The organism is Nonomuraea insulae, assembly GCF_042656245.1.
In genome coordinates this window covers 27,119-81,612 of record NZ_JBHSPA010000052.1, presented here as the reverse complement: position 1 = coordinate 81,612, position 54,494 = coordinate 27,119, and the positions used below count along the sequence as shown (strand labels likewise).

The window sequence follows — 54,494 nt, the reverse complement described above, 5'->3', positions numbered from 1 at the left end:
CCCGGGCCCCGCCGTACGCGGCCTCGTGAACCTGAGCGCAGGTCAGGCCGGCGCCGTCGAGCTCCATGGAAGATCAGTCGTTGTCGGGGATGAACAGGCCGAGCAGCCAGCTGACGACACTGATGATGATCGCGCCCCAGAACGCGGCCGGGTAGAAGTTGTCGACGTGGAAGGGGATGTCAAGTTCGCCGGCGATCCAGCTGGTCAGGAGCAGCATGGCCGCGTTGATGACGAGCAGGAACAAGCCCAGTGTCAGGACGATGATCGCGCAGCCCAGCGCCTTCACGATGGGCTTGACGATGGCGTTGATGACACCGAAGATCAACGCGACGAGCAGCAGGACGCCCCAGTATCTGGCGGAGTTGGTGGGGGCATTGACGTCGATGCCGGGGATGAACTGAATGGCCACCCACAGGGCCGCCGCCGCGGCGATGGTTCTGATGATGAATCTCACGCTGATTGATCCTCCCACTTGAGATCGGCGCTCGATAGAGGGCGCGGTCACTACGATTCCCGTCGGTCACTGCCGGTAGTCGCCGGTTATCGTCGGCCCATCGGGGGGAGGAGGCGTGCAGGGGAGGGAGCGAGATGGACGCGAACGGGCTCGAGTCGCTGCCGGCCGATGAGTTGCACGATCGGGCGGTGCGTTACGCCGTACGCCACGGTGACCTGGGGTTTCTGTGGGAGCTGCTGAAGGTGATCCCGGCCGCCGAGGCCGCCAGCGGTCACTCGACCGAGACCGCCAACGACCTCAGCAAGGTCTCCGCGCTGCTCAGCGATGCCATCGCGGCGGGCGAGGGCAAGCTGGGTGAGGCGCTGCGCCCGATCTACATCGAATATCTGCGTAAACATCCCGACGCCTAGCTGGTCCTTCCGGCTTCCGGCCCCTGTCGTCTTCAGGGGGCCGGCTCCTTTCCTTGTTCGCCGCACTCCGGCCGGGGATGGTCAGCCGGCCAGGCGCGCTTCGGCACCACTGTAGTTGGTGAAGCCGGAGGTGGTGATCTCCTGGCCCTCACGCGTGACGAGCATCGTCTGGTACGCGCCCGAGCCGCCCAGGTCGGCGGCGAAGCGGCGGGCCGGCAACGGGTCCATGGCGTAGACGGCGGTGGCGTAGGCGTCGGCGAGGCCGAGGTCGGGGCCGATCACCGTGACCGAGGTCAGGCCATCGGAGGTCATCCCCGTGTGGGGGTTGATGACCGGCGCGGCGCCTGAGGTGGCGATGCCGAGGTCGTGGGCGAAGACGACCTTGCGGACCAGGTCCTCGCGCGGGTCGCGGATGCCGACGCGCCAGCGTTTGCCGGGGGCGGCCGAGCCGCGCACCCTGATGTCGTTGCCCGCGGTGATGCGGTGGTCGCCGGCGCCGGCGTTGCACAGGGCGCGCGAGAGCCGTTCGAGCGCCCAGCCCTTGATGTAGCCGGAAGGGTCGATCACGCCGTTGATGCGGGGCTCGAAGTAGCCGCCGGTGGCCTCGCTGAGCTCGTCGCAGCGGTGCAGGACCTCGATGAGCTCGGGGATCTGCCTGATCGTCCGGCCGCTGTTGAGCCGGCTGATCTGGCTGTCCTCCTTGACCGGGCTGAAGGTGTCGTCCACCCATCTCAGCCAGGCGAAGGCGTCATCCAGCAGAGGGGTCAGCTCGCGTGCGGGGAGTGCCGTGCGGATGTCCACGCTGACCGGCATGCCCATGATCATTTCGACCCGGGCGCTTCCGGGGAACGTCTTCGCGGACCCGGACAATTCAGAGATAGTCGCGGATTCGGCGAATTCAGAGGTCCTCGCGGACCCGGCGAAATTCGAAGTCGTCACCTTGCCTCCTTGTCCCGGGGGCCTACGCTTCCAGACGAGGCGTATGGGGAGCCTAAACCTTTTGCCCGGATTTGAAATGAATCTGTGATCTCGGGATGGCAAGGCGTGACAGGGCGCCCGCCACGTACCGCTTGAACCGCCGCGGACCGGCCACCACCACCTCGCGTTCGGCGATGTCGGGGATCTCGCGGCTGAGGCCGGAGGCGCTCAGGCGCTCCTTGGCGCGCGGATCGTGCTCCTCGCCCACGACGAGGATGAGACGGTAGCGGGACTCCAGGTCGCGCAGCTCGTCGGTGGCGCGGTCGGCGCGGTAGACGGCCACGGTGTCGGCCTCGCCCGCCAGCCGGTCGCGCAGTGAGTGCGGGTCGAGCCCGGTCGCGATCAGCAGGGCCGGCCTGGTCGCGCGCGGGACCTGGTGGTTCCAGACCGCCATCGCGGCCGCCATCGTGTAGAGCAGGATCGAGCCCGCGCGGCTCAGGCCCGTCACATAGGCGGTGGAGCTGAACTGGTGTGCCACCAGCAGCGCCCCCACCAGGTAACCGCCGAGCCGCAGGCGTTGCCTGGCCTCTTCGGTGCGCAGGTAGTCAGCCGCCGCGACACTGACGAAGCCGAGCGCCACGAGCAGCGCCGCGGCCGCGTATGCGGTCGGGGTCCAGGGGTAACCGAAACCCGGTCGGAGGGCGCCGAACTCGGCCACCGCGACCCCGCACCAGAAGAGGATCGGGCCCTGATGAGCATTCGCCTCGCTAGCCATGCCTACACGTTCCTGAACGAACATTAAAGGTTTCTGAGTAGGGTCTGAAACATGGCTAACGTGTGGGTCGAGCGTACTGAAGAGGGCGGGTTCCGGGCCACGAACGCCCGTGGCGCCGAGGTTCTGATCGGTGGCGGCGACGATGACGGGGTGTTCAGTCCGGTCGAGTTGTTGCTCGCGGCGGTGGGCGGATGCAACATCGTGACCGTGGAGCCGCTCACCGCCCAGCGGGGGCATCGGCTGGTGCGGCTGGCGATGACGGTGGCGGCCGAGAAGGTCGAGCCGAACAGGCTGGGCCCCGTGACGGTGACCTACGACGTGGAGTTGCCGTCGGAGCAGGCCGATGAGGTGTTCAGGGCGGTGGCCGGGCGCGTGCATGAGAAGTACTGCACGGTGAGCAGGTCGCTGGAGGACGGCACGGAGGTTCGATTGGAGCTTCCGTAGGTGGATTAAACAGATATTCGACCGCGTTATGACGCGACCGTTACATTCGCCTCGGTAGCGTTATAGCAGGTCAGGGGCACTGAACCTGGCCGATGGACCTTCACCGATGCGGACGCGGAGGGGGACCGCGGTTCGCGAGTGCGGGACCGCCGGCGTTTTTGGGGGAAAGCGCCGGCCTGGACCGCCAACGATCGGGCCGGGCAGCTTTGGGGGAGCTGCCCGGCCCGATTCATGCGTATCCTCCGGTCCGTGAAGAAAGTTCTTATTGACTGTGACCCCGGCATCGACGACGCGCTCGCCCTGGCCCTGGCCGCCGGTTCCGCGACTTCCGATTTCGCCGAGTCCGCGAACTCCCTCGACGTCGTGGGCATCACCACGGTGGGCGGCAACGTCGATCTGCCGCTGACCACCGCGAACGCGCTGGCCCTGCGGGAATTCCTCGCCCTCGGGGACGTGCCGGTGACGCCGGGCAGCGCGGGCGCGCTCCTGCGGCACACGGTCAGGGCGGCTGCCGTGCACGGGAGCACGGGGCTCGGCGACGTGGTGCTGCCCGCGCCGCGGCGGGGGCCGTCCGAGGGGCACGCGGTCGACTTCATCGTGGAGACGCTGCGGGCCGCCCCCGGAGAGATCACGCTGGTGGCCGTGGGGCCGCTGACGAACCTCGCCCTCGCCGTACGCCGTGAGCCCCGCGTCGTGGAGTGGGCCCGCGGCCTGGTCATCATGGGCGGCTCCTACACCCGCGGCAACCACAACCCGGCGGCCGAGTTCAACATGCTGGCCGACCCCGAGGCGGCCGCGATCGTCTTCGAGGCCGGGTGGACGGTCACGATGCTGGGGCTCGACGTGACGCTGACGGCGACGGTTACCTCGGCGGTGCTGGAGCGGATGCGGCCGCTCGGCCGGTTGGGGAAGGAACTGCTGGTGCCCGCGTCGCAGTTCTACGGAGTGGTGACGGCCGAGGGCGGGCCGGCCCTCCATGACGCGTGCGCGGTGGCGTACGTGCTTGATCCCAGCCTCTTCACCTGCGTGCCGGCCGTGGTGAACGTGGAGACGGCCGGGCAGTTCACGCGGGGGATGACCGTGACCGATTTCAAGATCGGCGACCGGCGGGCGAACGCGCTGGTGGCGACCGCCATGGACGTCCAGAGGTTCTGGGATCTGATGCTCGGGACCTACGAGAAGCTGGCTGCCAGGCTGGGATAAGGCGGCGCGGGCACTGGGCGGCGGCTGATAGAGTTATCTCTGTTGCGCCGCTAGCTCAGTTGGTTAGAGCAGCTGACTCTTAATCAGCGGGTCCGGGGTTCGAGTCCCTGGCGGCGCACCACTTATACGGGCACTGTCCATTCGCCGGACAGTGCCCGTTCTGTTTGTCTCAGGCCGGTCGCTCGTCCACGCCGACCGCGCCGACCCCGGTGGTGAAGATGCCCCCGCAGTAACCCTGCGACTGCCCCGAGCCGCCCGGTGTGAGCGTCACCCACTCGCCCACCACGTCGGGGGACATGCCGCAGGTCACCACCGCCCGGAAGATCCAGTTCTGGCCGGTGGGGTTGGAGCACGAGGCGATGCCGAGGTCCCTGTCGTTCTCATGGACGAAGGTGTCGCACCGCAGGACGTTGGCCGCCGCCGCAGAGGCGGACGGCGTGAGCCCCGCGGACAGAAGCGCGACCCCCACGACCGCCGCGATGCGCGTTCCCTTGAACATTGCCCCTCCTACGATCGACCATGACGTTTCGTGGTCGATCGTATGCGGAGAGTTGCCGTTTGCCTAGGTGTAGTAGCCCTCCACGGGTACGCGGGCCTCCTCGTACAGGGCGGGCCCCTCGGAGGGAGCGTCGGTGAAGGCGTTGCCTGGCGGCTTGAGGCTGTTGAGCTGGTCGCCGGACAGGGCGTACACCACCCGGCCGAGGCCGGAGCGGGCGATGGCGCCGGCGCACATGCCGCAGGGCTGGCAGCTCGTGAACATCGTGGTGCCGGCCGCGGTGGCCGGGTCGAGTTCGCGGGCGGCCCAGCGGGCCAGCTTCAGCTCCGGGTGGGCGGTGATGTCCGCGTCGGTGAGCGAGCTGTTGCGCTCCTCGATCAGGACGGCGCCGTCGGGCCCGGCCAGCAGCGAGCCGAACGGCGGGTTGCCGCCCGAGCGGGCCTCCACGGCGAGCTCGATCGCCCGGCGCAGCAGTTTCTCCTCGTCACGTGTCACTGTCACTCCTCAATTAGGACTACTGAAGGCGGCGGATCATGGCCTGCTTGGCCGTCGCGAACTCCTCGTCCGTCAGCACGCCCGTGCGGTGCAGCTGGCCGAGCTCCGTCAGACGGCGCAGGACCGCGTCATGGACGTCGTCGGCGACCGGCGGCGGAGCAGGCGGGAGCTCGGGCACCTCGCGCGGCAGGCGGGCGAGCACGGCGGCGGCGACCAGGGCCGTCGAGCCGCCGAAGCGCTGGATGCCCCAAGATACACAGCGCACGTCCTTCTGCGGCTGCTGGGTCGGGCCCAGACCCTTGACCCGGAAGCGGAGCGTGCCGTAGCCCATGCCGGACTGCGGCTTCCACTCCACCCCGGTCACGTCCGTCAGCGGGAACTCCTGCGGCCCCGCCTTCTCCTTCTCCGAGGCCGCGAAACCGGTCCACTCCAGCCGCACCCGCTCCCCGTCGAAGAACGCCGTGCCGTCGCCGGCCGTGGCCGAGATGGGCACGTCGGGAGGTGACAGGAGGTAGTCGTCGCACGGGCCGCCCGGCGTCTGGTAGACGAGCAGGGTGTCGCGGATCTCGTCGGCGAAGTATTCGGCGGCTCCCGCGCGGACCTTCGGCACCGCCAGCCGGTACGGGTCGGCCGGCGCCGCCAGCGTGCCGGCGACGACGTCGGACAGCGCGTCGGCCCCCTTGCGCAGCCGCAGGCGCAGATGGCCGCCCTTGCGGGCCGGCTCGAACGTCACGCTCGCGATCGCGTCGAGCGGCGCGGTCACCCCGCCCAGCGTCCGGCGCAGTTCGTGTACGTCCTTTCCACTGCCGGGGACGATGCGCAGCATTTCCCCATTGAACGTCCACGACCCGTCGGCGACGGCGATCTCGGCCATATTCTCAGCCTAGGACACGCTCGCGGCACGATCACATACGAAGGAGCGGGATGGAGATCTTCACGAGCTGGCCGTCCTGGGCGCACGCGGAAGGCCCGCTGTCAGCGGCGCTCCCGGCGGCCACCGTGGACGACCTGCGTACGGCGGTCGCCTTCGCCGGGCGGAAGCACGGGGTGCAGCAGCGGCCCACCGGGCGGCCGTACACGGAGCATCTGCTGGAGGCGCTGGAGGTGGCCGTGACCGGCGCCCGGCTGAGCGACAGGGACGTGCTGGTCGCGATCGTGCTGCACGACGTGCTGGAGGACACCTCCTGCACCGAGGGCGAGGTGGCGCGGCGGTTCGGCCCCGAGGTGTCGGCGATGGTGCGGTGGGTGACCAAGCCGCGCGGCGGCTCGAAGGCCGACTATCTCGCCTCGCTGGTCAAGGCGCCGCCGCGCGCCGTGCTGGTGAAGCTGTCGGATCGGGTGAGCAACGTGCAGCAACTGCAGCGGATGCCGTGGCGGTTCCAGCGGCGCTACTACCTGCAGACGGTCGCGTACATCATGCCGCTGGCCGGGGCGCATCCGTGGTTCGCGCAGTGGTTCGACGAGTGGCGGTGCCGGTGGCGGCGGGTGGAGAGGTGGCCGGGTCAATAGGAGGCGGCCAGGTTGGCGACGCGGTTGCGTACACCCTCGAAGTGCGCGCGCACGGCGGCCACGGCGGCGACGTGGTCGCCCGCCAGGACGGCGGTGTAGATGTCGCGGTGCCGTTTGGCGACGTCGGCGGCTGGTTCGTCCGGTGCGCCCAGAGCGTCGCGGAGCTGGTAGTAGACGTCCCAGAACGCGCCCAGGAGCTGGCTCACCAGAGGGTTGCCGAGCGGGCGGTAGAGGAGGTCGTGGAAGAGCCGGTCGGTCTCGGGGGAGACCAGGCCGGCGTCGGCCTCGGTCTCCATCCTGGTCATGACGTCGGCGATCGGCGTCAGGTCGATCTCCGGGCCCAGCTCGATCAGGCGCTGCACGAGGCCGCTCTCCAGGAGCTCGCGGATCTCGACCAGGTGGGCGAGGTGGTTGGCGCCGTTCTGGAGGGTGATGCGGCTGTGGAAGGTCAGCTCGTTCACCAGGCCGGCCAGGGACATGCGGCCGACGAACATGCCGAAGCCGTGGCGGATGTCCACGATGCCCACCGCCTGGAGGCCCTTCAGGGCTTCCCTGATGGAGTTGCGGCTGACCTGGAGCTCCTCCATGAGCTCCGACTCCGTGGGGAGGGGATCCCCGGCGACGAGCCCGCGCTTGACGATGAGGTCCTTGACGCCCTCCTGGGCCTCCGTGGCGCGGCTGGGGCGCGCCGGGCGCGGGACTGTGGCCATGAAAATTCCTTTCGTCCTAGGTAACATTCCGGAAATCTTCTGTTGACCTCAAGCCAGGGCTACGTTTACCGTCCACTTTACGCACAACATAGGACATGGGATGTCCCACGTTCCATATCCCTCTTCCAGGAGGCATCCGTGAGCTCTGAGTTCAGTCGCCGCGACTTCCTGCGTTACAGCGGGGCGACCGGTGCGGCGGCGTTCATCGCGGCCACGCTCTCCGCCTGTTCCGGCGGCCCCGCCTCGACCGGGTCGGTCGGCGCCGGGTCAAACAAGGACCTCATCACGGCCGTCATCGGGTACGGCAACGACCAGAGCTGGGATCCGACCCAGACCGCGTCCGCCTTCGCGATGGCCGGGATCAACCACGTGTACGAGGGGCTGCTCGACACCGATCCGATCAGCCGCGAGCCGTACCCGGCGCTGGCCACCGCGCTGCCGTCCGACCTGAACGCCACCTCATGGACGTTCACGCTCAGGGACGGCGCCAAGTGGCACGACGGGCAGCCGGTGACGGCCGACGACGTGATGTTCACGTTCGAGCGGATCCTCGACCCCGAGGCGAACGTGCTGGCCGGCAACTTCTTCAAGTCCTGGCTCAAGGAGGTGAAGAAGGTGGATGAGAAGAACGTGGAGCTGGTGTTCAAGTTCCCGTTCCCCGACGCGGCGCCCAGGCTGACCATCGCCAAGATCATGCCCAAGCACGTGTTCAGCCAGGCGGGGGCCTGGGACCAGGCCAAGGGCGGCAAGGTGGTGGGCTCGGGGCCATACAAGATGAAGGCGCACAACCCCAAGTCCAACACCTCGTTCGAGGCGTTCGACGGCTACAACGGGCCCCGTCCGGCCACGGTCAAGCAGATGAACTGGCTGACGATCGTGGACGCCGCCGCCCGCGTGGCCAAGATCTCCGGCGGGTCCGCCGAGGCGCAGATCGCCGACAACATCCCGTACGCCAACGTCGACCAGCTCAAGCAGCAGGGGCTCACGGTCGAGGGCGGCAAGGGCATGAACCACATGTTCCTGATGTTCAACACGGCCGCGAAACCCTTCGACGACGTACGGGTGCGCCAGGCCCTGCACTACGCCATCGACAAGCAGAAGATGATCGACGTGGCGCTCAAGGGCCACGGCACGGCCTCCAGCTCCTTCCTCAACGAGGGCCATCCCGACCACAAGCGGGCCTCGGTCGTCTACGACTACGACCCCGAGAAGGCCAAGGCGCTGCTGAAGGAGGCCGGGGTCGGCGACCTGACGGTCAACCTCATGGCCGTCAACGTGAGCTGGATCGCGGACTGCCTGCCCACCATCGCCGCCTCCTGGGAGGCGGTCGGCATCAAGACGACGCTGGAGCCGCAGGACACGGCCGCGTTGTTCGCCAAGATGGACCAGTTCCAGGACTACCAGGTGGTCGCGGCGGCCTCGAACCCCAACCAGTTCGGCATGGACGCCGACCTGATCCTGCACTACAACTACGTGCCCGGCGGCCTGTGGATGAAGTACAGCCACTGGGACGGCACCAAGGACGCCGGGAAGTTGTTCGCGATGATGGACGAGGCCGGCAAGGAAACGGACAAGGCCCAGCGAACCGAGCTGATCCACAAATATCTGGATTTCGTGGCTGGGCAGGCCATCCTCTACCCGGTCGTGCACAACGAGCTGATGACCGCCTGGGACCCGAAGAAGCTCTCCGGCATCCACGCCCAGCCCTACCCCGGCATCAACCTGTTGCAGGCCAAGAGGACATGACACTCGTCGCCAGGATGCTGCTGCGGCGGCTCCTCATCCTGATCCCGCTGGTGCTCGGCGTGGTCGCGTTCGTGTTCATCGTCATGCGCTTCTCCAGCAGCAAGCCGGAGTACGCCTACTTCCAGGGCGCGAACCCGACCCCCGAGCAGATCCACCAGTTCCAGCTCGAGAACGGCCTGCTGGACCCCCTCCCGTTGCGCTACGTGCGGTTCGTCGCCGACCTGGCGCAGGGCGACATGGGCACCAGCGTGCTGACGAAGAAGCCGGTCATCGAGTCGGTGACGACCGCGCTGCCGCTGACGTTGCAGCTCACCTTCCTCGGCCTGGCCGTGGCGGTGGTGCTGTCGCTGGTGTTCGGCGTCACCGCGGCGCTCTTCCGCGACCGCTGGCCCGACCAGGTGATCCGGGTGGTGTCGCTGATCGGCGTGGCGGCGCCGGCGTTCTGGCTGGCCCTGCTGATGATCCAGTGGCTCGCGGTCGGGGAGGGGTTGTTCCCGACCGGCGGGTACATCAACCCGGCCGACTCGATGGCCGGCTGGCTGCAGTCGATGACGCTGCCCGCCCTGTCGTTGTCGTTGCCGATCGCGGCCCAGCTCACCCGCATCATCCGTACGTCGATGGTGGAGGAGCTGGATCGTGACTACGTGCGCACGGCCATCGGCAGCGGCCTGCCCATGATCGTGGTCGTCGGCCGGAACGTGCTGCGCAACGCCCTGATCAACCCGCTGACCGTGCTGGGGCTGCGCATCGGCTACCTGATCGGCGGCACCGTGGTGATCGAGACGATCTACGGACTGCCCGGCATGGGCCAGCTCATGATCAACGCCGTGCGCGACGGCGACCCGGCCGTCGTCCAGGGCGTGGTGCTGACCATCGCGATCGGTTTCATGGTCGTCAACCTGGTCGTCGACGTCCTCTATCTGCTGGTCAACCCTCGCCTCAGGAGCGCCACATGAGACGTGGACTGACAGAGCGCCTGTCCAGGCCCGGCATGCGATTCCGCCGGCTCAAGCCGTTGTCGTGGCTGGCCGTCGGCCTCATCGTGGTCGTCGTGCTGGCCGCGCTGCTGGCCCCGTGGATCGCGCCGCAGTCGCCGTACTTCCAGGAGGCCGCCGGCGGAGGTCCGTCGGCCGCGCACTGGATGGGGCTCGACAGCGCCAACCGCGACATCCTGTCCAGGCTCCTGCACGGCGCCCGCTGGTCGCTCATCATCGGCCTCGGCGCCACCGCGCTCGCCCTGGTGGCCGGGGCCGTCATCGGCGCCGTCGCGGCCACCTCGCGCCGGGCCGTGGACGAGACCCTCATGCGCGTGCTCGACGTCATCATGGCCTTCCCCGGCATCGCGCTGGCCGCGGTGCTGGTGGCGGTGTTCGGCGGCAGCATCCCGGTGCTGGTCCTGGCCATGGCCTTCCTCTACATGCCGTCCGTGGCCCGGGTCATCAGGGCCAACGTGATCGCCCAGTACGGCGAGGACTACGTCGCGGCCGAGCGCGTCATCGGCGCCCGCACGCCGCACATCCTCATCAGGCACGTCGCGATCAACTGCGCGGCTCCTGTGCTGGTGTTCTGCACGGTGATGGTGGCCGACGCGATCGTGTTCGAGGCGTCGTTGTCGTTCATCGGAGCCGGGGTACGCCCGCCGAACCCCTCCTGGGGCAGCGTCATCGCCGACGGCAAGAACCTGGTGCTGCTCGGCGGCTGGTGGGCCACGGTCTTCCCAGGGCTGCTCATCCTGATCACCGTGCTCGCCCTGAACATCCTGTCCGAGGGCATCTCCGACGCCTGGGCCGCGCCGGCCGCCCGCAAGGCCGCGGTGCGCAAGGGCGACGCGTTCGAGCAGGCCAAGCCCGGCTCCGGCGAGATGGTCGAGCTGCCGGGGCTGGCCGAGGCCGCGCGACGGCTGGCCGAGCGGGCCAGGCCGCTGCCGCAGGGGCCGCCGATCCTGGCGGTGGAGCGGCTGCGGATCGGGTTCCCCAGCGGGGGAGACGGCGTCGCGGACTCGGCGATGGTAGACGGTGTCGCGGACTCGGCGACGGTGGACATCGTGGACGGCATCGGCTTCGAGGTGCGCCCAGGCGAGGTGCTCGGCCTGGTCGGCGAGTCCGGCTGCGGCAAGTCGCTGACCGCGCTGACCATCATGGGCCTGCAACCCCGCGACGCCCGCGTCAGTGGCCACATCCGCTTCGACCAGCGGGAACTGCTGGCCGAGTCGAAGGGGGCCCGCCGCCGGCTGCTCGGCCACGAGATGGCGATGATCTACCAGGACGCCCTCTCCTCGCTGAACCCGGCCATGACCATCAAGGCCCAGCTCAAGCAGCTCACCCGGCGCGGCGGCCGGCGCGGCCCCGCCGAACTGCTCGAACTCGTCGGCCTCGACGCCCGCCGGACCCTGTCGTCGTACCCGCACGAACTGTCGGGCGGGCAGCGCCAGCGGGTGCTGATCGCAATGGCGCTCTCACGCGAGCCCAAGCTGATCGTCGCCGACGAGCCCACCACGGCGCTCGACGTGACCGTGCAGGCGCAGGTCATCGAGTTGTTGCTGCGGCTGCGCGAGGAGCTGGGGTTCGCGCTGATCCTCGTCTCGCACGACCTGGCACTGGTGGCCGACGTGACCGATCGCGTGGTGGTCATGTACGGCGGCCAGATCGTCGAGACCGGCGTCACCGCGACCCTGGTCGGGGCCCCGGCCCACCACTACGCTCGGGGGCTGCTGGGCTCGGTGTTGTCGCTGGAGTCAGGAGCCGAGCGGCTCACCCAGATCCGCGGCGTGGTGCCGGCGCCGGCCGACTTCCCGCCGGGGTGCCGGTTCGCCGATCGGTGCTCGATGGCCACGGACGTGTGCCGTACCGAGAGGCCGGTGCTGATGGGCGACGACACGCATCGGTTCGCCTGCCATCACCCGGCCCTTGTGGAGAGTGAGCAGAGTGCTTGAGCTGAAGGACGTGCACGTCGTGCACAAGGCCCGCTCGGGCAGGGTGTTCTCGCGCGACCGCGTCTACGCGCTGACCGCCGCTTCCCTCACGGTCAGTCCCGGTGAGACGGTCGGGGTCGTGGGGGAGTCGGGGTGCGGCAAGTCCACGCTGGCCAAGGTGCTGGTGGGGTTGCAGCGGCCGACCTCGGGGAGCGTGCTCCACCGGGGGCAGGATCTGTGGGGGCTGAAGGAGTCCGAGCGGCGGGCGCTGCTGGGCTCCAACGTGGGGATGATATTTCAGGACCCGTCCACGGCGCTCAACCGGCGGCTGCCGGTCAGGCAGGTGTTGCGCGATCCGCTCAACGTGCACAGGCGGGGGACCCCGGCACAGCGGGACGCCCGGGTGCGGGAGCTGCTCGATCTGGTCGGCCTGCCCTCCAGCGCGGCCGACGCGTTGCCGAGCCAGCTCTCCGGTGGGCAGCGGCAGCGGGTGGCGGTGGCCAGGGCGCTGGCGCTGGAGCCCGAACTGGTCGTGGCGGACGAGCCGACCAGCGCGCTCGACGTGTCGGTGCGGGCGCAGATACTCAACCTGCTGCTCGATCTGCAGGAGCGGCTGGGGCTGGCGATGGTGTTCGTCTCGCACGACATCCAGACCGTACGTAGGATGAGCGATCGCGTGGTCTCCATGTACCTGGGGCGGATCGTGGAGCAGACTCCGGCGCAGGCGGTGCCATTGGCGGCGCGGCATCCGTACACGCGGGCGCTGTTCTCTGCCACGCCGGGGCTGATCTCGCCGATCAACCCGATCCCGCTGGTGGGAGCCGTGCCCTCGGCCACCAGGCCGCCCAGCGGGTGCCCGTTCCGTACGCGGTGCTGGCGGGCGGACGACATCTGCGCGGCCGAATGGCCCGCGGCCCAGAACGACGACGACCACCTCTTCCACTGCCATCATCCGGTGGCGGCGGGAGCGACCGATCTTGAGCTTATCCAGGAGCGCGTATGACGATTACCAATGTCGCCGAGTCCGCGACGCTGTCTAATGTCGCCGAGTCCGCGACACTCTCAGGTGTGATTCCGCCGGTGTGCACCCCCATGACCCCGGACTATGAGGTGGATGCCGCCTCGCTCGTCCGTCTGATCGACCATCTGATCGACGGGGGGGTGGACGCGCTGTTCGTGCTGGGGTCGTCGTCGGAGGTGGCGTACCTGACGGACGCGCAGCGGCGGACGGTGCTGGAGACCGTGGTCGGGCACGTGGGCGGGCAGGTGCCGGTGCTGGCGGGGGCGATCGACATGACCACGCCCCGGGTGCTGGAGCACGTGCGGGTCGCCGCCGAGGCCGGGGTGTCGGGGCTGGTGGTGACGGCGCCGTTCTACACGCGCACGCATCCGGAGGAGATCAGGACACACTTCAGGACCGTCGCCGGGCGGGCCGGGCTGCCGGTCTACGCCTATGACCTGCCGGTTTCCGTACACACCAAGTTGAGCGCCGAGTTGCTGCTGGGGCTGGCGGCCGAGGGTGTGCTGGCGGGGGTGAAGGACTCCAGCGGGGACGACGGCGGGCTGCGCGCGGTCATCATGGGGCGCGAGGCGCCGTTCAGCGTGCTGACCGGGTCCGAGGTGACCGTGGACTCCGCGTTGTGGATGGGGGCCGACGGCGTGGTGCCCGGGCTGGGGAACGTGGACCCGCACGGGTACGTCGAGCTCTATCGCTGTGCCTCCCGAGGCGACTGGGAGGGGGCCAGGGCGGAGCAGGAGCGCCTGGCCAGGCTGTTCGAGATCGTCCACGTCGGCGGCACGCGCATGGGCGGCAGCTCGTCGGGCCTCGGGGCGTTCAAGGCCGCACTCCACCTGCGCGGCGTCATCGACTGCCCGATCACCGCGCTCCCGCAGATCCCGCTCAACGACGACGAGGTCGGCCGGATCGGCAAGCTCCTGGCGGGCGCCGGGCTACTGTGACCGCGCCGGGCTCGCCATCTGGGCCACGTCCTCCGCGCCCTCCTCGATGAGCTTCGAGGCCAGGTCCGACAGCGCCCGCCCGACGGCCAGCTCGTCCCCGATCCCGGGCACCGGCCGGTCGTCGGGGTTGCGGCGGGCGTGTGCCACACTCTCGTGCCGCTTGCCGTCCGGAGTGAACAACACCGCCGTGGCCGTGGTCAGAGCGTCGTCGTCGTCCTCGCTGATCCAGATGTGGATGTTCCACTGCTTGTAGTCCATGCCGACCACCTCCCTCCTCCAGCCTCTCCCCAGCGGGCGCGCAGGTAAAGCGGCGCGTATGCGGGAGTGGCGTCAGGGGCGGCGGTTGCCCGGCGGGACGACCTGGAGCGCGGTCTCCAGGGCGACGGCCTCCTCGGGGGTCAGACGCTCCAGGAAGTGGACCAGGGTGGCGGCCTGGTTGCCGCTGGCGGCCAGCGCGTGGCGCATCAGCTCCGCCGTGTAGGCCTCCTTGGTGGAGATCGGCTCGTAGACGTAGGCCCGGCCGACCGGCTCGCGCTTGAGCAGGCCCTTGGTGTGCAGTTTGTCCATCACGGTCATGACGGTGGTGTAGGCGATCTCCCGCTCCTTGCGGAGATCCTCAAGCACGTCACGGACGGAGGCGGGCCTGCGGTAGGACCACATCCTGTCCATGATCGTGGATTCGAGCTCTCCCAGGGGGCGTTTCATGCCCCACATGGTACGGGTTGCCGCTCCAGCAGCAGGGGCTTCAGTTCGTGAAGCCGCCTTCAGGCGCGATCCTGGACATCCACGCCGCCGCCTCGTCCGCCGGCAGGATCCGCTCCATGCGCACGGTGGCGCGCATCATCGGATAGCGCCGGCCCGCGCTCCACGTCCGCTGGTACGGCGGCGGGTCGAGCACCACGACCCGCCTCCCCTCCAGGAGCGGGATGCTCGCCGGGATGCCCTCGTTCCAGATCCACTTGCCGTTAGCGTCCACCAGGTTGAACTGCCCGCTCACCGAATCCGCCTCCGGCGGCACCGGCCCGTCCGTGGCGGACACCACCCAGCCGAACTCCGGCTGCACCCCTTCGATGAACCCTTCCGAGGCCGGCCCGCTCACCGCGTCGGCCAGCAGCGTGTGGAGCTGGAAGTTGTCGCCCATCCCGCCGATGACGATCTCGAAACCGCGTCCGGTCTCCCGGTGCAGGACGATCAGGTGCTCCTCGTCCAGCACGGAGAGCAGGCCGGCCAGCCACTCCAGGTCGTCGCGGTCGTCCAGCACGGCCGACAGGGCCTCCACCAGCCGGTCGCGGCCAGGCAACTCGGCCCGCACGCGCGGCGAGAGCTGCAGGATGGACAGGACCGGCATGCTCGACAGGTGCGCGAGCGCCCAGGCGTCGGCCAGCCCGAACGCCTCCCGCTCCTCGATCCCGCTCAGGCGGGCGGCCACGGTCACCGTCCACTCGGGGTCGTCGTCATCGGGCTCGGGCGGCTCCTCGCCCGTGATGGAGCGCCACGCCGCGGCGAACCTGGCCGACAGCTCCAGGTGCTCGGTCAGGCCGCGAACCAGGGGGCCGGCCAGCGGCATGGGATCGGCTCCGCGCTCGACCAGCGCGCCGGCGAGAACGCCCAGGCGGGCGCCGATACTGGGCGGCACCAGGTCGAACAGCTCACTGAGCCGGGCCGCCACCGCCGACAGCGAGGCCTCGTCGACGCCTTCCGTGGCCTCGTAGAGGCGCGGCACGCAGGCGAAGAGCCGGTCGGGGTCGCGGTCGGAGGCCGCCTGGAAGAGTTCGGCGAGATGGTGATCGAGCATTCCGGCAGGCTATGACATTTCCGGTTCGGCGCGTTGACCTTTCCGGTAAGAGCGATCACCGCCTCAGCGGCTCACGCCGTCGGCCGGGCTGCGCAGGAGGTCCAGGTCGGCACGCCGGGGCAGGCTCTCCCAGTCACCCTGGGAGGTGACCGCGAACGCCCCCGCCGCGCACGCCGTGGCCAGCCGCTCGTCGGGGCCCGCCCCGGCCAGCCAGTCGGCCAGCCACCCGGCCGCGAAGGCGTCGCCGGCCCCGACGGAGTCCACCTCGGTCACCTTGTACGGCTCCGCCCGCCGTACGACGCCGGCGGACAACTCCAACGCCCCCCGCGCGCCGAACTTGATCAGCACGTGCACCGGCCCCAGCGCCGCCAGCGCCTTGGCCAGTTGCTCGGCCCCGTCGACGTCGGCGATCAGCCGGCCCTCGGCCTCGGTCGCGAACAGCACGTCCACCTCGCCGACCGCCTCCCGCAACCACGCCCCGGCCTCCTCGGGCGTCCACAACGCCCGGCGGTAGTTGACGTCGAGCGAGACCAGCACCCCGGCGGCCCTGGCCTCGGCGATCGCGTGCCGCACGGCCTCCCGCGCGGACGCCGAGAGGGCGGGCGTGATCGCGGAGACGTGCAGGACGCGGGCCGACCTGATGAGCTCGGGGTCGAGGTCGGCCGCGGACAGCCGGGAGCCCGCGCTGTCCTTACGGTAGTAACGCACGTCGATGAGGTCGGCCGTGCGCCTGCCCTTGATCATCAGACCGGTGGGCGCACCAGGGTCGGGGATGGCGCGCACATCGACGCCCTCGCCCGCGAGCGTCGAGCGGATCAGGTCGCCGAACTCGTCGGCGCCCACCCGGCCGACCCACGCCACCGCGTGGCCGAGCCTGGCCACGCCGATCGCGACGTTGGACTCCGCGCCGCCCAGGCCCAGGTCGAAGTCGCGGGCGAAGCGCAGCGGCCCCGTGCGTCGGGCGGCGAACAGCGCCATGGTCTCACCGAAGGTCACCAACTCGGTCATCGGCTCTGGCTACCCAGCTTTCTTGAGATCCGCGCCGCCGCCCCGGCCACCAGCGGCCCCAGCTCGCGTACCCGTGCGGCGGTGATCCGCGAGGTGAGGCCGGAGACGGAGATGGCCGCGGAGACGGCGTCGTTGTGGTTGAAGATCGGCGCCGCGACGCAGCGCACCTCGGGTTCGTTCTCGCGGTCGTCGACCGCGTAGCCGCGGCGCCTGATGTGCGCCAGCTCCGCGCGCAGCCGCTCGGCGTCGGTGATCGTGTGCTTGGTCCTGGGCTCCAGGACCAGCTCGGCGACGGCCTCCTCGGGCTGCCAGGCCAGGATGGCCTTGCCGACCGCGGTGCAGTGGGCGGGGCCGCGGCTGCCGATGCGCGAGGCCATGCGCACGTTGGCCTCGTTCTCGACCTTGTCGATGTAGACGACGTGCGGCGGGTCGTAGACGACCAGGTGCACGGTCTCGCGCACCTCGCTCATCAGGCGGTGCGACTCCTCGGCCGCCACGGTGCGCAGGTCGAGCGTGGCCAGGTAGGACTGCCCGAGCCGGAGCGTGCCGTGGCCCAGCCGGTAGGCGCCCGTCCTGCGGTCGCGTTCGAGCAGCTTGGCCTCGACGAGGGGCACGGTCAGGCGCAGCACCGTGCTCTTGGACAGGCCCGCGGTCTCGGAGAGCTGGGTGAGCGACAGGCCCGGTTGCTCGCGTACGTGGTCCAGCACGGCCAGGGCGCGTCTGAGCGAGGCGGACTGGTTGCGTTCTGGCACGTGCCCCAACATACCTGCGAAAGCGGTATGCAACATGTCGTTGTGCAATGCAAAACAACTCGCCTCAAGGGCTTCACGGGCCGCCCGGGTGTTCCTAGTCTCCCGCTCGGGAGGTAATAGTGAAGTTTATTAACTATGTTGCCGCCGGTGCCGCCCTGCTCGCGCTGGCCGCCTGCGCCCCTTCGACCGCCCCCGCGTCCGGCGGCGGCGACGAGAAGAGCGGCACGCTGCGCGTGTGGCTCTACGAAGAGCCGAACCGCGCACCCAAGGAGAAGGTGGTCAACGAGGCGATCAAGGAGTTCACCGCCGCGCACGCCGGCGTCAAGGTCGAGATCTCCTACGTCCCGACCACGCCGGCCCGGCACGAGAAGTTCAAGGGCGCCTTCAACGACCCGGCCAGTTCCCCTGACGTGGCCGAGTACGGCAACACCGACCTCGCCGAGTACGCCGCCGCCGGCGGTTTCGCCGACCTGACGGCCGACTTGCAAGGCCAGGACATGACGCCTGAACTGCTCAAAACGGCAGCCGTGGACGGCAAGCAGTACGGCCTGCCCTGGTTCATCGGCATCCGCGCCCTCTACTACCGCACCGACGTCTTCGACGAGCTGAAACTGAAGCCGCCGACCTCGATCGCCGAGCTGACCGAGAGCGCCAGGACGATCCGCGCGAAGAAACCCGACCTGTACGGCATCGCCGTCGGCGGCGAGTACACCTTCGGCGCCCTGCCCTTCGTCTGGGACGCCGGCGGCGACATCACCGCCCTGGACTCGGCCGAGTCGCGCAAGGGCGTCAAGGCGTACACGGATCTGCTGTCGGACGGCATCTGCCCGCCGCAGGCCTGCGTGTCGCTCACCGGCGGCAAGACGGTCGAGTTGTTCGCCAGCGGCAAGGCGGCCATGGGCATCCTGGGCAACTTCAGCCGCTCGGCCGTGGACGCCGGGGCGGCGGCCGGCAAGTACAAGGTCGTCCCGCTGCCGGGCTCGGCCGAGGGCTCGATCGCGCCGGCCTTCGCCGGGGGCAACAACCTGGGCGTCATGAAGAACGCCAAGCACCGGACCCTGGCCGTGGAGTTCGTGAAGTTGCTGGGCGGGGCGGCGTACCAGGCCAAGATGTACGAGGCCATGGGCAACCTGCCGACGCTGACCGGGGCGCGGGAGGAGCTGGCGGCCAAGGACACGTTCCTGAAGCCGTTCCTGGACACGGTCGCCAAGGGGACGAAGTTCGTGCCCATCGACCCGGCCTGGGTGAAGATCGACAACGGCAAGGTCATCCCCACGATGTTGCAGAAGATCGCCACCGGTCAGGCCACCGTGGACGCCGCCACCACCGAGGCGGCCGCCGCCGTCAAGTCGGCCTTCGGCCGCTCGTGAGGGTCGGGTTCAACCGTCGGCCGTGGCTCTACCTGCTCCCCGCCGCGGCCGTGCTCGTGCCCCTGTTCGGCTACCCCGTCTACATGCTGGGCCTGCTGTCGGTCTTCGACTACCGGCAGGCGCAGGTCAGCGGCGGGCAGCCGAGCACGTTCGTGGGGTTCGGGAACTACGCCACGCTGGTGGGCGACGGCCGGTTCTGGGAGGTGCTGGCGCAGACGGTCGGGTTCGCGGCGGCGCTCGTGCTGGCCACGCTGGCGGTCGGCGCGGCCCTGGCGGTGCTGCTGACCCGGGTCGGGCCCGTGCCCAGGACGGCGCTGTCGCTGGCCGCGCTGGGCGCGTGGGCGGCGCCCGCGATGACCGGTTCCACGGTGTGGATGTTCCTGTTCGACGCCGATCTCGGGCTGGTCAACCAGGTGCTGGGGCTCACCGGGTTCAACTGGTTCTACGACCGGTGGGTCACCTTCCTGGTGGTCGGGGCGACGATCGTGTGGCACTCCTTCCCGCTGGTCATGCTCACGCTCTACGCCGGCATCCAGGCCATCCCGGCGTCGGTGCTGGAGGCGGCGGCGCTCGACGGGGCCTCGGCCTGGAACTCGTTCTGGAAGGTCGTCGTGCCGATGTTGCGGCCGTTGGTGACGATCGTGGTGATCCAGTCGGTGATCTGGGACTTCAAGGTGTTCACGCAGATCTACGTCATGACCAACGGGGGCGGCGTGGCGGGGCAGAACACGGTGCTGAACGTCTACGCCTACCAGACGGCGTTCGGCTCCTCCGAGTACGGCCTCGGCTCGGCCATCGCCGTGGTCATGACGCTGGTCCTGCTGGTGTTCACCCTGGTCTACATCCGGGCCCTCCATCGTGGCGGTGAGCGACTGTGAGAAGAATCGTCCCCAACACCGTGGCCTGCGTGGTCGCCTTCCTCACCGCGTTCCCGCTGTACTGGATGGTGCTGTCGGCGCTCAAGCCCGACGGCGAGATCCAGTCGCTCGACGTCCGGCCCTGGACGGCGCACCCGACGCTGGACAACTTCGTCAGGGTGCTGACCGGGGAGGGGTTCGGGCGTTACCTGCTCAACAGCGCGGGCGTGGCGCTGACGGTGGTGGTGTTGTCGGCCGGGGTGGCGTTCCTGGCGGCGGTGGCGGTGACCAGGTTCAGGTTCCGGTTCAGGACGACCGTGCTGATCATGTTCCTGATTGCGCAGATGGTGCCGGTGGAGGCGCTGACGATCCCGCTGTTCTTCGTGGTGCGGGATCTCGGGCTGCTGAACACGCTGGCCTCGCTGGTGGTGGTGCAGCTCGCGTTCACGCTGCCGTTCGCGATCTGGATGATGCGCGGGTTCGTCGCCGCCGTGCCCGAGGCGCTGGAGGAGGCGGCGATGATCGACGGGGCCGGGCGGGCGACCGTGTTGTGGCGGATCCTGTTCCCGCTGGTCGCGCCCGGGCTCGTGGCGACCAGCGTGTTCTCCTTCATCACCGCCTGGAACGACTTCATCTTCGCCAGGACCTTCATCATCTCGGCCAAGGAGAATCAGACCCTGCCCGCGGCGCTGCTCGTCTTCTTCAAGCCGGACGAGAACGACTGGGGCGGGATCATGGCGGCCTCGACGTTGATGACGATCCCGGTGCTGATCTTCTTCGTGGCCGTGCAGCGGCGGCTGGTGTCAGGGCTTGGAGGGGCGATCAAAGACTGAGATGTCGTGCTTGTCGCCGGGGGCCAGGAACTCCAGCAGCCGCCGGCCCTCCTCCTCGGCCTCGTCCAGGACCTTGATCGGCACCCACTGGTGCAGGTTGAGGGTGGAGACCCCCTTGGCTCTGGTGATCGTCCAGTCGCCGGCCGTGACGCCGTCCACCAGGATGGTGCGGGGCTGCGTGTTGGTGCCCATGAAGCCCTGGAGCGTGGCCAGGCCCGTCTCGGTGATCACCCTCGACCGGTCGGCGTGGGAGAGGAACAGGTTGTCGAAGTCGTACATGAGGCGTACCGGCGCCGGGACGTCCTCGGCGGGTCGCGGGGCGTGCGGCAGGTCGTACAGGGTCCTGCCGTTCTCGTCCCTGAACCTGACCAGGTCGAGCGCCTCCACCACCTCGCCCAGCCGGGTCAGCCCCGACCACGTCTGCACGTCCATCACCGACGCCGGCCCGAACGCCGCGAGATAGCGCAGCACCAGCTCGCCCGGCGTCATCGGCGGGGTCTCAAGGCCCAGCCAGGACTCGGCGCTGGTGTGCGCGACCGGCCCGCTCCTGCCCCACAGGCCGCGCGGCGGCACCTGCACCAGCGGCACCAGCGAGCGAATCCCCTGGCCCAGCGCGTGCGGGTCGTTGTCGGGCCACCGCTCGGCCAGCGCCCGCCCCAGGTCGGCGAACGTCATCGGCCGCTCCTCCAGCAACGCCCGCCCGACGGCGCCCAGCTCGTCCAGGTCCACCCCGGCCAGCCGTTTGCCGAACGTCGTCCGCGTCATGCGCTCGGTGACCGGCTGCAACAGCGGCCGCATGGCCAGGCAGTCGTGGCCGGAGACGAGGTGGATGGTGGAGCGCTGCAGCGCGATGCGGACGAGCCCGCGCGAGGCCAGCAGGTCGGAGGCGTCGGCGGCGCGGAAGCCCTCGACACGGTTCCACAGCCCGGTGTACCAGGTGTGCGGGGTCTGCGCCTGCAGCCCGCCCAGGTGCTCCACGACCTCGGTCACGGAACGGTCGGTGCGGCGCAGCAGGTGCTGTCTGTCCAGAGTGGCCCGGTTGAGCGCGGCGCGGCTGATGAGGGGATCCATGACACCAAAGGTAGGGGCTATTGCGGCCGGTCCCGGGCCGCAATAGCCCCAGCGTCGCCGGCGGATCGCCGGCGTGTGGTCTCCTAACGCCTGATGCTACGCGCGTTCGCGTAGTCCCTGAGGAATTCGTCCCACTCCGTGTGCTGGGCGATCTGGAGGTCCGCGTAGTAGCGCGAGATCGTGCGTTCCATCGGGAAGTACGCGCTCAGCCCGCCGCACGCCTCCACCTTCTCGCCCTGGTGCGCCTCGTTGACCACGAACCCGCCCGGACTCTGGATGGCCAGCAGCTTGTCGGCCACCGAGGCCAGCGTCGGGTCGGTCCGCGAGTCGGCCACCAGCGCCAGGCAGATCGTGCGCAGGTCCACCAGCGACCGGTCGAAGTGGAAGCGCGTGGCGACCGACTGGACGCTGTCCACGACCGACCGGTTGGCCCGCACCTGCTGCCGCAGACCGCCCGCCAGCGTCTGGAACTCGCCCATGAACTCCTCGATCCGCGTCGCGTCGACCGCGCACTGCGTGACGGTCTGGTGCGTGCCGCGGTAGGACCTGGCGTACTCCTCCACCACGATCCGCCCGAGCTCCCGCGCGTCCATGCGCGGGTTGGCCGCCATGGCGGACAGGATCTCGGTGTACGGCCAGCCCTCGTTGGGCTCCAGCTCCTCCGAGCCCACCACGATGCCCGCGTGCTCGCGGATCTCGAAGCAGACCTCGAGGTTGCTCATCAGGCAGGCGTCCATGCCCAGCAGGTCGATCGGCCTGCCGAGGTCCTGGTGGATCGCCCGCATGACGTTGCGCAGCTCGATCGTGTCCAGCGAGTGCAACGTGCCGTCGTCGGAGGCGATCGCGCGGTCCTGCCCGGTGGGCAGCTTGAGCACCTCGCCCAGTGACGTCGTGAACACGGCCTTGGTGATCTCCGGGGTCTCCGTCAGCCTGGACAGCTCGGAGAAGGCGGGCTCGCCGTCGGCCATGGTGGCGCGGGGCGCCCGGCGTACGTAGCCGGTCTCGACGTCGTGCCGGGCGGTGTGGCCCCTGACCTGGGTGTAGATCTGGTCGAGGTCGTCGGGGGTCCAGCCGCCGCCGTGGTTCCAGATCACCAGGGCGTACCGCCTGGCCGGGGCGCGCCTGACCGCCCAGCGGACGAAGTCCAGGACCGTCTGCGGGTTGCCGGAGTCCACGGGCGGCGGCAGCTCCTCGATCATGTCGGGGGCGCCGCCGGGGCTGATCTCCATGTGCTGGGCCCTGCCGCCCGCGTCCTGCCGCTTGACGAAGGCGGTGACCCGCACCCCGTTGTACGACTGGACGGCCCGCAACTCCTCCAGATCGCGTCCGGCGGCGTCGGACAGGTTGTTGTTGCCCGCCATGTACACCATGACGTTCCACTCGGCCGGATCGTCCGAAGGAGCGGCGCGTTCGCCGGCCATGGACTGGGTCTGGCCGAGTGCCCGCCACGTGGTGGGACCGGCCACGCCGTCGGCGGGCAGGCCCTCGCGCTGCTGGAGGCTCAGCACGGCTCCGTAGGTGGCGCCGCCGAAGTACCCGTCGGCCCGTACGCGGTAGCCGCGGGCGCGCAGCAACTCCTGCAGCCGCCTGACCTCTTCCCCTCTGCTGCCGAGCCGCAGCATGGTCCCGGCCATCAGTCGGCGGCCCAGTGGAAGGTGAGGCACTTGCCGTCGGGGGACAGGTCGCTGATCGGGATGACGTACATGGGGGCGTGCTCGCCGAACATCCTGGCCTTCCACAGCACGATCGCGCCGCCGCTCTGTACGGACCTGGACTCGAACATGGCGTGCCGGTCGCCCTCGGCCTCGACGAAGCAGATCTGCCTGTCGGTCTCGTCGTTGACCTCGATGCCCTTCCACCACATGCAGTGGGGGGCCATGCTGAGGCGGATCTCGGTGGTGCCGGGCGGCGCGGGGGTCTCGGTCAGGTAGAGGACGTCGCCGTCGCGCAGCCTGTGGGCGCTGGTCAGGTCGTTCCTGCTGATCCTCATGAGCTGGATCGGGGTGCGGCCGGGCATGCGCTCGTAGCGGATGGGGGAGCGCTGGTCGCCGTGGACCATGGCGAGCAGGTCGGGCAGCTGGGTGATGATCGCGGGCAGCGTGGCCTGCAGGATGGGACCGAAGTAACGCTGGTTGAGCTCGCGGTCGGTGACGCGTACGGGGTGCTCGGAGTGCATGCCGTGCATGGTCTGGAGCAGGCCGGGGAGCACCTGCATCATGATCGGCGTGATCGTTCCGAGAAGCTGCGGCACGAACTGCTGGAAGCGCTCCTCCTCGTTCTGGTCGGTGTCGGCCTTGGGCGGGCCGAAGGAGAGGAGCTGCTCCACGAGCGGCGGGATGATGGCCTGCACGACCGGCATGAGGACGGCGGCCACGTCCATGAACGACCGGTCGGCGGCGAGCTGGGCGTAGATCTCTGGGGAGGAGTAGCGCTGCTGGTACTCCATGGGCCGGTGCTCCATCCGCGGCCCCATCGGCAGCAGGTGCGGCTGGTGCGGACGTGCGCCGAACTGATCCGCTGCCTGGTGGGTCAGCTGGAGGCCCTGGAGGATGGTGGGGAACAGCACGTTGAGAATTCGTGCCTCCGCTCCCCGCTGCTCCTCTGCGATGTAGGACGGCATGATGTTCTCCCGGCGTTTTGGGGCATTCGTCCACGTTGGAGGCTATGAACGTGCTTTGCCGCGAGCATCAGGGAACGCCCTGGGGATAACCCCGGGGCGTTTCCCTAATGACCGAAAGGGCTGACTCGGGTCAATCGGACACTGGACGGTCGCCGGACCAAGGCACACGATGAACTTTGGCCTTGGAACTCCGGCGAGGGGGTGAGTCCGATGGAAGCCCGCGCCCTTCGCAGCGGACCCGAGCGCTCCCGGGACGAACAGTTCGTCGGCCGATGCCGCGAACTGGCGGTGCTCCACGCGCAACTCGGCCGCGTCAGCGAGGGCCGCTCCAGCCTGGTCGTGCTGGAGGGGCCCGCCGGGATCGGCAAGACCGCGCTGGCCGGGGAGTTCGTGTCCGCGATCGAGAACGCGGTGGTGCTGGAGATCAGCGGTGACGAGGGCGAGTCCGAGCTGCCGTACGGCGTGCTGGGGCAGCTCGGGGGCCAGGCGCCGCAGGTGCCCGAGGTGCTGGCCGGGCTCTGCGCGCCCGTCACGTCCGTGCGCCCTGATCCGCTGGTGGTGGGGGCGGCGCTGCTGGAACTGCTGGGCCAGCTTCAGCGGCACGCTCCCGTGGTCGTCGCCATCGACGGGGCGGACCTGGCGGATCTGCCCTCGCTCCAGGCGTTGACGTTCGCGCTGCGCAGGCTGCGCACCGATCGGGTGCTGGCCATCATGATCCTCAGGGAGGGCGACCATCCCCGGCTGCCCGACGGGCTGCGGCGGCTGCTGCGCAGCAGCGTGGCGCTCCGGCTGCCGCTGAGCGGGCTGAGCGCGCGTGAGCTTCAGGCGCTCAGCGCCCGCATCGGCCCGGTCCGGCTGACGCCGCAGGCCGCCGAGCGGCTGCACGAGCACACCAAGGGCGTGCCGCTGCACGCGCGGGCGCTGCTCCAGCAGGTACGCGCCGAGACGCTGGCCGACGTGGACGCTCCGCTGCCGGCGCCGCGCGCGTACACCACGCAGGTGCTCGGGCGGGTCGGCCAGTGCGATCCCGCGGCGCAGCGGCTGCTGACCACCGCCGCCGTGCTCGGGACGTCCGCGCCCCTGCACCTGGTGGCCAGGATGGCCGAGCTCGCCGAGCCGCTGCCCGTGCTGGAGCAGGTGACGGGGGCCGGGTTGCTCGTGGAGTGGCGTACGGGGGCCGGGGTCTCCGTGGGCTTTCCCAACCCGCTGGTCAGGGCGGCCATCTACCACGATCTCGGGCCCGCCACCCGGCGCCGCCTGCACCTGCTGGCCGCCGACCTCGTGGACGACGTGGTGCCCAGGCTGCACCACCGGCTCGCCGCCGCCGACCAGGTGGATGAGGCGCTCGTACGGGAGGTGGCCCTGGTGGGGCGGCGGCAGGCCGCGGCCGGGGACTGGGCCGGAGCCTGCGGGTGCCTGACGCGGGCGGCGCAGCTCACTGAGGAGGGGCCCGAGCGGGACCGACTGATCGCGGAGGCCGTGGAGGCGCTGCTGGCGGCCGGGCGGCCGGGCGACGCCGCCGCGCTGGCCACCCAGGTGGCTCCTGGGGCGGACCCCGGGGTGCGGTCCTACGCGCTGGGGTCGGTGGCGTTGGTCTCAGGGCGGGTGGAGGAGGCCGGCCGGCAGCTCGATCACGCGTGGTCGCACGCGAAGGAGGACGAGCGGCTGGCCTCGGGGATCGCGGGGCGTCAGGCCTGGGTGGCCCTGCTGCGCGGCTGCGGCGCCGAGGCCGCCCGCTGGGCCGCCGTGCCCGCCGAAGGTGCGCCGGGGGAGTTGGTGCGGTTCGCGTGGCTGGTCGGGCTCGGGCTGGCCGGGCAGGCTGAGGAGGGGCTGGCGGTGAGCGGCGAGTTGCCGGCGCCCGTCCAAGGGTCGGCGGGGGAGCTCGACGCGCTGCTCGGCCGTGGGGTGCTGCGGTTGTGGGCCGACGATCTGGCCGGGGCGCAGGCCGACCTGCTCGGGCTGCTGGCGGTGGGCGCCGGCCGGTCGGCGGCCTTCCAGCTCCTGGTGGCGACCTCGCTGGCCCAGACCGAGTACCGGCTCGGCCGGTGGGACGAGGCCGCCGGGCATGCCGAGCTGGGCGCCTCGACGGCCGACGACTTCGGGCAGGTGTGGCTGGCGAGCTACGCCCACGCCGTGGCCGCCCTGGTGCCGGCCGCGCGTGGCGAGTGGGAGCGGGCCGCCACCCACGTGCGGGCCGCGCGTGCCGCCTGCTCCCCGGACAACACCACCGCCCAGATGAGCACGGCCGCCGCGGAGGCGCTGCTGGCCACGGCCAGGGGCGACCACGAGGCGGCCGTCACCTCCCTCATGCCCCTCACCAGGACGGACTTCCCCGACGAGCCCACGGTCGTGCTCTGGCGCGCGCTCCTGGCCGAAGCCCTGGTCAACGCGGGCAGGCTGGAGGAGGCGGACACGGTCCTGGTGCCGTGCGAGCTGCTGGCCCTGGACAGGGAGCGCCGCAGCGTCCTGGCCGCCGCCGCCCGCGCCAGAGCCGGCCTGTACGCGGCCAGGCACGAACCGGGCGAGGCGGAGACCGGCTACCAGGTGGCGCTCGAACACACGGCCAAGATCGAGATGCCGTTCGAGGAGGCCAGGATCCAGCTCGCGTACGGAACGTTCCTACGCCGCAGGGGCCGCAGGTCGGCCGCCGCCGAGCACCTCGAAGCGGCCCAGGTCACGTTGTCGAGGCTGGGCGCGCTGCCGTACCTGGAGCAGTGCGACCTGGAGCTGGCCGCGAGCGGGCGGGCGGTGCTGCGCCCGCAGGACACCGCCAGGCTGGGGCTGACGCCGCAGGAGCACACGGTGGCGGTGCTGATCAGCAGGGGGCTGACCAACCGGCAGGCGGCGCGCAAGCTGGTGCTGAGCGTCAAGACCGTCGAATACCACCTGAGCCACATCTACACCAAGCTCGGCATCACCTCCAGGACGGCGCTCATCGGGAGGTTGAGCGATCTCGGCGAATAGGTCTCGATCGAACGAAAGCGAAACGCTCATAACGAAAGCTAGAATTGTTCTTCGTGTCCGTCGATCAGCGCCACAGGCTCATTCTGCGCAGGGTCCGCGACAGGGGCTCGGCCCGGCTGGCCGACCTGGCCGAGGAGCTGGGCGTCTCCGCCGTCACCCTGCGCAGGGACGTCGAGCGGCTCGCCGCGCGAGGGCTGCTCAGCCGCGTGCACGGGGGCGTCACGCTGCCGCGCGAGATCGACGCGCCCGCCCCTGCCGGGCCGCCGCCGACCATCGGCATGCTGGTGCCCACGGCCCGCTACTACTACCCGGGCGTGATCGAGGGGGCCAGGGAGCGGGCGGCCGCGCTGGGGGCGCGGCTCGTGCTGGGCATCTCGCACTACGAGGACTCCGAGGACCGGGCGCAGGTGCGCCAGCTCGTCGAGGAGGGCGCCGACGGCCTGCTGCTGAGCCTCAGCGGCCAGCCGGGAGAGGCCTGCGCCGAGTGGCTGGCCGGGCTGCGGGTGCCGGCCGTGCTGGTGGAGCGGCGGGCCGAGTTCGCCGGGCGGGCGTCCCTGCTCGACGCGGTCGCCTCGGACCACGCCCACGGCGCCTACCTCGCCGTGCGCCACCTGGCCGAGCTGGGCCACCGCGCGCTCGCGGTCGTCGCCAACCCCAGCCCGACCACGCCGAGGATCAGGGCGGGCGTGCTGGCCGGTGCCGCCGCGATGGGCCTCGACGCGCCCGCGGAGATCGTCGTCGACCGTGCCCAGGCGCCGGAGGAGCTCGTGCGCGACGTCCTGCGGCTGATCCGCGACAGCGGTGTGACCGGGCTGCTCGTGCACAACGACGAGGACGCGCTCTCCCTGGTCAGGCACCTGAACGCGGCCGGTGTGGACATTCCGGGCGAGGTGTCGCTGGTGGCCTACGACGACGAGGTGGCCGAGTTCTGCACGCCCTCGCTCACGGCGGTGGCGCCGCCCAAGGAGGAGGCCGGCCGCAGCGCCGTGGACCTCCTCGTCGCCCGCCTGGAGCGGCCCGGCGCGACCATCCGCCACGTGGCCCTCCTGCCCGAGCTACGCGTGCGCGAATCGACCGCACCGCTTTCGATATGATCGAATTGACCGTATTGACGTTCGGGGGAGCGAAATTGACAGAATCGCGGCCGAAGACCCTGCTCGCGATGGGCCCGCAGATCGCCGCCCGGCTCATCACCGGCCCCGTACGCGACCGGCTGCTCGCGATCGCCGACGTGGACCCCGGCCTGGTGGCCGCCGACTTCGCCGACCCGGCCGTGGCGGGGGCGCTGGCCGAGGCCGAGGTGCTCTACACGAGCTGGTGGTGCCCGCCCATCACCGCCGAGGTGCTGGCCGCCGCGCCCAGGCTGAAGGCCGTCGTGCACGCGGCCGGCAGCGTCAAGCACCACGTCACCGAGGCGTGCTGGGAGCGCGGCCTGCTCGTCTCCTCGGCGGCGGCGGCCAACGCCGAACCCGTCGCCGAGTACACGCTGGCCTCGATCCTGTTCGCCAACAAGCGGGTGCTGGACCTGGCCAGGCTCTACCGGGAGCGGCGCCGGTCGTTCGACATGGACGGCGCGTTCCCCGGGGTCGGGAACTACCGCAGGACGGTGGGGGTCATCGGGGCCTCCAAGATCGGGCGGCGGGTGATCGAGCTGCTGCGGCCGTTCGAGCTGGACGTGCTGGTCGCCGACCCCTACCTGAGCGAGGACCTGGGCGTGCCGCAGGTCGATCTGGACGAGCTGTTCGAGCGGTGCGACGTGATCAGCGTGCACGCGCCCGCGCTGCCGGAGACCCACCACCTCGTGAGCGCCGCCCGCCTGGCCCGCATGCGCGACGGCGCCACGCTCATCAACACCGCGCGGGGCGCGCTCGTCGATCAGGACGCCCTCATCGCCGAGCTGACCTCCGGCCGCCTGTACGCCGTGATCGACGTCACCGAGCCCGACCCGCTGCCACCCGACTCCCCCCTGTACGACCTGCCCAACGTCCTGCTCACCCCGCACGTCGCCGGGTCGCTCGGCGGGGAGCTGGCCCGCATCGCCGACCTGGCCGTGGACGAGCTGGCCCGCTACGCCGGCGGCCTGCCCTTCGCGCACGGCGTGGCCGCGGAGGAGCTCGCCACGAGCGCCTGATGACGCAGGTGGTGGCGCGGCTCTACGCTGCTCTGCATGCGCAGAAGGGTGATCGACGGCCGCTTCGAACTCGTGGAGCGGCTCGGTGGCGGGGGCATGGGCCTGGTGTGGCGGGCCTGGGACGTCGCCCTGCACCGTGAGGTCGCGCTCAAGGAAGTACGCCCGCCCGACCCCTCCATGGACGAGATCGACCCCACCAGGGCCCGTGAGGTGCGGGCCCGGGTGTTGCGCGAGGCCCGCGCCCTGGCCCGGCTCAACCACCCGCACGTCGCCACGATCCACCACATCGTGGACCCGGGCGAGCAGGGCTACCCGTGGATCGTCATGGAGCTGGTCTCCGGCGGCTCGCTCCAGGACCGCATCCAGCGCGGCCCCATGCCGCCCGTGGAGGCGGCGCGGCTCGGCAGGGAGGTCCTGTCGGCGCTGCGGGCCGCGCACGCGGTCGGCATCCAGCACCGCGACGTCAAGCCCGCCAACGTGCTGCTGCGCGAGGACGGGCGGTCGGTGCTGACCGACTTCGGCATCGCGGCGGTACGCGAGTCCACGAGCCTGACGGCGACGGGGTCGTTCATCGGGTCGCCCGAGTACATGGCTCCCGAGCGGATCAACGGGGTCGAAGGCGATCCGGCCTCCGACCTGTGGTCGCTCGGCATGATGTTGTACGTGGCGGTGGAGGGGCGGCATCCCCTGCGCCGGAGCACCACGCTGGCCACCCTGGCGGCGGTGCTCAACCAGGAGGTGCCGCCGCCGGAGCGGGCCGGGGCGCTCGGGCCCGTGCTGATGGCGCTGCTCACGAAGATCCCGGCGGCCAGGCCGGACGCCGAGACCCTGGACCGGCTCCTCGCCGACCCGAACTCCGCTCCCCTGAGACCGCCCATGGCGGGGCCGTACACGCCCGGCCCTTCCGCGCCTGGCTCTTATGCGTCCGGCCCATATGCACCCGGCCCTTCTGCGTCCGGCCCTTATGGGCCTGGCTCCGCGTCGGCGCCCATGGGGTCTCGGCCGGTGCCGCCAGGGACGATTCCGCCCGGAGCGCCCGCTCAGACCGTGCCGCCCGGTCATGCGGGACCGCTCCCGTGGAGTGCGGGGCCGGTCCCGCGGGAGGGTACCGTGAACACCCGCCGGTCCAGCCGTGGCGGTGTGCTGGCGGCGGTGTCCGTCTCGGCGGTCGTGGTGGCGGGCGTGCTGGTGTGGCGGCTGCTTCCCGTACCGGGGGAGGACGGCGGAGGCGAGCCCACGGGCAACCCTCTGTCGCTCACGGACGTGCCGGTCGTCAGCAGGGAACCGAGCATCCGCGCCACCACCGCGAAACCCGTCAAGGAGAACCTGCTGACCCCCGCCGGCATGCGCGCCATGATCGCCAAGCTGAAGCCGGCCATCGGCGGCAGCAAGGTCGTGGAGATGACGGTGTATCCGACCTACGCCTCCATCGACGCGCCCCTCAAGAAGGACCCGAAGCTCTACGACACCTACGACTACCGCGACGGCGAGGTGGCCGGCTCGCGGACCGGCGGCAAGGTGGAGACGCAGCTCGTCGACCTGGCCAAGTTCAACTGGGACGCCCTCCCCGCCCTGCTCAGAAAGGCGAACAAGGACCTCGGCGTGCCCGAGCCCACCTCGCGCTACGTCATCGTGGACCCCGACTACGCCTTCGCCTCGACCAAGCAGGTGCTGCTGGTCTACGTCTCCGACGACTACCACCGCTCCGGCTACCTGGTGGCCAGCCCGCAGGGGAAGGTGCTCAAGCTGTACGCGGACGACTAGCAGATCTCCTGGTACGCGCTCTCCGGGATCAGGCGTTCCCACTCCGCCTCGCTCAGCGGCCCGCCCGCCCTGGCGCACACCTCCTGCGCCGTCAGCGCCGGATCGACCGCGATCTCCCGTACGGCGCCGTCCAGCGTCACGCCGCGCAGTCGTTTGCCGTCCTGGCTGAAGGCGAGCCCGTCCGCCCACGCCCCGACCTGGCCGACCTCGCGCAGTGTCGTGGTGTCCCAGAGCGAGGTACGGGCGGCGTCGATGGCCAGCAGGTCGCCCTCCGGGGAGAAGCGCAGCTCGTCCACCGGGGTCGTGCCGGTATCGATGGTGCCGAGGGGCTCGCGTTCCCGTACGTCCCAGAGCAGCACCCTCCCGCCCTCCAGCCCGAACGCCAGCCTGCGCCCGTCGGGCGAGAAGGCCACCGCGGTCGCCGCGGCCCCGTCGCCGGCCCCCGTCGCCAGGTCGAGCGGGGTGATCCGGCCCGAACCCAGGTCCAGCAGGTTGGACCCCGCGGCCAGCGTCGAGCCGTCGGGGCTGAAGGCCAGCGCCAGGTCGCCCGCGCCCTCGTACGCCTTGATCCGGCGTCCCTCGCGGACGTCCCACGTCTCCAGGGTCCTGCCGCGCGCGGTGGCCAGCGTGCCGCCGTCCGGTGACAGCGCCACCGCCGGTACGTCCCCGCCCGCCTCGATCGCCGCCACCTGCCGTGCCCCAGCGACCTCCCACACCGTCACCGGGTCACCGGCAACGGCCAGCAGCCGGCCGCTCGCGTCGAAGGCCAGGTCGCCGGCGGCGGCGATGCGGCCCAGCGTCCTGCGCTGCTCGGTGTCGGTGAGCTCGATCGTGTTCCCCATCTCCTTGGCCGCGACCCTCCCGTTCCCGGAGAACGCCGCCACATGACCGTCCTCGGCCGGAACCGGCAGACCGGACACGTCCAGCGAAACGACCGAACCGGTGCCACTGAGATACCGCAGAGCCCGGCCGTCGGCCGAGAAGGCCAGGCCGTGGCCCGGGTCCTTCAGGGGGTAGGAGCCCGCCAGACGGCGCTCGGCCACATTCCAGACCCGCACCTCGCCGTCACCGGGCAGGGCGAGCAGCCGACCGTCAGGACTGAACACCAGCGGCCCCGCCGAACCGCCCGGCGTCGTCTCCAGCCCGTCCATGACCTCCACACCCCACGCCTGATCCTTCGGCGTCTTCGCCCCCGGCTTGCCACCACCGGGGTCCCCGCCACCGGGGTCCCCACTGCTCGGCTGGGCGCCGCTCGGCTGGCCGCCCCCCGGGTCTCCGCCGCTCAGGTCTCCGCCACCCGGGTCACCGATGGCCAGCTCGCCGCTCGTCCGCGCCGTTCTTGGTTCGCCGCCACCCGGGCGCGCAGCCTGGGGCACGCGCGTCTTCGCATCGGTCGCCTGGGGACCGCTGGCGCCGGGCGGCGCGGAGCCGCCCGCCCCTCGCTCCTCACCCTGCCGCCGCACCGCACCGGAGGTGCCCGGCTGGGCCGCTCCCGTGCTGGTGGTGCCCGGCTGAGCTGCTCCCGTGCCGGTGGCACCCGGTTGGGCCGTCCTTGTGGCGCGGGTGTCCTGGTCGGTGGTGCGGGTCGCGCGGGTCCCCGGCTTCGCCGCCTCGGAGCCCTTGCCGTCCGCGAAGCTCTGCGCGCGGTCCGAACCGGTGGCAGAGGGCGCGCCCGGGGACGGCGTCGCGGTGGGCTTCCGCGACGCGGCCGTGCCAGAAGTCGGCTGCGCGACCGCTCCAGGAGGCTGAGACGCGCCAGACGTGGGCAATGCCAGCGCGGCAGGCGGTTGTGACGCGCGCGGCGTAGGCAGTGCCAGCACCCCGGAGGCGCCCGAGGTCGGCCGCGCGACCGCGCCCGGCGGCTGCGATGCGCCCTGCGTGGGCAGCGCCAAGGCGGCCGGGGGTTGCGATGCGCCCCGCGTGGGCAGCGCCAGGACGCCAGGGGGCGGCGACGCGCCGGGTGTTGGGAGTGCGAGCACGCCGGGGGGCGGGGAGACGGGGGGGTCGGCGGGAGGAGCGCCGAGCGCGTCAGCGGGTCCGGTGCCCGGGCGGGCCCGCTTCGACCCCACCAACGTCACCCCGTCGCGCCCGGCCACGGCCAGCGTGCCACCGTCAGGGCTGAAGGCCAGGGCAGGGGCGGCGGCGTCCGCGCCGGTGAGCGGCTGGACCTCGACGACCAACGTCTTCGCCTTGCGGGGAGTCAGGTTCCACAGCTCCACCCGCCCGTTCAGCGCCGACAGGGCCGCCCGGGTGCCGTCGGGGGAGAGGGCCACCTTCCGGTCGGTCACGTCGAACAACGCCCCCGTGCCCCGGTAGACCCTGGTCCGGTTCCCCCGGCTGATGGCATAGACGGCGGCCGGGTTGGGCGTGCGTCCGGTGGCGACGTCGTAAGGCCCGCCGGAGGCGCCCTCGGCGTAGCGGCCGTCGTCGCTCAGCGCCGAGCTCCCCGCGGGCAGCGCGTACGACGCCACCCGCCGCCCGCCCACGACGTCCCAGACCGCGACGGCGCCGGTGTCCCAGCGGAGGAGTTCGTCCCCGCGCAGCAGGTAACGGGCCCGCGCGTCGGCGGAAGGATCGGTGAACACCCCCAGCTCCGGCTGCACCAGCGAAGCCTGCAGCGCGGCCCGCGCCTCGAAGACCGGCGACAGCCGCCACGCGGCCACGCTGAGCCGCATCGCCGTACGGGGGTCGGAGGTCCGCAGCGCCTCGGCGCGGGCGGCGACGGCGCGGGCTCCGGCCTCGATGAGGCGCCCGCGCAGGTCGTTCTGGCCGTGTACGGACACCACGGTCATGGTCACCGCCACCGCCAGCACCGCGGCCACCGCCGCCAGCGAGGGCACCAGCATCTTCCTGCGCTGCTTGGACAGGGCCACGCTGTCGTTGACGAAGTCGCGTTCGAGCTGGTTGAGCCGCAGGTGCCGGCGCTTGGTCGCGGCCCAGCCGAGAGCGGTGTCGAGCTCCTGCCCGCGGAGCAGGTGGCTGCGTCCGCGCCGGTGCTCCGACCAGTGCCGGGCGGCCTCGCGGATGTGGCGGTGCGCGGCCAGGCCGTCGCGCTCGTCGGCCACCCAGCCGCGCAGCCGCGGCCAGGCCCGGTAGAGGGCGGCGCTGGCGGGGACCACCCGGTCGTCGCGGACGGCCACGAGCTTGCCGACTGAGGTCTCGACGGACGGCACCCGGATGCTGCGGCGTACCAGCAGGCCGGCCTCCATGAGCGGGGCGAGCACGCCGCCCTCGTCGTGCGAGCCGTCGCCGTCGAGCAGGCGCAGCAGCAGCCCGGGCACTTCCTCCTGCTGGTGGGGCGTGAGCGACAGGTAGGCCGCCTCGGCCACCTCGCCCAGCGAGGGCGTGGGCACGAACGCCTCGGGCGTCCGCAGCTCGCACCCGCTCTCGACGATCAGCTCGGCCGCCGCGGGGCGGTCGGCGGGTTTCTTGGCCAGGGCCCGCCCGACGAGTTCGCCCAGCGGGCCGGGCAGGCAGCTCAGATCGGGATCGACGGTCAGCAGGCAGTGCATGACCCCGCCGAGGCTCTCCCCGTGGAACGGATCGCGCCCGGTGGCCGCGAACAACACCACCGCCCCCCACGCGAACACGTCGGCCGCCGCCCCGGCCGCCTGCCCGGTGACGACCTCGGGGGCCTGGTAGGTGTAGGTCCCGCCCACCGGCTCCCCGGCCGGCAGCCCCAGCTCGATCACGCAGGGCCCGTCGTCGGCCAGCAGCACGCTCTCGGGGTTGAGCCCCGTGTGGGTCAGCGCGGCCTCGTGCAGCGCGGCCAGCGCGACCGCCAGCGCCCCGGCCAGCGCGACCAGCTCGTCATCCGCGTAGGGCCCGTGCAGCGCGACCGCCTGGCGCAGGTCGGGCCCGCTGACGAACCGGCTCACCACGTAGGGGACACCCTCGTCGGACCCGACGGCGACCACCTCCGCCAGATGGCGGCAGGTCAGCTTCTCGAACCGGCGCCCGACCTCGCCCCTGGGCACGGTGACCGCGTATCGACGCCCGTCGTCGTCGTAGGCGTCGTAGACGACGCCGCGCCCGCCCGCGCCGAGCCTGGCAGCCGGCCAATAGCCGCCAAGCCTCTCGGGGTCACCCGGCACCAAGCGCATCGTCACTGCAGCTTAGATGCACGACACCACCCATTTGTTGTCCGGAATGACGCCACAGGTCCCCCGCGCGCCTCGGGGGACCCATGCGTCATGATCATTATGCCAGGCTCCGTGATCGGGCCTGCCACTCCGGCCGGAGGATGGACATGAGCACGGCGTCGTGCCACTCGCCGTCCCACAGGAGCGCGTCGCGCTCGATGCCCTCCTCGACGAAGCCGACCTTCTTGTAGACGTGCCGCGCCCGGTCGTTGAAGGTGAACACCCCCAGGCTGATCCGGTGCAGCGGCGTCGTGTCGAAGGCGTGGCCGAGGAGCAGCTCCATCGCCTCGGTGCCGTAGCCCCTGCCGAACGCGCGGGCGCCGATCAGCGCGATGCGCAGATTGCACGACAGGTTGTCCGTGTCGAGTTTGTTGAGCACGATCTCGCCCACGTAGTCGCCGTCCGCCATGATCGCCAGGTCGAGGCGATCGGGCTGGTCGGCGCGCGTGGCGTACCAGTGGAGCAGGGGCTCCTTGCCGGAGATGGCGTGCGAGCCGGTCAGCCTGCGCACCTCCGGGTCGGAGACCAGCTCGTGCAGGCCCGCGGCGTGCTCCGGCCCGACCGGGCACAGCGTCACGCGCTCGCCCTTCAGCGTGGGTTTCTCGGCGAACATCCCTTTTGGCTATCAGTCGCGACCGGTTTCGGGCAATCCCATTTTACGCAGCACCGCGTCTCGCACCTGCTCGGGCTGGAGCACGCCGACGTCGCAGACGAGGTCGGACACCTCGCGGAAGAACCTTTCGCGCCGGGCCCGCATCTCCGTCGGGTCGTAGTCGGGGCGGTGGTCGCTGGTGTGCATCCGCTCGGTCAGCACCTCGTCGGCCGCGTCCACCCAGACCACGAACGCCTTGCGCATCGCCGCGCGCACCTGGGGATTCTCCAGCGTGCTGGCCGCCGCCGCGATCACCTGCGGCTCGCCGGCCAACCCGTCCAGCACGTGCTGGGCCTCGTACCTATGCAGTGCCTCCTTTCCCTCGCGGGCGGCGATCGGCGCGGAGGTGGCGCCGTGCCTCTCGCGGAGGTACTGGTCGCTGTCGCTGAACGGCATCCCCAGCGCCTCCGCGATCAGGCGGCCGGAGGTCGTCTTGCCCGAACCCATAAGCCCGATCATCACGACTGGTTTGTTTTTCGACATGTGGATAGAGGTTCCTTCGTGTCAAGGAGGTAAATCTGATGACCATCGCCGGAGGCATCATCCTCATCATGCTCGGCGCGATCCTCACCTGGGCCGTCGAGTTCGACCTCGCCGGTCTCGACATCAACGTAGTGGGCGTCATCCTCATGCTCGGCGGTCTGGCCGGACTCCTGTTCGGCATCTACCGGATCGCGGTTACTCGCAGGGCGGTCGGACCGATCGACGAACCGGTGCACCGCCACGAGATCTACGAGGAGCCCGAGACCCGCAGGACGACTGTTTACGAGGAGCGCCGTCACTACGACGAACCACCGCTGTAGGAGGTGAATCGACATGCCAGCCGTTCAAGAGCTGCCGTCGACGATCAAGCGTTCGCCCAAGAGGGCGCAGAACATGTGGGTCAAGGCGCACGACTCGGCCGTGAAGGAATACGGCGAGGGCAGGCGTGCTCACATGACCGCGTTCGCCGCACTCAGGCACTCCTTCGAGAAGATCGGCGACCACTGGGAACCGAAGACCAAGAGCGGCCCTTCCGACAAGGCCGCGATGGGCCGCTCAGGACGGACATCCGCCGCGATGGGCCGCTCAGGACGGATGGCCGAAGGGGTGGACGCCAACGCCAGCAAGGAACACCTGCAGGGCATGGCCTCCAAGCTTGGCGTCACCGGCCGGTCGAAGATGACCAAGAAGGAGCTGGTGGGCGCCATCAAGAAGGCCGGCAAGATGGCCACGGCCAAGAAGGCCCCGGCCGCCAAGATGGCCACGGCCAAGAAGGCCATGACCGCCAAGACGGCTACGGCCAAGAAGGCCATGACCGGCAAGAAGGCCACTGCCAAGAACACGGCCAAGAAGGCCATGGCGAAGTCCCGCTGATTCTCATCAGAGGGCCGGCGACCACAGGTCGTTGGCCCTCTTTCATGCCCGGGGGGCTACAGCAGCCGCTTGACCGCCTCGGCGATCGCGACGCGGTCGATGCGGGCGTCGGAGAGCTGCTCCTGGGGAGTGGCGGAGCCGGGCAGGTCGGTCACGGCCAGCTTGACCACCCGTGGCCCCAGTTCGCTGACGGCGTCCATCACCGCGTCGCCCAGCCCGCCCTCGATCCGGTGGTCCTCGACCGTGATCAGGTTGCCGGTGGTGGTGGCCGCCTCGACCAGCGCCGCCGCGTCCACGGGCTTGATGGAGTACAGGTCGATCACCCCGACCGGGATCCCGTCCGCGCGCAGCTCGTCGGCCGCGGCGAGGGCCTCGTGCACGGTCACCCCGGCCGCCACAATCGTGGCCCGGTCGCCGTGCGTGTGCCGCAGGACGCGTGAGCCGCCCACCGGGAACCGCTCGCCGGGCTCGTAGATCACCGGAGTGTCGCCCCGGGTGGTCCGCAGGTAGGACACGCCCTCCAGGTCGGCCATCTCGGCGAGCAGGGCGGCCGTCTGGTTGGCGTCGCACGGGTAGAGCACGGTGCTGCCGTGGACGGCACGCACCATGGCCAGGTCCTCCAGGCCCATCTGCGAAGGGCCGTCCTCGCCGATCGCCACCCCCGCGTGCGAGCCGACCAGCCGGATGGAGGCGCGGCTCACCCCGGCCATCCTGATGAAGTCGTGCGCCCTGGTCAGGAACGCCGCGAACGTGGCCGCGTACGGCTTCCAGCCGCGCACCTGCAGCCCGACGGCGGCCGCCACGAGCTGCTGCTCGGCGATGTACATCTCGAAGAAGCGCTCGGGGAACTTCTTGCCGAACGTCTCGGTCTTGGTGGAGTCGGCCACCTCGCCGTCCAGCGCCACGACGTCGCCCCTGGCCGCGCCGAGCGCCGCCAGCGCCGCCCCGTACGCCGTCCGAGTCGCGACCTTCTCGCCCACCGTATAGGAGGGCAGCTTCATCCCGTTGCTCTCGAACCGGTACGGCGCCGCCGCCTCGGGCCGGTGCACCTCGATCCGCACGCTCCGGCTCCCGCCCAGCTCGTTCACGGCCTTGCCCGGGTCCTTGAGCGCCTTGCCGTGGGCGCCCTCGCGGTTCTCGACCTCCAGCACCCCTTCGCCCTTGCGGGTCTTGGCCAGGATCGCGGTCGGCCGCCGGCGCGTGTTCCTGGCGTCGTTGAGCGCGTAGTCGATCTGCCCGGGATCGTGCCCGTCGATCTCGATCGTGTGCCACCCGAACGCCCCGAACCTGCGCGCGTACGCGCCGGTGTCCCACCCGTGCCTGGTGGGCCCCCGCTGTCCGAGCCGGTTGACGTCCACGATGGCCGTCAGGTTGGCGAGTCCTTCGCACCCCGCGTGCTCGGCGGCCTCCCAGATGGAGCCCTCGGCCATCTCGCTGTCACCGCACAACACCCACACGCGGTACGGCAGCCGCTCCAGCCGCCCGGCCATCGCCACCCCCACGCCCACGGGAAGCCCCTGCCCGAGGGATCCGGTGGCCACGTCCACCCAGGGGAGCCTGGGCGTGGGGTGGCCCTCCAGCCGGCTGCCCCTGCGCCGGAACGACAGCAACTCCTCGTCGCTGATCACACCGGCCGCCTTGAACAGCGAGTAGAGCAGGGGAGAGGCGTGCCCTTTGGAGAAGATCAGATGGTCGCTGGCCGGGTTCCCCGGGTCGTCGAAGTCGTAGCGGAGGTGGCAGGCGAACAGCACGGCCATGAGGTCGGCGGCGGACATGGACGAGGTCGGGTGGCCGGAACCGGCTTCCGCGGCGGCGCGCACGGAGTCGACACGGAGTTGTGCCGCCAGCTCGGCCAGGTACTGCAGATCGCGTTCCGGCATCATGACCTCCTCGAAAGGTTTCTGGCCCGTCTACCCCGCCGGGTGCGCTTAACTCGGCGATGCGGGTCCGGAAGAGAAGGTCAGGAACGTCTGGCGCGGCGCAGAGCGGCGACGGTGGCCGCCGCGGCGCCTCCGGCCAGCGTGAGCATGACCGGCCGGCGGTGTTGTGAGAGCCAGAGCTGGGGGCTGTGCGCGTGCGAGCGCCGGTCGAACGTGCCGTGGGCGCCGTAGTCCTCGGACTCGTCGGCCGGCTCCCAGAGGTTGGACACGCCGCTGGGGGCCTTCTCGTCGGTCAGCTGCGACTTCACGCCCGTCCTGGCCAGGTAGCGGTCCACCAGGGCGGGGGCCACGCGCTGGGCCACGAGGGTGGCCGCGGTGCTGACACCGACCCAGTACTCCTTGCGCTCGGGGTGCTCGGCGGCGTACACGATGGCCCTGGCGGCCACCTCGGGCTGGTAGATCGGGGGGACGGGCTGGGGGTGGCGGCGCAGCTTGGACAGCACCCACTCGAACTGCGGGGTGTTGAGCGCGGGAAGCTGGACGAGGGTGATCCGGACGTTGCTCCGGTCGGCCATGAGTTCCGTGCGGACCGACTCCGTGAAGCCCTTGATCGCGTGTTTCGCGCCGCAGTAGGCCGACTGCAGCGGGATGCCGCGCTGCGACAGGGCCGAGCCGGCCTGGACGATCGTGCCGGCGTTGCGCGGGCGCATCAGGTCCAAGGCCACCCTGGTGCCCCAGACGTAGCCCAGGTACGTGACCGCAGTGGTGCGTTCGTACTCATCTGGCGATATGTCGGTAAATTTTGCGAATACCGAGGAGAAGGCGATGTTGATCCAGGCGGAGATCGGGCCCATCTCCTTCTCGACACGCTCGCCGGCCTGCCGCACCTGGTCGTAGTCCGCGACGTCCGCCTCGTAGACCTGGCCCGTGCCGCCCTCCGTACCGACGTCCACGGCGGCCGCGCCCAGGCCCGCCGTGCCCCGGGCGATCAGGGCCACCCTGGCGCCGCGAGCGCCCAGTTCGCGGACGACCGCCCGCCCGACCCCGCCGCTCGCGCCCGTCACCACTACCACGCGCCCTCTGAGTGGTGCCATGTCGAGATCAGCCCGCCTCTCCGTCGTGTCCGTGTCCCCGCTTCCCGCGCCGGATGGCCAGCGCCATGTCGACCACCGTGCCGATGGCCAGCACGACAGCGACGCCCGCCAGCACCGGCGCCCCGGTGATGATCCCCAGCACCGTGAAGGCGAACAGGAACACGAGCAGGAACGAGCCCACCCTGATGTGCACCACGTCGCGCGGGGTGGCGGGCACCATGGCATGGCCTCGGCTGTCCCGTCCCTCGTGCCACTTTCCGTTGTCATACATGCGGCTCACCTGCCCGTCCCGTTTGTTGCCTAACGTCGGGGGTAGCCACGTCGCCTGCCCGCACCGGGCTCGGTCGAACGCGCCGTGATTGAGCTGATACGTCCGGTTTGATCCCTCCACGCCCGGGCATGCGGCCCCAGAAGGAAGGAGGCGAGCTGATGGAAGCTCCGCAGTACGTCGCGGCCCGTGTCCAGCAAGCGCTGGCCGAGGACGGACGCACGCACGAGCTCGGAATCCGCGTCGACATAAGAGGAGAGCAGCTCTTCCTGCGGGGTCAGGTGAGCGGGGTGGAACAGCGCGAGCGGCTGGGCCAGGTGGCACGCGAGGCCGCGCCCGAGCTCCACGTGCACAACGAGATCAAAGTCGTCGACGTCACCGAGCCGGGGGAGGATGAGCATCTTGACTGACCTGCGCATAGCGGCCGTGGGCGACATCCACCTGGGCGAGGACGTCAGAGGCCAGTACCGGAAGAAGCTCGAGGGCATCGAGGACCGCGCGGACGTGTTCATGCTGGCGGGAGACCTGACCAGGCACGGCACGCTGGAGGAGGGCCGGCTGGTGGCCGACGAGATACGCGGCCTGCCGATCCCGGTCGTCGCGGTGCTCGGCAACCACGACTACCACTCCGACCTGCAGTACGAGATCGCCGGCGAGCTGCGCAACGCCGGAGCCGTCGTGCTGGACGACGAGGGCGTGGTGATCCAGTGCGGGGACAAGAAACTGGGCGTGGTCGGCGGTAAGGGGTTCGGCGGCGGGTTCGCGGGCAAGTGCGCCAGCGAGTTCGGCGAGCGCGAGATCAAGAACTTCGTCTCCCACACGCGCTACATCGCCGAGGCGTGGAAGGTCGCGCTGAAGGAGATCGTGGCCGACCACCGCGTCGTGCTCTCCCACTACTCCCCGATCAAGGAGACGCTGGAGGGCGAGCCGCACGAGATCTACCCCTTCCTCGGCAGCTACCTGCTGGCCGAGGCGGTCGACACGGCCGGCGCCGACCTGATCCTGCACGGGCACGCGCACAAGGGCAGTGAGAAGGGCATGACGCCGGGCGGCATCAGGGTCCGCAACGTGGCGCTGCCGGTGCTGGGCAGGGCCTACAGCGTCTACTGCCTCGAATGCGAGGACGGGCTCCAGAACGGCGCGGGCTAGAGCACGCGTACGGCGATGACGCACACGTCGTCCTCGGCCGACTCGCCGCCCAGGCGCTTGAGCAGGCACGTGATCACATCCTCCGGATTGTCCGAGGTGCAGCAGCGCCCCGCCTGGATGAGTGCCTCCATGCCGCTTTCGAGGTCCTGCCCGCGTCGCTCCACGATCCCGTCGGTGTAGAGCACGAGGATGTCGCCGGGTTCGAGCCGCGTGGTGGTCATCCTGTACTCGGTGGCGTCGAACGCCCCCAGCATCATCCCCTGGGCCCCCTCCACCAGCTTGGCGTGCCCGTTCCTGATCAGCATCGGGGCGGGATGGCCGGCGTTCGTCCAGCGGAACGTGCGCTCCCCGGGGTCGAAGTGGCCGATGATCGCCGTGCCGGTCACGGTGACGCCCTCGTTGGAGTGCACGACGAGGTCGTTCAGCCAGGTCGTGAGCCGGCTGGCGGGAGCGCCCGTGTAGGCCAGGCCCGCCAGGCCCGAGCGCGTCTGCAACATGACGCTGGCCGCGGTCAGCCCGTGGCCCATCGCGTCCCCGATGGCGAGCAGCACCCGGCCGTCGGGGATGAGGCGGGCCTTGAACCAGTCGCCGCCCAGCCGGACGAGCTCCTCGCCGGGCAGGTAGCGCACCCCGATGGTCAGCCCAGGCAGGTGGATGAGGCCGCGGCGGATCGGCAGGATCGTGTTCTGGAGCTGGACCGCGAGCCGGTGCTCGTCCTCGGCCCGGCGGCGGTGCGAGAGCGCCTGCTCGTGCGCCACGGCCAGGGCCCGCTCCCTGCGCCGGTTCCTGGTCACGTCCTGGACCAGGCAGCGCACCTTGACCGGCACGCCCTCCGTGTCGAGGATCGGCTCGCTGTACACGCTCAGGTGCCGCACCCCGTGCCGGTGCTGGATCCTGAACTCGCTCTCGACCGCCTCACGGTGTTCGAGCAGCGTGCGTATCTGGTCCTCGACGACCGGCAGGTCCTCCGGCACCACCGCGCCCGGCAGATCCTCCAGTGACATCGGCCCGTCGTCGCGGTCGCGACCGAACATCTCGAACATCTGGGGTGTCCAGAGCGTGCGTTCCGTGGCCAGGTTCCACTCGCCCCAGCCCAGCTCGGCCAGGCGCTGGGCGCGTCCCCAGCCGGAGACCAGCAACTCCTCGTCGTCGAGGGGCCGCCAGCTCACCAGCACCCCGTCCTCCACCCGCGCCGCGCGGACGCTGAGCGTGGCCGGCCAGAGGAGGTAGTCCAGCACCTCCACGAACTCCAGCGCTTCCCGGTGGACGGGCTCGCCGCCCTCGTAGACGGCGATGTAGTCGTCGAGCAGCCCCGAACTGGCCACGCCGGGGCTGGCCGCCATCAGCCGGCGCCCGCGCAACTCGTTCGCGGTACGGCCCGCGACGGTCTTCGCGTGTCGGTTGGCCGCGAGGATCAGGAAGTCCACGACGCGGCCCGTGGCGTCCTTGACGGGGGTGAGGTAAATCGCCGAGGCGTGGACGGCCTCCAGCATGCCGAGCACCCAGGCGGGCGCGTCAGGCGCGCCGCCGGCCTCCTCAGGGGGCCGCTCGATGCCCTTGGCGACCTCGACCAGGTCCAGTCCGCTGTGCTGGGCCATCCTGGCGAGCTGCTCCGCGGCCTCGCCGGGCCGGATGTTCAGCTCTGTCGCCAGCCGGGCGGTGGCCTCGTCGAGGATGGCCTGGCTGCGCATGTGGTGACGCAGCCGGACGAGCTGGTCCCGGACCCTCGCCGAGGCCGCGCCCGTTTCGTAGCGGCTGAACGGCGGATATTTACTCACACGCTCCCCATGCCCTGCTCATGGGCGATGAGGAGCGGAAGTGCTGATATTTCGGCAAAACTAGAAACCGCTGGACCGTTCTCGGGGATCGGCCCAGCGGCGGGGGCCTGAGTGCGGCCCCCTAGACATTGAAGATACTGACCCCACCGGGCCCGACCAGGAATCCGAGGACGATGAGCACGATCCCCCAGAGCAGGTCGCGCCTGGCCAGGATCACGTAGATCCCGGAGATGACGAGAATAACCGCGATGATCCAAAGCAAAGTAGCCATGGGCCTCCACTGCCCCCATGGACCACCGCATAACATCTCGGCAATTCACGGGAGAGTTATGCGGCCCATTTCATCAACTTCGTGTCTGCGAATCGCCACCATTTCGACACGGCCACCGCCGTCCGCGCGGCGCCTCCTGGACCACGGCGGGCCGGCCCGCCGTGCCGTGACGGGAGCCCCCGCGACCAACGTCTACTTGACGATCGTTTGGGTAGCCCGTTCGCATGAGCAGCCACGGTCACGCGGTCACTGACGCGATCCTCGACACCCTGAAACGCGCCAGCTCGGGGCTGAAGGACGCCGGGGTGAAATACGCGCTGGCCGGAGGTTGTGCGGCGTACGCGCGGGGCGCGGCCCCCTCCCTCCATGACGTGGATTTCGTCCTCACCGAGCACGATGTCCCCGCCGCGCTGGAGGCGCTGCGCGGCCTGGGGTTCCAGACGGCCAAGCCGCCGGAGGACTGGCTGGTCAAGGCCTATGACGAGGGCCGGCTGGTGGACCTGATCTACCGGGTCTCCGACCTGGCGATCACCGACGAGCTGCTCGACCGGGCGGAGCCGCTGAAGGCGTCGGCGGTGATCGTGCCGGTGCTGGAGGCCACCGACCTGGTGATCTCGTGGTTGCTGCCGCTGTCGGAGCACGCCTGCGACTACGGCGCGCTGCTGGCCCAGGTGCGGGCGCTGCGCGAGCAGGTCGACTGGCCGCGCGTGGCGGCGGTGACGGCGAAGTCTCCTTACGCGACCACGTTCATCACCCTGCTGGAACGCCTGGGCGTGCTGGACGGACCCGTGGTCGCGTGCGGCGAGCCCAAGTGGCCCTGATCAGCCCCTCCGGGTGGCGGCGGTGACGCGCTTGAGGATGCGGTCCCACTCGGTGCCGAACGGATTGTCCTGCACGAGGTAGGTCCACGTCGCCGTCGGCCGCTTCAGCTCCGGCTCTGGCGCCTCGAACGACTCCTTGGAGCGCCGCTCCACCTCGGCCAGCAGCGATTTGTACTCCGCCACCGCCTCCCGGTGGAACTCGTCGACCGGGCTCATCCGGCCCAGCGCCCGCAGGTGGATGCCCTCGCGCAGGTCGCTCAGGAACGCCAGGTGCTCGGTCCAGCAGCGGTCGATGGCGTGCAGCACGATCTGGCGGGCCGTCTCGTCCCTGGTGTCCTCGGGCAGCTCCGCCCACCGCTCGGGGTCGGCCTCCGCGAGCGCCTTGGCGGCGGCGTCGCCGTGCAGGACCTTGTCGCGCCACTCGAGGATGAGCTCGCGCTGGTGCTCCAGCAGCCGGGTGTAGCGCCAGGTGTTGCGGTGGATCTCCAGGTTGACGCCCTCGGCCACGCGCTGGGCATGGCCGACGAGGTACGCGCCGCGCCGGTGGCGCACGAGACCGTCGGCGTCGGCGGCGGGCGGCCGCTCGTCCGGCACGAACTGCGTGATCAGGTCGTCCTTCATGCTGACGAAGAACACCGAGCCGCCGGGGTCGCCCTGACGCCCGGCGCGCCCACGGAGCTGGTCGTCCAGGCGGCTGCTGGCGTGCCGGCCCGAGCCGATCAGGTAGAGCCCGCCCAGCTCGGCCACGTCCTGCCCGAGGCGGATGTCGGTGCCGCGCCCGGCCATCTGGGTGGAGACGGTGATGGCGTCGCGCTCGCCCGCCCTGGCGATGATCGAGGCCTCTTCCGCGTCGTTCTTGGCGTTGAGCACGACCGGCTCCAGGCCGCGCCGGTGCAGCAGCTTGGCCAGGTTCTCCGACTCGGCCACGTCGAGTGTCCCGATCAGGATGGGACGGCCGCTCTCGTGGACGGACTGGATCTCCTCGACCAGGGCCGCGTCCTTGTCGGGCTCGGTCGGGTAGATGCGGTCGGGCTCGTCGGTGCGCACACACGGCCGGTTGGGCGGGATCACCGCGACCTTGAGCCCGTAGAACTCGCCGAGCTGCTCGCTGACGGCCACGGCCGTGCCCGTCATGCCGCAGATCTGCGGGTAGCGGCGGATCAGGCCCTGGACGGTGATCGAGTCGAGGATCTCGCCCTTCTCGCTCGGCGGCAGCGCCTCCTTGGCCTCCACGGCCGCCTGCAGGCCGTCGGGCCAGCGCTGGAGCAGCGCCACCCGGCCGCGCGAGGGGTTGATGAGCTGCACCTTGCCGTCGCGCACGATGTAGTCGACGTCGCGGGCCAGCAGCGAGTGGGCGTGCAGGGCCAGGTTGAGCTCGATGAGCGTGCTGGGCTCGTGCTCGTCGTAGAGCTCGACGCCGAGCAGGTTCTCCACGCTGTCGGCGCCCTTGGGGGTGAGGTAGACGTTGCGCGCCTGCTCGTCTATCTCGTAGTGGTAGCCGCGGACGAGCTGTCTGACCAGCGCCGCCATCTCCGGCACCGCGCTGCCGGGGTCGGCCGCCCCGGCCATCACCAGCGGCACGCGGGCCTCGTCCACGAGCACGGAGTCGGCCTCGTCGATCAGCGCCACCTCGGGCGCCGGCACGATGATCTCGCTCGCGTCGGTGCGCAGCCGGTCGCGCAGCACGTCGAACCCGATCTCGCTGACGGGCCCGTAGGTCACGTCCTTCGCGTACGCCTCGCGCCGCTCGTCCGGCGTGGAGTTCTGGCCGATCCAGCCCACGCTGACGCCGAGCGCCTCGAAGAAGGGCCCCATCCACTCGGCGTCGCGCCTGGCCAGGTAGTCGTTGACGGAGATGACGTGCACCCGCTTGCCCTGCAGGGCGTGTCCGGCCGCCGCCATGGCGCCGGAGAGGGTCTTGCCCTCACCGGTGGCCATCTCGGCGACCTTGCCGTCCAGCAGGGCCAGCGTGCCCAGCAACTGCACGTCGTAGGGCCGCAGCCCCAGTGTCCTGTCGGCGGCCTCGCGCGCGACGGCGCAGAACTCGGCCAGATCGTCCATGGCGGGCGCGGGCAGCTCGTCGAGCTTGCCGACGCGGTCGGCCCGCGCTCCGGCCGCCTTGACGATCTTCTGATAAGGCGTCAAAGGGACGCCTCCCGGACGATCCAGGAGGTTCCTCAGTATTCCCTTGAACGAGGCCACAGTTCCTCCAACGCGCGCTTCGCCGACACCGTTCCCTGCGAGGCGGGGGAGCGACGATTCGGCAAGCGTCGCCGTACCGGACCTTAACTCATTCGGCCGCCATCGCCGTCACACACGCCGTCACGCCGCTTCGGCCCGTGCGGCGAGTACGGCGACGGCGGCCAGCAGCAGCACGCACCCCGCCCAGGCCGGCGGCGTCAGCCGCTCGCCGAACAACGCGACGCCGAGCAGCGCCGCGCCGACGGCCTCGCCGAGCGAGATGATCGACACCGTGGTGGCCCGCAGGGCGGTCAGCGCGCGGAAGAACAGCCCGTACGCCAGCGCCGTCGGCACCGCCCCCAGATAGACCAGCAGCGCCACCGACGTCCAGCTCACCTCCGGCACCACCCCTTCCGCCAGCGCGAACGGCGCCAGGCACACCGCGCCGACGACGAACCCGCCGATCGCCACGGCCTGCGGGTCGTCGTTTCGGTGCCGCCGGGAGAAGAGCGTGACCCCGGCGTACCCGGCGGCCGAGGCCAGGGCGAAGGCGATGCCGAGGGCGGAGGACGTACGGGATCGCAGGAGGCTCTCGCCCGTGAGCAGGACGAGGCCGGCCAGCGCGGTGGCCAGGGCGACGAGCGCGACCCGGCCGAGGCGCTCGTGAAGCAGGAAACGGCTGCCCAGGGCGGTGAAGATCGGGGTGGCGCCCATGGTCACCACGGTCGCCACGGCGATGCCGGAGTGGACGATCGCGGCGAAGTAGGCGGTCTGGTAGACGGCCATCCCGGCGCCGACGACCAGGATCCGGCCCTTGAGGTGGCCACGGGTGACGCGGCGGGCCAGGACGAGGAGGCAGGCGGCGCCGAGCAGGTAGCGCCACAGGGACACGCCGAAGGGGCCGAGGCCGCCGGTGTCGAAGAGGAGGGATCCGGCGGCGCCGCCGGTGCCCCAGGCGGTCGCGGCGACGGACACGTAGACGGCGCCCCGCCGGGCGGAGACATGGGTCATGACAGGGGTTCTCCGGGTGGAGTGGTCGGAATGGGCCCGGTGTGCGGGCAGCGACCACCCCCGGATCTGTCAGACCCGGAAAGCTCAGGAAATGCCGCCCGCTAGCGGGCGGGGGGCGGAGAGCAGATCAAACGCCGATGCATGAGCCACACTCTAGTGCGGTTTGCGTGCCACCCCGCCCAGGAGCAGCTCCTCCCACGGCGCCAGCGGGCCGGGGATGCGCTCGTCGGGATGCCACTCGGGGAAGTGCGCCACCCCGGGCTCCACGAGCACCAGGCCGTCGAAGAAGCGCGCGATGGCGGCCCGGTCGCGAAAGTGGCCGGTGCCCATGGTGGCCTGGAGCATCACCTCCAGCGCCTTGGCCTTGGGACTGTCGGAGGCCAGGAAGTTGGAGGCGGCCAGGTAGCTGCCCGGCGGCAGCGCGTCCATGTACCGCTTGACCAGGGCGTGCGGCTGCTCCTGGTCGGAGATCAGGTGCAACACCCCGACCACCAGGATCGCCGTGGGCTGTGTCAGGTCGATCAGGCGGAGCAGGGACGGGTGCCCGAGCACGGCGTCCACGTCGCGGACGTCGGCGGTGATGGCGGCGGCGTGCGGGTTCCCGTCGAGGATGGCCCGGGCGTGCGGCTCGACCATGGGATCCAGGTCCACGTAGACCACCCTGGCCATGGGATCGGCGAACTGCGCCACCTCATGGGTGTTCTCGACCGTGGGCAGCCCGGCGCCGAGGTCGATGATCTGCCTGATTCCCGCCTCGCGGACGAGGAAGTCGACGACCCGGCCGATGAACGCGCGGTTGCACCACACGAGGTCCACCACTTCGGGCAGCGCGTCCTTCAGCTTGCGTGCCACGGAGCGGTCGGAGGCGAAGTTCTCCATGCCGCCGAGCAGGGCGTCGTGCACGCGGGCGACGCTCGGCCGTTCCGGATCGACTCCCGGAGGAGCCCATTCCCCCTCGCCGCCGAGGCTCATCCGGTCCCCCTCTCGCAGTCCGTGACGCGGATCGTATCCAGCCTGGGGCTCCCGCGCCCGGACTGGCGAGCGGTTGTCAGAAGAGTCAGATCATCCCGTCGGGTTCCCCACCGGGGCCGCCGCGTGGGCGGGAGGTTGCCGTTTCGACAACAGCCGCTTGAGCCGGGGCGCGAGAGGTCTTTCCACGAACCGGTACACGAGGTACGCAGCCCCCAGCATGACCACGATCATGGCCACGAGCAGCACGTACTTGTTGATCGAGCCTTCCAGCCTGGCGAACAGGATGAAGCCGATATGGGCGTGCAGCAGATAGAGCGGATAGGTCAGCGCCCCCGCCGTCACCAGCCACGGCCGCGCCAGCGAGTGCGTCACCCGCAACGCCACGAACGTCATGATCAGGAAGATCAGCACCACCACGGCGGTGATCACCACCGGCGAGTACGTCACCGAGTACCGCTCGCCGACCGCCTCGGCGTACCCGATGGCCCGGTAGACCGCGTTACCCAGCGCGATCGGCACCAGCAGCGCGATCTGCCAGTTCAGCCCGAACCGGTAGAGCATGAACAGCGCCATCCCGGCGATGAAGTAGTGCGAGAACTCGGACTGGACGACCAGGTCCGCGAGCCCCGGCAACACACCCAGCTCGACCAGGAACGTCAGCGCCAGCCAGCCCCACAGGGCCACCATGATCCGGCCCTTGGTCATCCCGATCCAGGTGAAGACCAGCATGATCAGGTAGAACCGCATCTCGGTCCACAACGTCCAGTAGACGACGTCCACGTTCGCGATGTTCGGCACCGACTGGAACATCGTCAGGTTGGCCAGCACCTGCGTTAAGGACACCTGGAACAGGCCCTGCCCGAGCGCCACGGTCACCACGGCCGTGATCGCGATGCCCACCCAGTAGGCGGGATAGAGCCGCACGATCCGCGACACCACGAACTGCCGGGGGCTCCTGCCCCAGGCGCTCATCAGCACGACGAAACCGCTGATCAGGAAGAACAGGTCGACGCCGAGGTAGCCGTACTTCGCCCAACCGCTCTCGGTGACGAACGTCACAGACGTCTTGCCCCCGGCCCAGCCGGAGAACACGTAGTGGTACAGCACCACGCACAACGCCGCCAGCAGCCGGAGTCCGTCGATCTCATAGAGCCGTTCTGGCCTGGTACGCATGGCTGCTCCCTTCTGATGCGGAGATGGTGGCGGCATCAGCTTGATGTCTGGTTAAAGGATGGCAAAGGCATTCTTACGGGTTTACACGAAAACTGACGGGTAGCTCATGCGATGCCCGAAAAGACGGAAGAGGAGAGGAAGAGAGCCCAATGGAGCTCTGGGACTACCGACCTGACGTCTACGACCGTGGGCAGGCGCTGGATCTGGCGGGATACCACGTCCAGGCCACCGACGGGAAGATCGGGTCCGTCGACGAGGCGACCTACGAGGTCGGCGAGAGCTACATCATCGTCGACACCGGTCCGTGGATCTTCGGCAAGAAGGTCCTGCTCCCGGCCAAGGTGATCACGAGCATCGATCCCCAGGAACGTAACGTGTTCGTGTCCCGCACCAAGGCCGAGATCAAGGACGCGCCCGAGTTCGACGCGGGCACGTTCAAGGAGCCCGAGTACCGCACGCGGCTGGGGGACTACTACGGCCGCTTCCCCGGGTGACTGAGCTGCCGCAACAGGAGGGCCGCGCCTGTCTGGGCGCGGCCCTCTGGCGTACCTGGCGGCCATACCTGACGGCAGGTGACAGGTATGGCTGCCAGGCTGAACGACATGACGACGAAAGCAAGGCTCCTGGCCTTCACCATCGACTGCTCGGCCCCCAAGGAACTGGCGACCTTCTACAGCGAGGTCACCGGAATGGAGATCACGTACGCGGAGGACGAGTACGCCGCGATCACCGACGGCACCGTCAGCGTCTACTTCGGCCGGGTGGCCGACCGCAAGCCGGTCGTGTGGCCCAGCCCCGACAAGCAGTTCCATCTCGACTTCCGGGTGCCGGACGTCGAGAAGGCGGTCGAGGAGTACGTCGCGCTGGGCGCCACCAGGCCCGAGTTCCAGCCCGGCGTGACCGACGAGGGCACCCGCTGGATCGTGCTCCAGGACCCGCAGGGCCACCTGTTCTGCGTCTGCCCCGAGCAGTCGTAAGTCCTGTCCGAGCTCAAAGATGCGCCACATGTCCGTGCTGGTCGCACCCGGCATAACATGACTTATTAGCCTAAAGGATGATTCTGGCGCTCCGTTGGCCTCTTAAGCTGGAGCAATGCTCTTGAAAGTGTCCCTGCTCCTGCGCGGGTCGCGATGACCTGGGTCGGCATGCTGATCGCCCTGGCGGGAGCGCTGGGATACGCCTTCGGCGCCGCCGTGCAACAGTACGAGGTGGTCGCCGAGGGCGCCTCGCTCAGCCTGGTGAGACGCCCCCGCTGGTGGGTCGGCGGCGCCATCTCCTTCACCGGCGCCTGCCTGCACGCCGTGGCGCTGAGCTTCGCCCCGCTGGTCGCGGTCCAGCCGATCAGCGTCGCCACGCTGGTGTTCGCCGTGCCGCTGGCCGCGTTCATGTACGGGCGCAAACCGTATCGGGCGGAGATCCTCGGCTCGATCGCCGTGGCGGTGGGCCTGCTCTGGCTCATGCTGCTGGTGCCCTCGCACAACGTGACGCCCAGACTGGGCAACGGGGCGGCGCTCATCTTCATCGGCGTGATCGTGGTGATCATCCTGGTCACGCAGGTGGTCGCGGGCCGCGTCCACGGCTCCGCCAAGGCGCTGCTGCTCTCCGTGGGCGCCGGGGCCGCGACGGCGAGCGTGTCCACGTTCGTCCGCGTGGTCGGCGGCGGGATGCAGGGGGACTGGGGGCGGCTGATCCACTGGTTCACCCTGGTCGTGCCCGTGCTGCTGATCTGCGCGGTGGTGCTGCTGCAACGCTCCTACGCCGTGGGCTACTTCGGCATCGCCTACGCCGGAGTCCAGGTCATCGACCCGATCACCTCCGTGCTGGCCGGTGCGATCCTCCTCGGCGAGCCCCTGCCCACGGCCCCCTCGACGGCCGTCCCCGCCGTGCTGGCCGCCGCTCTGACCATCGGCGGCACGATCACCCTCGGCCGTCTGGCCCCCGACCACCACGCCACGTCGGCCGCCGCCCCCGCGCCGGCCAAACTGGCCAAGCCCGCTGCCGCGCTGGAGTCCGGGACCCCGTCGCCGGACCGCACGATCACCGTCCAGCCGGACCGCACGATCACCGTCCAGCCGGCCCCTCAGGCTCCACAGGTGGACGCCACCGCAACATCTCGTCCATCGACCGCAGCATCAGATCTGGGCTGAGCCGCGCCGCGGCCGACAACCCGAAGTCGCGCAGCCGCACCGCCAGCGGGTTGCGCAGCTTGCTCATCCGGCACATCGTCATCGACCGCCGGACGATCTTCGCCGTCCGCTCCATCCGCGCCGCGCTGTATTCGGCCAGATCCCGGCCGGCCACGTGAGCCAGCACGACCCCGTCCTCGATCGCCTGGCACGCCCCCTGCCCGAGGTTCGGCGTCATGGCGTGCGCGGCGTCCCCGACCAGCGCCACCCTGCCCCTGTGGAACGCGGGCAACGGCTCGGCGTTGTAGTAGATGTCATTCCGGATGATGTCGGCCGGGTCGGCCGCCCGCAACAGGGCGGGAATCGGCTCGTGCCACCCCCCGAACCTCCGCAGCAACTCCTCCCGCTCGTCCGCGTGGGTGACCCCGGCGGGCACCACGTCGGTGGCGTAGAGGTAGACCACGTCCCCGGCCAGCAGATGGATGCCGAACACCGTGCCCCTGCCCCAGCTCTCCGACCGGGGCACGCTCAGCCCGTCCCGCGGAACGAGCCCCCGCCAGGCCGTCACCCCCGAGTACACGGGCCCGGGATGCTCGGGGAAGAGCGCCCGCCGGGTGGCCGAGTGAATCCCGTCGGCCGCCACGATCAGGTCGGCCTCCAGCTCTCCCGCCTCGGTCCGCACGAGACCCTTGCCGGCGTCCACCTCTGACACCGCGCTGTTCAGCAGCAGCCGGCCGGGCCCGAGGGCGTCGATGAGCACCTCCATCAGCGTGGCCCGCAACGTGATCACCATCGAGTCCCCGTACTTGCTGTCCGCCTCCGCTTCGCTGGTGTGCACCATCCACCTCCCGTCGGCGCGCCGCAGCCCGAGCCGTCCCTCCGCCGTGGCCAGGCCGCGGATCCGATCGCCGAGCTCCAGCACGTCGAGCGCCTTGAGCGCGTTGGCGGCGATCGCCAGCCCCGACCCGACCGGCTCGATCTGCGACGCCCGCTCCAGCACGGTCACCTCCCAGCCCCGGCGCCGCAGCGCCACCCCTGCGGTCAGCCCGCCCACGCCGCCCCCAATCACTACGGCCTTGCCCATGTCGCCCCTCCTCGTCACTACGCCTGTAGTTTCACCATACTACGCCCGTAGTTCGCTCTGACTACCGCTGTAGTATCGAGTGCCGTGAAGCGCTCAGACGTCGTGGCGGACACGGCCATCACCCTGCTGGCGGAACGCGGCATGCGCGGCCTCACCCACCGCGCCGTCGACGAAGCCGCCGACCTGCCGCCGGGCTCGACCTCCAACCTGGCCCGCACCCGCGCGGCCCTGCTGGAGCTGACGCTGTCCCGCCTCACGGAACTGGAGGTGCAGGCCCTGGCCGGGGCCTACCAGCAGGAGTCGTACGAGCTGGCCGGCCTGCCGTCCCTCATGGCCGAGGCCCTGCACATCCAGCTCAAGGACCGCCGCCGCACGCTGGCCCGCTACGAACTGGCCCTGGAGGCCACCCGCCGCCCGGAGCTACGCGCCATCTACGACCAGGCCGGCCGTCGTTTCCGCGACCCGGCCGTCGCCATGCTCGCCGCCCTCGGCTCCCGCGACCCGATCCGCCACGCCCACAACCTCGTGGCCTTCGGCGAGGGCCTCATGTTCGACGCCATCGCCGGCGCCGGCGCCGTCCCCAGCCTGGACGAGCTCGAATCCGCCCTGCGCGACCTCCTGGCCGGCATGCTCGGCTCCCGGTGACCCCTGTCCACTCAGCACGCCACTCAGCAGGCCTCGCGGTACGGGACCTCCGGCAGGTGCCGTGCCCACTCCTCCCGGGACAGAGCGCCGTAACGTTCGCACACCCACGCCCCGGCGTCGGCGGGAGGCGCCGGCCGCACGAGGTCGAGGGTGAGGACCGTGCCGTGCCCGGCCAGGACGCGCAACCATCTGCCGTCGCCCGAGAGCGCCGCCTGGGCGGGGTGGCCGGCGGAGGCGGGGACCTGGCGGTCGGCGAGCAGAGCGCCGTCGTCCAGCCGCCAGACCCGCACCCGGTCGCTGTCGGTGCTGACCAGGAGGCGTCCGTCGGGGCTGAAGCGCAGGTGGCCGGGGGAGGGGCGCAGGCGGGTGGAGCGGGTGGGCACGCCGTCGAGGTCGTAGATCTGGACGCCGGTCTCCTCGGCGATGGCCACCAGCCCCCCGGTGGGCGCGAACGTCGTGTACTCCCACGGCATCCGGTCCAGCCACGGCGCGGGCGACGACCGGCCGGGACGCCTGATCTGCGACCGCCGGCCGTCGAACACCAGCGCCACCCGGTCACCCGGCCCGACCACCGCGTACTCGCCCACGTAGGCGGCCCGCCGCGCCCGCAGGTCCCACGCCCAGCGCTCGCCCGACTGCCCGGCCGCCGCGAACAGCAGCCCGCCGCCCGGTAGGCGCCCGCCAGGTTGTTGCGGG

Annotated in this window: 55 protein-coding genes and 1 tRNA gene (1 of these 56 cut by a window edge); 26 read left to right on the top strand and 30 right to left on the bottom strand. The window is 70.7% G+C overall.

The window, feature by feature from the left end:
• Positions 1-67, bottom strand: the 5' end (the start) of a protein-coding gene (locus tag ACFPZ3_RS40275; protein WP_379519620.1) for an aromatic amino acid lyase. It extends 1,319 nt beyond the left edge of the window; 67 of the gene's 1,386 nt are visible here — the first part of the coding sequence; it begins with the start codon at positions 65-67; the stop codon falls past the left edge of the window.
• A gap of 6 nt (positions 68-73) precedes the next feature.
• A complete protein-coding gene (locus ACFPZ3_RS40270) occupies positions 74-454 on the bottom strand; it encodes a phage holin family protein (RefSeq protein WP_379519619.1) in 381 nt (126 codons plus the stop codon).
• Between the two features lie 134 nt (positions 455-588).
• Here ACFPZ3_RS40270 and ACFPZ3_RS40265 point away from each other — a divergent pair, with 134 nt between their 5' ends.
• The gene (locus tag ACFPZ3_RS40265) at positions 589-864 is read left to right on the top strand and encodes a hypothetical protein (protein WP_379519618.1); all 276 of its coding nucleotides are present in this window, start codon (positions 589-591) and stop codon (positions 862-864) included.
• Positions 865-945: 81 nt separating this feature from the next.
• Here the strand turns inward: ACFPZ3_RS40265 and ACFPZ3_RS40260 are convergent, their stop codons facing one another.
• The gene (locus tag ACFPZ3_RS40260; RefSeq protein WP_379519617.1) at positions 946-1,734 is read right to left on the bottom strand and encodes an FAD:protein FMN transferase; all 789 of its coding nucleotides are present in this window, start codon (positions 1,732-1,734) and stop codon (positions 946-948) included.
• Positions 1,735-1,855: 121 nt separating this feature from the next.
• The gene (locus ACFPZ3_RS40255; protein ID WP_379519616.1) at positions 1,856-2,557 is read right to left on the bottom strand and encodes a hypothetical protein; all 702 of its coding nucleotides are present in this window, start codon (positions 2,555-2,557) and stop codon (positions 1,856-1,858) included.
• Positions 2,558-2,608: 51 nt separating this feature from the next.
• On the opposite strand from ACFPZ3_RS40255, the gene ACFPZ3_RS40250 reads away from it, so the two are divergent.
• The 3 genes from ACFPZ3_RS40250 (at position 2,609) to ACFPZ3_RS40240 (ending at position 4,325) form a co-directional block, all read left to right on the top strand.
• On the top strand, positions 2,609-3,001 hold the full coding sequence (locus ACFPZ3_RS40250) for an OsmC family protein (protein ID WP_379519615.1): 393 nt from the start codon (positions 2,609-2,611) through the stop codon (positions 2,999-3,001).
• 249 nt (positions 3,002-3,250) lie between these two features.
• Positions 3,251-4,204 (top strand): nucleoside hydrolase, encoded by a 954-nt coding sequence (locus tag ACFPZ3_RS40245; RefSeq protein WP_379519614.1) that lies wholly within the window; start codon positions 3,251-3,253, stop codon positions 4,202-4,204.
• 44 nt (positions 4,205-4,248) lie between these two features.
• Positions 4,249-4,325: transfer RNA gene (locus ACFPZ3_RS40240), tRNA-Lys, on the top strand.
• Between the two features lie 48 nt (positions 4,326-4,373).
• On the opposite strand, the gene ACFPZ3_RS40235 is transcribed toward ACFPZ3_RS40240, so the two are convergent.
• The 3 genes from ACFPZ3_RS40235 to ACFPZ3_RS40225 form a co-directional block, all read right to left on the bottom strand.
• Entirely contained in the window at positions 4,374-4,703 is a 330-nt protein-coding gene (locus tag ACFPZ3_RS40235; protein ID WP_379519613.1) for a hypothetical protein, read from the bottom strand.
• A 63-nt stretch (positions 4,704-4,766) separates the two neighbouring features.
• Positions 4,767-5,195, bottom strand: coding sequence for a nucleoside deaminase (locus ACFPZ3_RS40230; RefSeq protein WP_379519612.1), 429 nt, complete (start codon positions 5,193-5,195; stop codon positions 4,767-4,769).
• Positions 5,196-5,214: 19 nt separating this feature from the next.
• Entirely contained in the window at positions 5,215-6,069 is an 855-nt protein-coding gene (locus ACFPZ3_RS40225) for a DUF4429 domain-containing protein (protein WP_379519611.1), read from the bottom strand.
• A 50-nt stretch (positions 6,070-6,119) separates the two neighbouring features.
• On the opposite strand from ACFPZ3_RS40225, the gene ACFPZ3_RS40220 reads away from it, so the two are divergent.
• Entirely contained in the window at positions 6,120-6,704 is a 585-nt protein-coding gene (locus ACFPZ3_RS40220; protein WP_379519610.1) for an HD domain-containing protein, read from the top strand.
• On the opposite strand, the gene ACFPZ3_RS40215 is transcribed toward ACFPZ3_RS40220, so the two are convergent.
• Complete coding sequence (locus tag ACFPZ3_RS40215; protein WP_379519609.1) at positions 6,698-7,414, bottom strand: FadR/GntR family transcriptional regulator; 717 nt, start codon at positions 7,412-7,414, stop codon at positions 6,698-6,700. The two genes, ACFPZ3_RS40220 and ACFPZ3_RS40215, sit on opposite strands and share 7 nt — an antisense overlap.
• 138 nt (positions 7,415-7,552) lie before the next feature.
• On the opposite strand from ACFPZ3_RS40215, the gene ACFPZ3_RS40210 reads away from it, so the two are divergent.
• From ACFPZ3_RS40210 to ACFPZ3_RS40190, 5 genes are read left to right on the top strand one after another with little or no spacing between them, the layout of a single operon-like run.
• Complete coding sequence (locus ACFPZ3_RS40210; protein ID WP_379519608.1) at positions 7,553-9,160, top strand: ABC transporter substrate-binding protein; 1,608 nt, start codon at positions 7,553-7,555, stop codon at positions 9,158-9,160.
• The gene (locus tag ACFPZ3_RS40205; protein ID WP_379519607.1) at positions 9,157-10,116 is read left to right on the top strand and encodes an ABC transporter permease; all 960 of its coding nucleotides are present in this window, start codon (positions 9,157-9,159) and stop codon (positions 10,114-10,116) included. Before ACFPZ3_RS40210 ends, ACFPZ3_RS40205 begins: the two co-directional genes overlap by 4 nt.
• Positions 10,113-12,092 carry a dipeptide/oligopeptide/nickel ABC transporter permease/ATP-binding protein gene (locus ACFPZ3_RS40200; RefSeq protein WP_379519606.1) on the top strand — a complete coding sequence of 660 codons (1,980 nt, stop codon included), beginning with the start codon at positions 10,113-10,115 and terminating at the stop codon, positions 12,090-12,092. Before ACFPZ3_RS40205 ends, ACFPZ3_RS40200 begins: the two co-directional genes overlap by 4 nt.
• The gene (locus ACFPZ3_RS40195) at positions 12,085-13,074 is read left to right on the top strand and encodes an oligopeptide/dipeptide ABC transporter ATP-binding protein (protein WP_379519605.1); all 990 of its coding nucleotides are present in this window, start codon (positions 12,085-12,087) and stop codon (positions 13,072-13,074) included. The genes ACFPZ3_RS40200 and ACFPZ3_RS40195 overlap by 8 nt, the downstream gene beginning before the upstream one ends.
• A complete protein-coding gene (locus ACFPZ3_RS40190; protein WP_379519604.1) occupies positions 13,071-14,030 on the top strand; it encodes a dihydrodipicolinate synthase family protein in 960 nt (319 codons plus the stop codon). The genes ACFPZ3_RS40195 and ACFPZ3_RS40190 overlap by 4 nt, the downstream gene beginning before the upstream one ends.
• Here ACFPZ3_RS40190 and ACFPZ3_RS40185 read toward each other — a convergent pair.
• The 5 genes from ACFPZ3_RS40185 to ACFPZ3_RS40165 all read right to left on the bottom strand — a co-directional run bounded on the left by ACFPZ3_RS40185 (position 14,022) and on the right by ACFPZ3_RS40165 (position 17,585).
• Positions 14,022-14,288: a DUF1876 domain-containing protein gene (locus ACFPZ3_RS40185; RefSeq protein WP_379519603.1), complete on the bottom strand. Its 267-nt coding sequence runs from the start codon at positions 14,286-14,288 to the stop codon at positions 14,022-14,024. The two genes, ACFPZ3_RS40190 and ACFPZ3_RS40185, sit on opposite strands and share 9 nt — an antisense overlap.
• A 72-nt stretch (positions 14,289-14,360) precedes the next feature.
• Entirely contained in the window at positions 14,361-14,735 is a 375-nt protein-coding gene (locus tag ACFPZ3_RS40180; protein ID WP_379519602.1) for a BlaI/MecI/CopY family transcriptional regulator, read from the bottom strand.
• A gap of 40 nt (positions 14,736-14,775) precedes the next feature.
• Entirely contained in the window at positions 14,776-15,825 is a 1,050-nt protein-coding gene (locus tag ACFPZ3_RS40175) for a hypothetical protein (protein ID WP_379519601.1), read from the bottom strand.
• A 63-nt stretch (positions 15,826-15,888) separates the two neighbouring features.
• Positions 15,889-16,833: a sugar kinase gene (locus ACFPZ3_RS40170; protein ID WP_379519600.1), complete on the bottom strand. Its 945-nt coding sequence runs from the start codon at positions 16,831-16,833 to the stop codon at positions 15,889-15,891.
• Positions 16,830-17,585 carry an IclR family transcriptional regulator gene (locus ACFPZ3_RS40165; RefSeq protein ID WP_379519599.1) on the bottom strand — a complete coding sequence of 252 codons (756 nt, stop codon included), beginning with the start codon at positions 17,583-17,585 and terminating at the stop codon, positions 16,830-16,832. Before ACFPZ3_RS40165 ends, ACFPZ3_RS40170 begins: the two co-directional genes overlap by 4 nt.
• A 119-nt stretch (positions 17,586-17,704) precedes the next feature.
• Here ACFPZ3_RS40165 and ACFPZ3_RS40160 point away from each other — a divergent pair, with 119 nt between their 5' ends.
• From ACFPZ3_RS40160 to ACFPZ3_RS40150, 3 genes are read left to right on the top strand one after another with little or no spacing between them, the layout of a single operon-like run.
• On the top strand, positions 17,705-18,955 hold the full coding sequence (locus tag ACFPZ3_RS40160) for an extracellular solute-binding protein (RefSeq protein WP_379519598.1): 1,251 nt from the start codon (positions 17,705-17,707) through the stop codon (positions 18,953-18,955).
• A complete protein-coding gene (locus tag ACFPZ3_RS40155) occupies positions 18,952-19,833 on the top strand; it encodes a carbohydrate ABC transporter permease (RefSeq protein WP_379519597.1) in 882 nt (293 codons plus the stop codon). The genes ACFPZ3_RS40160 and ACFPZ3_RS40155 overlap by 4 nt, the downstream gene beginning before the upstream one ends.
• On the top strand, positions 19,830-20,645 hold the full coding sequence (locus ACFPZ3_RS40150; RefSeq protein ID WP_379519596.1) for a carbohydrate ABC transporter permease: 816 nt from the start codon (positions 19,830-19,832) through the stop codon (positions 20,643-20,645). The genes ACFPZ3_RS40155 and ACFPZ3_RS40150 overlap by 4 nt, the downstream gene beginning before the upstream one ends.
• On the opposite strand, the gene ACFPZ3_RS40145 is transcribed toward ACFPZ3_RS40150, so the two are convergent.
• From ACFPZ3_RS40145 to ACFPZ3_RS40135, 3 genes are all read right to left on the bottom strand, one after another.
• The gene (locus tag ACFPZ3_RS40145) at positions 20,616-21,716 is read right to left on the bottom strand and encodes a winged helix DNA-binding domain-containing protein (protein ID WP_379519595.1); all 1,101 of its coding nucleotides are present in this window, start codon (positions 21,714-21,716) and stop codon (positions 20,616-20,618) included. The two genes, ACFPZ3_RS40150 and ACFPZ3_RS40145, sit on opposite strands and share 30 nt — an antisense overlap.
• 83 nt (positions 21,717-21,799) lie before the next feature.
• On the bottom strand, positions 21,800-23,350 hold the full coding sequence (locus ACFPZ3_RS40140; protein ID WP_379519594.1) for a clostripain-related cysteine peptidase: 1,551 nt from the start codon (positions 23,348-23,350) through the stop codon (positions 21,800-21,802).
• Complete coding sequence (locus ACFPZ3_RS40135) at positions 23,350-24,336, bottom strand: hypothetical protein (protein WP_379519593.1); 987 nt, start codon at positions 24,334-24,336, stop codon at positions 23,350-23,352. Before ACFPZ3_RS40135 ends, ACFPZ3_RS40140 begins: the two co-directional genes overlap by 1 nt.
• Before the next feature lie 210 nt (positions 24,337-24,546).
• On the opposite strand from ACFPZ3_RS40135, the gene ACFPZ3_RS40130 reads away from it, so the two are divergent.
• From ACFPZ3_RS40130 to ACFPZ3_RS40115, 4 genes are read left to right on the top strand one after another with little or no spacing between them, the layout of a single operon-like run.
• Positions 24,547-27,300 (top strand): helix-turn-helix transcriptional regulator, encoded by a 2,754-nt coding sequence (locus tag ACFPZ3_RS40130; RefSeq protein ID WP_379519592.1) that lies wholly within the window; start codon positions 24,547-24,549, stop codon positions 27,298-27,300.
• 53 nt (positions 27,301-27,353) lie between these two features.
• Complete coding sequence (locus tag ACFPZ3_RS40125) at positions 27,354-28,394, top strand: LacI family DNA-binding transcriptional regulator (RefSeq protein WP_379519591.1); 1,041 nt, start codon at positions 27,354-27,356, stop codon at positions 28,392-28,394.
• 35 nt (positions 28,395-28,429) lie between these two features.
• Positions 28,430-29,431 carry a hydroxyacid dehydrogenase gene (locus ACFPZ3_RS40120; protein WP_379519590.1) on the top strand — a complete coding sequence of 334 codons (1,002 nt, stop codon included), beginning with the start codon at positions 28,430-28,432 and terminating at the stop codon, positions 29,429-29,431.
• A gap of 36 nt (positions 29,432-29,467) precedes the next feature.
• Positions 29,468-31,195: a protein kinase domain-containing protein gene (locus tag ACFPZ3_RS40115; protein ID WP_379519589.1), complete on the top strand. Its 1,728-nt coding sequence runs from the start codon at positions 29,468-29,470 to the stop codon at positions 31,193-31,195.
• On the opposite strand, the gene ACFPZ3_RS40110 is transcribed toward ACFPZ3_RS40115, so the two are convergent.
• From ACFPZ3_RS40110 to ACFPZ3_RS40100, 3 genes are all read right to left on the bottom strand, one after another.
• Positions 31,192-35,298, bottom strand: a complete 4,107-nt coding sequence (locus ACFPZ3_RS40110) for an nSTAND1 domain-containing NTPase (protein WP_379519827.1) — start codon at positions 35,296-35,298, stop codon at positions 31,192-31,194. The genes ACFPZ3_RS40115 and ACFPZ3_RS40110 overlap by 4 nt on opposite strands.
• A 97-nt stretch (positions 35,299-35,395) precedes the next feature.
• Entirely contained in the window at positions 35,396-35,950 is a 555-nt protein-coding gene (locus ACFPZ3_RS40105; protein WP_379519588.1) for a GNAT family N-acetyltransferase, read from the bottom strand.
• Between the two features lie 12 nt (positions 35,951-35,962).
• Positions 35,963-36,472, bottom strand: a complete 510-nt coding sequence (locus ACFPZ3_RS40100) for a shikimate kinase (RefSeq protein ID WP_379519587.1) — start codon at positions 36,470-36,472, stop codon at positions 35,963-35,965.
• Between the two features lie 38 nt (positions 36,473-36,510).
• Between ACFPZ3_RS40100 and ACFPZ3_RS40095 the strand changes: the two genes are divergently transcribed.
• Together ACFPZ3_RS40095 and ACFPZ3_RS40090 are read left to right on the top strand one after the other, a co-directional pair.
• Complete coding sequence (locus ACFPZ3_RS40095; RefSeq protein WP_379519586.1) at positions 36,511-36,792, top strand: DUF6458 family protein; 282 nt, start codon at positions 36,511-36,513, stop codon at positions 36,790-36,792.
• Positions 36,793-36,805: 13 nt separating this feature from the next.
• The gene (locus ACFPZ3_RS40090) at positions 36,806-37,345 is read left to right on the top strand and encodes a ChaB family protein (protein ID WP_379519585.1); all 540 of its coding nucleotides are present in this window, start codon (positions 36,806-36,808) and stop codon (positions 37,343-37,345) included.
• Between the two features lie 56 nt (positions 37,346-37,401).
• Here the strand turns inward: ACFPZ3_RS40090 and ACFPZ3_RS40085 are convergent, their stop codons facing one another.
• The 3 genes from ACFPZ3_RS40085 to ACFPZ3_RS40075 all read right to left on the bottom strand — a co-directional run bounded on the left by ACFPZ3_RS40085 (position 37,402) and on the right by ACFPZ3_RS40075 (position 40,590).
• Positions 37,402-39,225, bottom strand: a complete 1,824-nt coding sequence (locus tag ACFPZ3_RS40085) for a transketolase (protein ID WP_379519584.1) — start codon at positions 39,223-39,225, stop codon at positions 37,402-37,404.
• 80 nt (positions 39,226-39,305) lie between these two features.
• Positions 39,306-40,319 (bottom strand): SDR family oxidoreductase, encoded by a 1,014-nt coding sequence (locus tag ACFPZ3_RS40080; RefSeq protein ID WP_379519583.1) that lies wholly within the window; start codon positions 40,317-40,319, stop codon positions 39,306-39,308.
• Positions 40,320-40,326: 7 nt separating this feature from the next.
• A complete protein-coding gene (locus tag ACFPZ3_RS40075; RefSeq protein WP_379519582.1) occupies positions 40,327-40,590 on the bottom strand; it encodes a hypothetical protein in 264 nt (87 codons plus the stop codon).
• A 158-nt stretch (positions 40,591-40,748) separates the two neighbouring features.
• Between ACFPZ3_RS40075 and ACFPZ3_RS40070 the strand changes: the two genes are divergently transcribed.
• Together ACFPZ3_RS40070 and ACFPZ3_RS40065 are read left to right on the top strand one after the other, a co-directional pair.
• A complete protein-coding gene (locus tag ACFPZ3_RS40070) occupies positions 40,749-40,997 on the top strand; it encodes a BON domain-containing protein (RefSeq protein WP_379519581.1) in 249 nt (82 codons plus the stop codon).
• Complete coding sequence (locus tag ACFPZ3_RS40065; protein ID WP_379519580.1) at positions 40,981-41,736, top strand: metallophosphoesterase family protein; 756 nt, start codon at positions 40,981-40,983, stop codon at positions 41,734-41,736. Before ACFPZ3_RS40070 ends, ACFPZ3_RS40065 begins: the two co-directional genes overlap by 17 nt.
• Here the strand turns inward: ACFPZ3_RS40065 and ACFPZ3_RS40060 are convergent.
• A complete protein-coding gene (locus tag ACFPZ3_RS40060; protein WP_379519579.1) occupies positions 41,733-43,514 on the bottom strand; it encodes a PP2C family protein-serine/threonine phosphatase in 1,782 nt (593 codons plus the stop codon). The genes ACFPZ3_RS40065 and ACFPZ3_RS40060 overlap by 4 nt on opposite strands.
• 121 nt (positions 43,515-43,635) lie before the next feature.
• Complete coding sequence (locus ACFPZ3_RS40055; protein WP_165959640.1) at positions 43,636-43,785, bottom strand: GPGG-motif small membrane protein; 150 nt, start codon at positions 43,783-43,785, stop codon at positions 43,636-43,638.
• A 224-nt stretch (positions 43,786-44,009) separates the two neighbouring features.
• Between ACFPZ3_RS40055 and ACFPZ3_RS40050 the strand changes: the two genes are divergently transcribed.
• Entirely contained in the window at positions 44,010-44,606 is a 597-nt protein-coding gene (locus tag ACFPZ3_RS40050) for a nucleotidyltransferase (protein WP_379519578.1), read from the top strand.
• On the opposite strand, the gene secA2 is transcribed toward ACFPZ3_RS40050, so the two are convergent.
• The 4 genes from secA2 to ACFPZ3_RS40030 form a co-directional block, all read right to left on the bottom strand.
• Positions 44,607-46,751 (bottom strand): accessory Sec system translocase SecA2, encoded by a 2,145-nt coding sequence (gene secA2, locus ACFPZ3_RS40045; protein WP_379519577.1) that lies wholly within the window; start codon positions 46,749-46,751, stop codon positions 44,607-44,609.
• A gap of 177 nt (positions 46,752-46,928) precedes the next feature.
• On the bottom strand, positions 46,929-47,798 hold the full coding sequence (locus ACFPZ3_RS40040; protein ID WP_379519576.1) for a DMT family transporter: 870 nt from the start codon (positions 47,796-47,798) through the stop codon (positions 46,929-46,931).
• A gap of 153 nt (positions 47,799-47,951) precedes the next feature.
• The gene (locus tag ACFPZ3_RS40035) at positions 47,952-48,770 is read right to left on the bottom strand and encodes an SAM-dependent methyltransferase (RefSeq protein WP_379519575.1); all 819 of its coding nucleotides are present in this window, start codon (positions 48,768-48,770) and stop codon (positions 47,952-47,954) included.
• 90 nt (positions 48,771-48,860) lie between these two features.
• Positions 48,861-49,943 (bottom strand): acyltransferase family protein, encoded by a 1,083-nt coding sequence (locus ACFPZ3_RS40030; protein ID WP_379519574.1) that lies wholly within the window; start codon positions 49,941-49,943, stop codon positions 48,861-48,863.
• A 149-nt stretch (positions 49,944-50,092) separates the two neighbouring features.
• Here ACFPZ3_RS40030 and ACFPZ3_RS40025 point away from each other — a divergent pair, with 149 nt between their 5' ends.
• The 3 genes from ACFPZ3_RS40025 to ACFPZ3_RS40015 all read left to right on the top strand — a co-directional run bounded on the left by ACFPZ3_RS40025 (position 50,093) and on the right by ACFPZ3_RS40015 (position 52,090).
• A complete protein-coding gene (locus ACFPZ3_RS40025) occupies positions 50,093-50,437 on the top strand; it encodes a PRC-barrel domain containing protein (RefSeq protein ID WP_379519573.1) in 345 nt (114 codons plus the stop codon).
• Positions 50,438-50,545: 108 nt separating this feature from the next.
• Positions 50,546-50,920: a VOC family protein gene (locus ACFPZ3_RS40020; RefSeq protein ID WP_379519572.1), complete on the top strand. Its 375-nt coding sequence runs from the start codon at positions 50,546-50,548 to the stop codon at positions 50,918-50,920.
• A gap of 153 nt (positions 50,921-51,073) precedes the next feature.
• On the top strand, positions 51,074-52,090 hold the full coding sequence (locus ACFPZ3_RS40015) for a DMT family transporter (protein WP_379519571.1): 1,017 nt from the start codon (positions 51,074-51,076) through the stop codon (positions 52,088-52,090).
• On the opposite strand, the gene ACFPZ3_RS40010 is transcribed toward ACFPZ3_RS40015, so the two are convergent.
• Positions 52,005-53,153 carry an FAD-dependent monooxygenase gene (locus tag ACFPZ3_RS40010; RefSeq protein ID WP_379519570.1) on the bottom strand — a complete coding sequence of 383 codons (1,149 nt, stop codon included), beginning with the start codon at positions 53,151-53,153 and terminating at the stop codon, positions 52,005-52,007. The genes ACFPZ3_RS40015 and ACFPZ3_RS40010 overlap by 86 nt on opposite strands.
• An 84-nt stretch (positions 53,154-53,237) precedes the next feature.
• Between ACFPZ3_RS40010 and ACFPZ3_RS40005 the strand changes: the two genes are divergently transcribed.
• A complete protein-coding gene (locus ACFPZ3_RS40005; RefSeq protein WP_379519569.1) occupies positions 53,238-53,798 on the top strand; it encodes a TetR/AcrR family transcriptional regulator in 561 nt (186 codons plus the stop codon).
• Between the two features lie 23 nt (positions 53,799-53,821).
• Here ACFPZ3_RS40005 and ACFPZ3_RS40000 read toward each other — a convergent pair.
• On the bottom strand, positions 53,822-54,494 hold a 673-nt coding region (locus ACFPZ3_RS40000), incomplete at its 5' end, for a WD40 repeat domain-containing protein (RefSeq protein WP_379519568.1).

What these genes read in the sequence shown, in the direction of transcription:
- ACFPZ3_RS40170 (WP_379519600.1), bottom strand. Translation starts at nt 16,833, where the DNA reads ATGACCGAGTTGGTGACCTTCGGTGAGACCATGGCGCTGTTCGCCGCC.
- ACFPZ3_RS40175 (WP_379519601.1), bottom strand. Translation starts at nt 15,825, where the DNA reads ATGCTCGATCACCATCTCGCCGAACTCTTCCAGGCGGCCTCCGACCGC.
- ACFPZ3_RS40115 (WP_379519589.1), top strand. Translation starts at nt 29,468, where the DNA reads ATGCGCAGAAGGGTGATCGACGGCCGCTTCGAACTCGTGGAGCGGCTC.
- ACFPZ3_RS40220 (WP_379519610.1), top strand. Translation starts at nt 6,120, where the DNA reads ATGGAGATCTTCACGAGCTGGCCGTCCTGGGCGCACGCGGAAGGCCCG.
- ACFPZ3_RS40075 (WP_379519582.1), bottom strand. Translation starts at nt 40,590, where the DNA reads ATGTATGACAACGGAAAGTGGCACGAGGGACGGGACAGCCGAGGCCAT.
- ACFPZ3_RS40025 (WP_379519573.1), top strand. Translation starts at nt 50,093, where the DNA reads ATGGAGCTCTGGGACTACCGACCTGACGTCTACGACCGTGGGCAGGCG.
- ACFPZ3_RS40235 (WP_379519613.1), bottom strand. Translation starts at nt 4,703, where the DNA reads ATGTTCAAGGGAACGCGCATCGCGGCGGTCGTGGGGGTCGCGCTTCTG.
- ACFPZ3_RS40215 (WP_379519609.1), bottom strand. Translation starts at nt 7,414, where the DNA reads ATGGCCACAGTCCCGCGCCCGGCGCGCCCCAGCCGCGCCACGGAGGCC.
- ACFPZ3_RS40030 (WP_379519574.1), bottom strand. Translation starts at nt 49,943, where the DNA reads ATGCGTACCAGGCCAGAACGGCTCTATGAGATCGACGGACTCCGGCTG.
- ACFPZ3_RS40225 (WP_379519611.1), bottom strand. Translation starts at nt 6,069, where the DNA reads ATGGCCGAGATCGCCGTCGCCGACGGGTCGTGGACGTTCAATGGGGAA.
- ACFPZ3_RS40100 (WP_379519587.1), bottom strand. Translation starts at nt 36,472, where the DNA reads ATGTCGAAAAACAAACCAGTCGTGATGATCGGGCTTATGGGTTCGGGC.
- ACFPZ3_RS40050 (WP_379519578.1), top strand. Translation starts at nt 44,010, where the DNA reads ATGAGCAGCCACGGTCACGCGGTCACTGACGCGATCCTCGACACCCTG.
- ACFPZ3_RS40145 (WP_379519595.1), bottom strand. Translation starts at nt 21,716, where the DNA reads ATGGATCCCCTCATCAGCCGCGCCGCGCTCAACCGGGCCACTCTGGAC.
- ACFPZ3_RS40200 (WP_379519606.1), top strand. Translation starts at nt 10,113, where the DNA reads ATGAGACGTGGACTGACAGAGCGCCTGTCCAGGCCCGGCATGCGATTC.
- ACFPZ3_RS40035 (WP_379519575.1), bottom strand. Translation starts at nt 48,770, where the DNA reads ATGAGCCTCGGCGGCGAGGGGGAATGGGCTCCTCCGGGAGTCGATCCG.
- ACFPZ3_RS40065 (WP_379519580.1), top strand. Translation starts at nt 40,981, where the DNA reads ATGAGCATCTTGACTGACCTGCGCATAGCGGCCGTGGGCGACATCCAC.
- ACFPZ3_RS40105 (WP_379519588.1), bottom strand. Translation starts at nt 35,950, where the DNA reads ATGTTCGCCGAGAAACCCACGCTGAAGGGCGAGCGCGTGACGCTGTGC.
- ACFPZ3_RS40095 (WP_379519586.1), top strand. Translation starts at nt 36,511, where the DNA reads ATGACCATCGCCGGAGGCATCATCCTCATCATGCTCGGCGCGATCCTC.
- ACFPZ3_RS40265 (WP_379519618.1), top strand. Translation starts at nt 589, where the DNA reads ATGGACGCGAACGGGCTCGAGTCGCTGCCGGCCGATGAGTTGCACGAT.
- ACFPZ3_RS40020 (WP_379519572.1), top strand. Translation starts at nt 50,546, where the DNA reads ATGACGACGAAAGCAAGGCTCCTGGCCTTCACCATCGACTGCTCGGCC.
- ACFPZ3_RS40255 (WP_379519616.1), bottom strand. Translation starts at nt 2,557, where the DNA reads ATGGCTAGCGAGGCGAATGCTCATCAGGGCCCGATCCTCTTCTGGTGC.
- ACFPZ3_RS40015 (WP_379519571.1), top strand. Translation starts at nt 51,074, where the DNA reads ATGACCTGGGTCGGCATGCTGATCGCCCTGGCGGGAGCGCTGGGATAC.
- ACFPZ3_RS40130 (WP_379519592.1), top strand. Translation starts at nt 24,547, where the DNA reads ATGGAAGCCCGCGCCCTTCGCAGCGGACCCGAGCGCTCCCGGGACGAA.
- ACFPZ3_RS40140 (WP_379519594.1), bottom strand. Translation starts at nt 23,350, where the DNA reads ATGGCCGGGACCATGCTGCGGCTCGGCAGCAGAGGGGAAGAGGTCAGG.
- ACFPZ3_RS40185 (WP_379519603.1), bottom strand. Translation starts at nt 14,288, where the DNA reads ATGGACTACAAGCAGTGGAACATCCACATCTGGATCAGCGAGGACGAC.
- ACFPZ3_RS40190 (WP_379519604.1), top strand. Translation starts at nt 13,071, where the DNA reads ATGACGATTACCAATGTCGCCGAGTCCGCGACGCTGTCTAATGTCGCC.
- ACFPZ3_RS40085 (WP_379519584.1), bottom strand. Translation starts at nt 39,225, where the DNA reads ATGCCGGAACGCGATCTGCAGTACCTGGCCGAGCTGGCGGCACAACTC.
- ACFPZ3_RS40080 (WP_379519583.1), bottom strand. Translation starts at nt 40,319, where the DNA reads ATGGCACCACTCAGAGGGCGCGTGGTAGTGGTGACGGGCGCGAGCGGC.
- ACFPZ3_RS40070 (WP_379519581.1), top strand. Translation starts at nt 40,749, where the DNA reads ATGGAAGCTCCGCAGTACGTCGCGGCCCGTGTCCAGCAAGCGCTGGCC.
- ACFPZ3_RS40110 (WP_379519827.1), bottom strand. Translation starts at nt 35,298, where the DNA reads ATGCGCTTGGTGCCGGGTGACCCCGAGAGGCTTGGCGGCTATTGGCCG.
- ACFPZ3_RS40135 (WP_379519593.1), bottom strand. Translation starts at nt 24,336, where the DNA reads ATGCCGTCCTACATCGCAGAGGAGCAGCGGGGAGCGGAGGCACGAATT.
- ACFPZ3_RS40250 (WP_379519615.1), top strand. Translation starts at nt 2,609, where the DNA reads ATGGCTAACGTGTGGGTCGAGCGTACTGAAGAGGGCGGGTTCCGGGCC.
- ACFPZ3_RS40090 (WP_379519585.1), top strand. Translation starts at nt 36,806, where the DNA reads ATGCCAGCCGTTCAAGAGCTGCCGTCGACGATCAAGCGTTCGCCCAAG.
- ACFPZ3_RS40040 (WP_379519576.1), bottom strand. Translation starts at nt 47,798, where the DNA reads ATGACCCATGTCTCCGCCCGGCGGGGCGCCGTCTACGTGTCCGTCGCC.
- ACFPZ3_RS40205 (WP_379519607.1), top strand. Translation starts at nt 9,157, where the DNA reads ATGACACTCGTCGCCAGGATGCTGCTGCGGCGGCTCCTCATCCTGATC.
- ACFPZ3_RS40180 (WP_379519602.1), bottom strand. Translation starts at nt 14,735, where the DNA reads ATGAAACGCCCCCTGGGAGAGCTCGAATCCACGATCATGGACAGGATG.
- ACFPZ3_RS40010 (WP_379519570.1), bottom strand. Translation starts at nt 53,153, where the DNA reads ATGGGCAAGGCCGTAGTGATTGGGGGCGGCGTGGGCGGGCTGACCGCA.
- ACFPZ3_RS40055 (WP_165959640.1), bottom strand. Translation starts at nt 43,785, where the DNA reads ATGGCTACTTTGCTTTGGATCATCGCGGTTATTCTCGTCATCTCCGGG.